This window comes from Thermolongibacillus altinsuensis, from assembly GCF_004341205.1.
Classification (GTDB): Bacteria; Bacillota; Bacilli; order Bacillales; family Anoxybacillaceae; genus Thermolongibacillus; species Thermolongibacillus altinsuensis.
This window is the reverse complement of sequence record NZ_SLUL01000013.1, coordinates 1-57671: the sequence shown is the minus strand read 5'-3', so window position 1 is coordinate 57671 and position 57671 is coordinate 1. Positions and strand designations below refer to the sequence as shown.

Below are 57671 nucleotides of genomic sequence, written 5' to 3'. Positions count from 1 at the left end.
GAATTAAGCCTTGACTCATAATCTTCTATCTTCTGTTTAAAATCTTCAATTTGATTGTAAATAGAAGATGACTTTTCCAAAAATTCTTCTTGTTGCCGCTCCAAAAAAGATTTCTGCTGTCCAACTGATTTTCTAAATGAAGTAACAGTTTCACGAATTGTCTCAATTGAATCCTCATTAATTAAGTTAACTATTTGGCTTGTATAGGCTAAAATATTATCTAATCTTTGGTTTAAATTATTCAAATTATTATGATTTTTAAAAGTTGTTTCAAAACCTATTAGTTGATTATTAATATTGTTGAGTTCAGTATTTATCTGATCCTGCAATGCTTTACGTAATAATAAAGGATCTATCGAATTTATGCGAACTTTCAAATGGGAGAGAACAGCTCTTGTTCTATTTAATGCTTGTATAGCGTATTCATCAAGGCTACTGATAAACTCCTCGTTGTTTTCAATGTTTTCTAAGGATTCTTTTGCTTTATCCAAAGTAGAATACATTGGGTGATTAATGATTTGATTAATTAATGACATTATTAACACCTTCTTTTTGGCATTAGCGTTTGCTGCTTAAAAAATGGTAGATTTCAGTAACCACGCCGCTTCAACATGATTAGGGGAATCATTTCAGTCTCGCCTTCTTATTCATTTCATTTAAAGATTCTCCTCTTCTCTATTTAAGAACTTAATTCTTCTCTTGTAAGACAAACTGACTGAATGAGTTCATAAGCTTTAGTTGTGTTTCCTTTGTATAGTTCAATTAAGGGTTTTATAATATAGCTTTCAACTGCTTGCTGATTAGATAACACATCGAGCGGTAGAAAATAATTAACGATCGACATACGATTTGGATGGATGGTCTGATAGAGTTTGCTATGTTTTTCGTCGAGCACCTCTGATGTTTCACTCCAGCCTGCACAGTAAATTTCATCACACTTATTTAACGGGATACTATTTTCTGTTTCGATGTAACAACAGGAAACAAAAGGAATCGTGTTTGTTAAATTTCCATAAGCTTCGTCAAAGATAATGTTGATTCCTACTCCCTTTGTAGGATCTTGTTCAGTTGAAAAAACACGTTGCTGAAAATACGGCAGCCAAAAACGAGGTTGAGCATAATGAGTGGAACGGTCCCACATCACCCCATTTCCCCCGACAGGATTCCAGCCGTATTTGACAAAAAGGTCATTGACAACAGAAATGAAGTGGCTCGCTTCAGTACATATTTTCAGCATTGCATCATATATATTTTTGATTTCTTTTCCTAACTTCATTTTTTCCTCTCCCCAAAAATAAAAGTCTTTGAAAAGCACGTTTTGGTTTGGGTGACTAAAGCCGTTAAAAGGACGAAGCCCCTTTCGTTCTAATAAAACTTTTAAATCCGCTAACATTAATTTGAAACCCAAAGGGATGTTAGCTTCGTTATTCAATGCTTCATCAGCAACACTCCATGCAGCTTGCCAATTTACCCAGTAAAAGTGCATCGTGTCTTCATCACATAACCCTATTTTACCGAGGATTTTTTCTGTTTCATTCGTTACATTTTTTGGCAGTGCATCATGGGCAGTTACAAACAATAAAAATCGATCTTTTGATTCCATTAACAGTTCTTTATATGGCTGGGCAATATTAAAATTCTTGTTTACCAATTCATAATATTGTTCCGCTAATTGATCGCCATCAAGCAGCTGCAGCTCCTGTAAATCATTCTCACGGTTGACGTTGCTTTTCCCGCTTCGATATTTAGCCTCTACAACGATAGAAATGGGAGATTGATTGCGTCGAGTTAATAAGATAAGTAAATCAGGTTCCCGTTTAAAGTAGGAGGTTTTCGGCCAAAATATATAATCGGCCTTTATGACATCGTCAAATGAATAGTTGATCGTTTCACCTGTACAAAAATTCACAGCACGTTTGAGAAAAGGAATGAAAGCTAGCTCTACAGGCAAGTATTTGAAGGTAGAAAACACATCGGATGTCAGCAAATCCTCCATCCCTTCATATTCTGGAAGCTTTCCGTGAATTTCAGCGATTGTCATGCATTATCGCCACCTTAGTAGATATTTTTTAGGATTGTTGATGCCAACTATAGAAGATAATTTTGATACATGCTTGTCATTTTTCATTTCTTCAAGCGGCCACTATTTTCCTTCTTTAAGGCATTGCTCTTCATCAGTTAATTCGGGATCGTACCCTAAAGTCGGCTATTTCATCTATTACAGAGAGTAAATCATGGTTAGATAGTCTATTCTCTGATTAGACCAAAAATCTTAGAGATGGGATAATTATATAGACCGCTCAACAAATGAAAGATACAAATTTTTATTTTTTTATTCATAATCATTCTCCTTGTTGTGATATGAATTAACGGGCTGACTTGTTTTTCAGTGTAGAAGATCGACTTTCTTTTCCCTTTTAACAGACCAGAAATAAATGAAGCTGCCAATTAGGATTAACAAAACATATGCAGATGGCAAGAAGTATATTGGCAATCCGATCTTTGTGATACGTACTACCAAATAATCGATAACAACTGCAAATAACAAAATGGCCAGCGGCACTTGAAATCCGACCATTGATATATAATTAGGAGCTCGGTTGGATAAAACTGCGACAATAATGGTCAACGCAAATGCAAGTAAATAAACTGATACGATGGTCAAAAGTATATATTGTAGAAACGTCAGTTCAAACCAAAATACCTCATGAGTAAAGACCGAGTTAATGTTAGCATTCAAAAACATTCCCACTTTATTGCCTCTATAAAGTATAAAAAACAGACCGAGTTGTATCGTTGTAATGAAGCCTGCCGCAATTAAAGCTGTCTGAAGTTTCAGGTTAAAAATTTTACGGCCCGTTTTGTTTGAGTATTGCAGAAATACGACATGATTTCGGCGATCCTGCAGGAAAATCGGCGAAATCATAAACATAATACTTATTACGATGAGAATGGCAACATAACGGATGAGGTTATTGTAATTTTCGAATGCCTCCGCTGACATAATATTGCCGGATGTAATGGTATCCTTTATCCTTTCTTTCTGTTCTGCAGTCAGTGGATGGTCTTCTACTATAGAAAATAGAGAATTTCTGTTTTCGTAATACTTAATCAAGGTTTCACGTGCGAGCAACTCCCAAAATAAATCAACTTCATCTACAAATATAATCTGATCCACAAGTTCTCTTATTTCCTGTTTTTCTGTATCCGCTGTACGAAACTTCTCGTAGGTGTCAAGTCCTGCTTCTACGTACTCCTGCCGTGCTTGCAAGTACGCATCTGCCGCAGCCTTTTCTTTTTCATATACTTTTTTAAAGTGTTCAAATTCTTCCTGATTCATCTTATATCCGTACTGTTCAATCATTTCCATATTTATACGGTAAAGATCGAGAGCCGGTCTCCCGTTTAGAAAGTGTTCGAAGTAAAAATTAATGAATAGCTGATAGAAGATGAAGCTAATGATAAAAAGTAAACATACCATCTTTAATTGAAAAATTTTCTTTAATTCATATAATATAATTCTCACCAAAATCCCCCTAGTCAATTTGCTCTTTATTAAATTTTAAGAAGGTTACTGCGGTTACAATGGCTAGCAGACATGTCCATATGACAGCCGTCGTCCATTCATAGTTTTTTGGAGTGAATACATTCCAGCCAATGAACCAAAGATGTGGATTTAAAATAAGTGAAAAAGGTGTATATCTTGTCCAAAATATTGCCGTAGATGTCTTAGGAACGATGCCTGTTATTAAGACACAAAGCCCAAATAAGAGGGCAAATGCTGCATAGACTAGATAGTTGTTTTTGATCCATACGGCGATCGAATAAGTAATGACAGTGAAAAAAAGCTGACAAATGATGAAAACGACTAACACACAGCTTAGATATATTCCAAATGGAAGTTTCCACCATGAAATATACGGAAAGGGAAACTCACTATTGAAGAAGCTGCTGATCGGTATCCCCCAGAGGCCGCTGTAATCGAAGACAAGGAAATAGACTAACAGCGTGGCTCCGAGAATGACGGCGCAAATACACAAACTGGCGAACAAATTAGCGACAAGCTTATCCAGCATGAGCTTTCTGCCTCTTTTGGAAGCATAAGCTGTTAAATGGGTTTGGTTTTGAAATTCATAGGTCGTGACATGTCCGGTAATGAGTACGACTAGTATCATTACTTCAAAGATCATTTGCCGCATTAAATCTTTGAATAAGAACGAATGCATACGATACACATATCCTATGAAAAATAAGTTCTTATGTTCCCCCGCTTCGATTAATTCGTCTAGACGGTTGTTCAAATTTTTATAGTACTCTCGTGCTATCTCAGCTGTTTTTCCGCTCAACCCATACTTATTAATGTCTAACTTCGCATTTTTTGATAAATCCAAATGACTATACGTTTGATCAATTTCCTGTATTAGTTCATAATATCCTTCGACAATGGCTGTTTCAGTGATGACATGCAGTTCTTCTTCACTCAACACCTCGCTTCTATACTCATATTCCGAGAAAAAATCACCTGCACGCTCGTATGTTTTGCCGAATTTTTTTCTCGTAAGTTCGTTCATTTTCTGCAGCTTTGACTGGTAATAGGCTTGTAACTTGGCAGCCATCTCGGCATCAATCTTGTAGCCAAACCTCTCCACTAACTGGTTGGTCACCTTCAGCTCTTCACGAATTCCAGCATGGTTATATATCAACCAAAAGTTTAAAAATAAAAATAACACGATCAATATACTGACAACCGGTGACTGAAACGCTTTTTTCAGTTCAAACTTCCAAATATTCATGGTGCACTCGACTCCTGTATGTCGTCACGGTATACGTACAGAAATACATCCTCAAGATTTGGCTTCACAGCAGTCCAAGTTGGTTCCGGAGCCTTCTTTGAAATAAACCTGATTTTCAACAATCCATCCTCTTGTTTTTCGGATAATGAAAAGACTTCCTTCTTAAACATGGCCGCCTGTTCATAAGGAATGCTTGTCTCATACACCATGCCCGCAATGATTTTACAAATCTCGTCTATACTGCCCTTATATAGTACCTGCTTGTCCTTAATCATAATAATTTCATTCGCAATAGATTCCACGTCTGAAACAATATGAGTGGATAGGATGACAATGCGGTCTCTCGCAAGCTCTGACAATAAATTCCGGAATCGCACACGTTCTTTCGGGTCAAGTCCTGCTGTCGGTTCATCAAGAATAAGTATCTTTGGGTCATTCAGCATCGCTTGTGCAATCCCCACCCGTTGAATCATTCCCCCGGAGAATTTTTTCATCTTTTTCGTGGCGACATCTTCAAGCGCAACTAGTTTTAAGAGATCATCAATTCTCTTTTCGAGAACTTTCTTGTCCATACCCTTCAATGCACCGATATACTCCAAAAATTGCTTCGGGCTATAGTTTTTGTAGTATCCAAATTCTTGCGGTAAGTACCCTAATAGCTCACGATACTTCTCGCCTAATCTTGTGATATTCGTTCCGTTGTACAAAATCTCTCCCTTGCTTGGAAAAATGAGCGTCGTTAACATCTTAATGAGCGTCGTCTTTCCCGCTCCATTCGGTGCAAGGAGCCCGTATACTCCGTTTGAAAACTCCAAATTAATATCCTTTAGTGCCTCAAATTTGCCATAACTTTTACTCACATGATTGACGACTAACAAGTTAAGCCACCCCTTCTGTTTTTCTAAACTGCATCATTTTTTGTAAATGTTTTATATAGAGCACTGCTAGACTTGCAGTAATTACAACGTATACAGAGATGGAGATGTTGTTAAGAACTAGCAAGTAAAAGTTCTCGCTCCAAATAAATGCTAATGAATTTCCTGCTGTCCAGCCGACCAACAGCGATATCTTGATGATCTTCGATTGGTTGTTCATTAACACAAACAGTGTCAATGTTGAGAATAGAAACAAACCTGTCGTTGAGATGAGGAACGCCTTAACAAATGAAATATGATCATAGGTATTGACCAGCGCTATAATAAACACGGTATTGACCGCGAAACAAAGAATACTGAAAGTAAGCATTCTAACAGCGGTCAGCTGGAAGAAATCATACTTGCAGGTCATCTCCAGCTCATATGTCCTGTTGTCCCATATGTGGTACAATGAAAACAAGCAAATGACCAAATACAGCAGGGGCGAGGTCACAAAAATAAAGGTGTATACACTTCCCGGCTCCGCCTCAAAATAATCACGCGCTTGTAGCCCTGTGATGAAAAGGAATGTTGCTATTAAGATAGAGATAAAGGCAAGCTCTATGGAATTTGGGAATAAAAATTGGAATCCCAATTGTTGATACATGGTATACACTTGTTTGAAAAATGTCTCTTTCTTCGGCAATCCCTCTTTTACAATGAAGTTGATTTGTCTAGCAATATCTTCATTACTAGGAAAATCAACTTTAAATTTTTCTTTATTCATGGGCATCACCTGCCAATTCTTTTTTTACTTTTCTTAATGTACTGTAGAACTTCGTTTTAACGGTCGATTCGGCTACTCCGATTACGGCCGCAATCTCGGCAAAAGTATATTCGCCAAACAGCTTCAGACGAAAAATCTGCTGAGCTGACGTCTCAAATGTATTTAGAAGTGCCAAAATTCTTTCAATGTCCTCCTTGTACTCTAATTTCATCGTAAAATCTTGCTCTTGTCCTAACTCGTTATCCATTTCAGTAACTACTTGACTATACTTGTAATACTTTGAACGATAATAATTGACGATTTGGTTAGTAGCGATTCTATATAGCCATGTTCGAAATGAAGCCTTGCGCTCATCATACGAATGAATGGACTGCAGCATACTGATAAATACTTCCTGCGTTAAGTCCATCGCCAGCTCTTTGTTTAACGTTTGCCTGTAGATATATGTATACACGTCTTTGTAGTAGAAGCTTACAAGTTGATTTGCAGCATCATGGTCTGACTTTTTCACTTTTGCTATCCATTTCATTACTTGGTCCATCGTTTCTACTCTCACTTCTTCCCTGTACTAACCCTTCACCTATACATTCGTAGTTTATTAGAAAATAGTTTTAGATTTTATAAAAAAATGTACCGATCTCTTAGACACTCCTACCTATCGTAATTAATGGTTTACATTACATAGAGACTTCCCCTGCTTTATCTAAGGGGTAAGAATAAGCCAGTTGCGGGGGTCTCCTCTTAATTTTTCTATTTTAGGTTATTATTAAAATTTTTGGTAATAAAGATCAAACGCCCTTTTCCTTATACTAACTAGAATTTCTTTAATCACCAATACTTGTGTTTTGCTCTTTTGTAAAATTCATGGTGCGAAAATATTTATCATTGGCTAAATATCCCTACTGTCAAGACAGTGTCTTTTTAATAAAAATTTAGATAAATCCCGTTATAAAAATAAAAAATGACGCGCCAAAACTGATGTCAGTTCGCACGTCTTTTTGTATGTCATATTTCATTTTTTTCGTATTCCTACCTTTATACATTGTTATAGCTTTCTTTCATAGTAACCACAAAAGTTTTCGCATACCCATGCTTCGAACACATCTACATAAAACGAACCATCCTCTAGTTCTTCAACGATATCCAAGTAATCATCAAGAAGTAAGCTTCCGCAAAGAGGGCATGTTTTTAAGTTAGGCATAAGAACACTCCTTATACTAAACACTAATACTGATATATATTTATTTTGCTCCCATTACACCATACTGTAAAATGTTTTAATCATATACAATTTAATATATTAATAAATTTTCGCAAAAAATAAAATATTGATATTTTTAAGATTGTTTAGTACGATGTAAAAAAGTTGAGCGATTTGCATGCCCCTTTTTAGTAACATTCATCATACAATCTATCATTCCTAAAAGTGTTCCAATATAAAAAGTATAAAGGGGAGAGAATGAAATGAATACAACAATAGAAGAGTTGATTACTGCTTTACGGAACGTTCTTCCAGAAAATCAAGTAACGATCAATCAAACAATTTTAGAGCAACATAGTAGAGATGAATCGTATCATCCCCCTAGTTTGCCTGATGTTGTGGTTTTTCCGACGACGACGAAAGAAGTCAGCAATATAATGAAAATAGCTAATAAATACAAAGTTCCGGTTGTGCCTTTTGGCAGAGGATCAAGCTTAGAAGGACATGTTATTCCTTATAATGGCGGGATTACGATCGATTTTTCTCTTATGAATAAAGTGCTAGAGATCAGAGAAAATGATTTTCTTGTAAGAGTTCAACCCGGAGTAACGCGCTCACAGTTAAATAAAGAGTTGAAAAAATACGGTTTATTTTTCTCGGTGGATCCAGGAGCAGACGCAACGCTTGGTGGTATGGCAGCAACAAATGCTAGTGGGACAACATCTGTTAAGTATGGGGGCATGCGCGATCAAGTCCGAGATTTAGAGGTTGTTCTTGCGGATGGAACGGTGATTCATACTGGGAATTTAGCAGCAAAGTCGTCATCTGGTTATCATTTAAACGGTCTATTTGTCGGTTCTGAAGGAACGCTTGGTTGTATTACCGAATTGACATTGCGAGTTTATGGAATTCCTGAATATATTTTGGCTGCAAGAGCATCCTTTCCATCCGTTAATGATGCTGTAAAAGCGGTCGTTAGTATTTTGCAAGCAGGAATTCCTATTGCAAGAGTTGAACTTGTCGATGAACATTCTATGAAACAAGTAAACATGTATAGTAAAACAGATTATAAGGAAAAACCAACCTTATTTTTAGAGTTTCATGGTAATGAAGCAGGCTTAAAGCAAGATGTCGAATTTATGAAAGAAATTGTAGCCAATCACAATTGTGAAAGCATTGAATTTGAAACCGATAATGCCAAACGGAATCAATTATGGGAAGCCCGCCATAATTTAGCTTACGCCTATGTCCGTGGATATCCAGGGAGAAAGCTAATGGTGACCGATGTTTGTTTACCAATTTCAGAGTTAGCAGGAGCGATTGAGCATGCAAGAGATGCGCTGAATTCGTTAGGACTTACTGGTGGCATTGTTGGCCATGTCGGTGATGGCAATTTTCACGTTCTTTTAATGATTGATATGAATGATCCGAATGATATAAAACGAGCAGAGGAATTTAATGAAACCATTGTGATGTATTCACTAGAACGAGGGGGGACTTGTACTGGAGAGCATGGAGTTGGTGTTGGTAAACAGAAATATCAAGAAAAAGAGCATGGAAAAGCGCTACTTGTGATGGAAAAGATTAAACAAGCGCTTGACCCTAATATGATTTTGAATCCAAATAAAATTTTAAAAATGAAGTAGGAAGTGAAAATATGAAAGTTTTAGAAGCCATTAGCACAATAGCCGGAAAATATTTTGCAGTATGGGTCATCTGTACCGCTGTTATTGCTTATATGGCTCCGACTCCATTTTTAAATTTAAGTGGATACATCACCATTTTGCTAGGTTTTGTGATGTTTGGTATGGGGCTAACGTTAAAAGCGGTTGATTTTAAAATCGTCTTAATGAATCCTTTGCCAGTAATCATTGGGGTTTGTGCCCAATTTATCATCATGCCACTTACCGCTTTTTCGATTGCTTATATCATGAAATTGCCAGCGGAATTAGCTGCGGGGCTAGTCCTACTTGGCTCTGTTCCTGGTGGTACTGCTTCAAACGTCATGGTATATCTTGCTAAAGGGAATGTACCGTTGTCGATCGCAATGACGTCCGTTTCGACACTTTTAGCGCCGATTGCGACACCATTTATTTTACTATTGCTTGCAGGTCAATGGATGCCGGTGGATCCCAAGGCAATGTTTATTTCGATCATTCAAGTGATCATTATTCCGATTATCCTAGGAATAGGTATAAGAAGATTTCTTCCGAAAGTTGTTGAAAAAAGTATTACTGTCATTCCTCTTATATCGGTTCTTGCTATTATGATTATTATATCTGCTGTTGTTATTTGCTCATAACTGCCTTTCAACTCAATTACTTTTACGATTAACTCTTCGGTTCTGCTGCCCACTTTAACTTCTCCCTTCCATCTTTGAAATGTAAGCAACAGGCATTAATAAATCCAAATCCTCAAAATGATCTCCTCGATACCACTCAATAATTGGACCTGCGGGGATGAACTTATGTTCCATTGCATAATTCATTAATTGTTCATACCCTGTATGTATTTCTGTTATAGGAGAAGTGTACGGTAATGCTATACATAGACATGCGGGCATTATTTCGATACAGTCTATTTCAGATAACCCCGCTATTTCTACATCGTCAGATACACCAAATCCAATTCGTGCTTTGATCGATTCCCTACCAGATAAATACCTTAAGTAGCCATTATTAACGGGGATGTTCAAGCGCTCCAATTCCCTTTTTCTTTTTCTAAAATGATCCCCAAATTTACCGGGATTCGACTCGGCAACAAACCATACAATTTTCTCAGCATTTCTTTCTAGCAGGTAAACTTGGTCACTTTTTTGGTAACTTTCTAAAAAACGTAAACTTACACTTAAAAGATGATGTTTTTCCTTTAAAGTCTTAATCCAATTGCTTATCATTTGTTGGCGGACTGTTTCGTTTTCCTTTAAATACATTTGAATGTCCTTTATTGGCACATCGGCTAAACGCAAACTTGAAATTAATTTTACGGTTGCTATCTGCTCTTCCGAATAAAGACGGTAACCATTTTTGCTTCTTATTGGATGCAGTAAGTTCTCTGACTCATAATATCTTAAAGCGCTTTTCGAAATACCAGTCCTTTTGGAAAAAGTTTGTATCGTCATGAACTCGCTCATCTTATTCACATCCTTTATAACCAAAGTTACACCTAACTTTAATGTCAATAACAAATTTAAAAGCGAGTGGATTTTTTAGGCTCTTTTTGTTGTAGTAACGGGCAGTTATATATAAATATTGACACAAAAGAATTATAATTTATAACAAAATATTCAGAAAGTTGGTGAGGATTTGTTCAGAGTAACAGAAGACTTTCCTGCCTTTATAAGACGATATCCAATTACAACCCTAATTCTGGGAATCTGCACAGTTTTGATGATTATTACTACATTCATGGGAGGATATAATATCAATACAGTTGCTCAATTAGGGGGATATGATAAACAACTGGTTCATAGAGGACAGATATGGCGATTATTGACTTATGCATTTGGTCATATGAGTTATGCTCATTTCTTTTTAAACATGCCATTTATTCTAATATTCTCCCGTCCTCTTGAACGTATTTTAGGTGGAATAAAATTCCTTTTGAGTTATGTATATATGAGTGTTTTTGCATCTATAATCATTCATTTCTTTTCTAATTATCCTATTCCATTAGCAGGTTCTTCTGGACCCGGCTATGGATTATTGGGAATGTATATATTTTTAGTTCTTAGACATCGCAATAAAATTCCTACATATGATAGGAGATTTATTATTACGTTTACTCTAATGGGTTTTATCATGACTTTTTTGATTCCCGGAATAAGTATTTCAGGTCATATAGGTGGATTTGTTGGAGGAATTCTTTTGTCTCCTTTTGTATTTAAGAAACAAAAGGATTTGGAATTTAGCATTGGCGGTTAGTTCAACAACAAAATAAAAAGAGAACACATGACAAATATGTGTTCTCGTTTGTTTTTAGGCTATTCAATTAAAATACTAACATTGTTGCATAAACTTCGCCGTGCAGCGTGTTTCAAAAGTAAAGGGACAATCTCCCCATTCCCTCTATTTTCCTGTAAATTCTGGTTTTCTTTTTTCCAAAAACGCTTTCGTTCCTTCGATTTTGTCATTTGTAGAAAAGAGAAGCGCTTGCGAGAGCTTTTCAATGAGCAATCCTGTTCGGATATCCGTTTCTAAGCCGAAGTTGATGGCCATTTTAGCTAATTTTACGGCCAACGGTCCTTTTGACAAAATTTGTTTAGCTATTTCCTCGGCTTTTTCCGGCAATTTTTCTAAAGCAGCAACTTCAGAAACAAGTCCAATTCGATAGGCTTCTTCTCCATCAATCATTTTTCCAGTTAAAATCATTTCCAAGGCTTTTCCTTTGCCAACAATTCTAGCAAGTCGCTGCGTACCTCCTGCACCAGGTATAATTGATAAGTTTAATTCAGGAAGCCCAAATTTAGCCGTTTCTGCTGCTACACGGATATCACAAGCTAACGCTAATTCACAGCCTCCGCCAAGTGCATAGCCGTTGACCATGGCGATGGTCGGTTTTTCAAAATATTCAATTTGGTCGTAGACTTGCTGCATGCTGGATGGATGAAAAACATCAAATGGCTGTTTTTCTTTCAATTGATTAATATCAGCTCCTGCGGCAAACGACTTATCTCCTTTCCCTGTAAAAATGACACAACCTACATTTTGATCATTTTTACAATCTTCCAATGCGGCAACGATCTCTTGTAACGTTTGAATATCTAAAGCATTTCGTCTTTCCGGACGATTGATGATAATATAAGCGATTTGCTCCTTTTTTTCCAAGAGAATATTTTCAAAGCTCAAAATGTTCACTCCTCTTCTCAATTCAGCCGAATAGCTTCCTTCTGCAAAGTTTGACCTATTCAATTTAAATCTTTTTATATTTCCTCGTGTTCATCTTCATCTTGTTCTCTATGAAAATCTAGAAAATCAAAAAAGGGGGAATGCTGATAAGATTCCATATTCATCTCTTTTATTAGCCAAGAGGTCTCCCGCTTCAAACGTGTGCAAGGCGTAGTAACGTTCAGGGAGATGAATTAAGTGGTGGGTAGTTCATACAGTTAAATTTTCAATCATGATCGCCATCCCTTGTCCTCCGCCTACACAAAGAGTTGCAATGCCATAGCGGTTATTTCTGCGCATCATTTCATATAGTAAGGTTGTTACAATTCGCGCTCCTGTCGCGCCAAGAGGATGACCTAAAGCGATCGCGCCTCCATTGACATTTACCTTTTCATGATCAAGGTTCAATTCCCTTATCACAGCGAGTGCTTGTGAAGCAAATGCTTCATTCAGCTCGATTAAATCAATATCTTCTAGCTTTTTGCCCGTTCGTTGCAACAACTTTTGGACGGCTGGAATCGGACCGATTCCCATGATTTCAGGAGAAACTCCTGATTGCGCCCAATCGACAATTCGCGCTAACGGTTTAAGATTAAGACTTTTTGCTTTTTTTTCTGTCATCATCACTAAGGCCGCTGCCCCGTCATTTCTGCCGCATGCATTCCCGGCTGTCACCGTTCCGTTTGGACGAAAGGCAGGTTTTAATTGCTGTAACTTCTCAAATGTTGTATTCGGGCGGGGATGCTCATCCGCATCGAAAATAAATAAATCTTTCTTGCTTTTAATCTCTATCGGAACAATCTCATCACGAAACTTTCCTTCTGTTATCGCTTGATGGGCACGTTTTTGGCTTTCTAATGCAAACAAATCTTGGTCTTTTCGTGATATGTGATATCTTTCGGCAACATTTTCTGCTGTTATACCCATTCCTAATTGATCACCATAAATTTCGGTTGGCTGTTGGCCGGCTTCTGTATTGGAATCAACTACATATGGCTGTCCGTCTCCAAAGCGAACACCTCTTAAATAGAAAGGGGCTCGCGACATATTTTCCGTTCCGCCAGCGACGACAATTTCGGCATGCCCAGTTAAGATTTGCTGCGCAGCCGATGTAATCGCTTGCATTCCAGAGGCACATAAACGATTAACGGTAAAGGCCGGAACGGTTTCCGGGATGCCGGATCTTAAAGCAGCGACTCTGGCAACATTTGAAGATTCTGTCGTTTGTCTGACTTCACCTAAAATAACCTCGTCAACAAGAGACGGTTCTATGTTCGCTCTTTTCATCGCTTCTTTAATAACATGAGACGCTAAAAATCCCGAATGAATGTCTTTAAGGGCGCCGCCATAGCGGCCGATCGCCGTCCGCACCGCACTGACAATGACAATATTTTCACTTTGAATCAAGGACGTTTTCCTCCCTTTTCATTAGCTATATTCCTTTTGTAATTGCCGAGCAATAATATTTTTTTGAATTTCCGATGTTCCTTCATAAATTCTCGTAATCCTCGCATCACGGTAAAATCTCTCAATCGGATAATCAGAAATATAGCCTAAGCCGCCATGAATTTGTACGGCTTTGTCAGCCACTCTGTTATAAACTTCTGAACCATAAAGCTTTAACATCGCCGCCTCTTTAATGACCTTCATTCCTTGGTCAACCATCCACGCTACACGATAAGTGAAAGAACGTAATGCTTCGATTTCCATTGCCATTTCCGCAAGCATATGGGCAACTGCTTGATGTTCAATAATCGGCACATCAAATTGAATTCGTTTTTTTGCATATTGAACGGATAAATCAAGCAGCTTTTGACAAGATCCTAAATTTCTTGCAGCTAAACCGGCCCGTCCATTTGCTAAAATTTTCAAGGCATTCACATATCCTTGCCCTTCTTCGCCTAAAACGTTTTGGACAGGCACCTCGCAATCTTCTAAAATAATTTCAGCGGATTGTGAACCTTTTAATCCCATTTTCTTTTCAACAGCCCCGACATGAAAACCCGGAAAATCTTTTTCAACAATAAATGAAGTGATTCCTTTCGGGCCTTTCGCTGGATCAGTCACGGCCATCACAGTAAAAACATCCGCAACTGTTGCGTTTGTAATATAATGCTTTGTTCCGTTTAAAATATATTTATCTCCTTTTTTGACAGCTGTCGTTTTCAAGTTAGCCGCATTTGAACCAGCACTTGGTTCAGTCAATGCGAAGGCGCCTATTTTTTCACCCCGAGCCATGGCTGGTAAGTATTTTTTCTTTTGTTCTTCATTTCCCATTTCAACAATGCCGACTGTGCCGATCCCTGTGTGTGCTCCGATTAATGTTGTAAATCCATTATGGGTTGCGCCTATTTCTTCATATAAAGCGCATTTCCCGACCATTCCAATGCCTAGACCGCCATACTCTTCAGGAATACTTAAGCCAAACAAGCCTAGTTCTTTTGACATTTCAACGATTCGCTCGGGAATTTTATCTTCTTCTTCAATCTGCTGTGCTACTGCCTCTACTTCTGTTTGCACAAAATCTCTTACATTTCGTTTTAAAAATTCAATCTCTTCATCGAACCGAAAATCCATTTTGTTCACCTCTTTACTTATATTCATAAAATCCTTTTCCTGTTTTTTTGCCTAACCAACCGGCTTTCACATACTTTCTTAATAATGGACAAGGGCGATACTTTTCTCCTAATGTTTGATAGAGATACTCCATGTTTCGCAATCTCGTATCTAAGCCGACTAAATCAGCTAATTCCAGCGGCCCCATCGGATGATTTAAACCGAGTTTAATCGCTTTATCGATATCTTCAACGCTTCCGACACCCTCCATCACCATGTTCATCGCTTCATTTCCGATCAGGCAGTTCATGCGGCTTACGGCAAAGCCAGGAAATTCATTAATTTTTACACATTCCTTTCCGATTGCTTTCCCGAAGGCAAAACATTTTTCCACCGTTTCTTCTGATGTTTCTAATCCGCATATCACTTCAATTAATTTCATTTTTGGAACAGGGTTAAAAAAGTGTAAAGCAATACATTTGTCGGGTCTGTTTGTTTGGGCGGCAATTTCTGTCGGACTCATTGTCGATGTATTTGTCGCCAAGATCGTTTCCGGTTTGGTGTATTGATCTAATTCTTTGAATATTCTTATTTTTAGATCCATGATTTCCAATACAGCCTCGATAATTAAATCAGCTGATTGAGCCGCTTGCTTTATGTTTGTTGTATACACAATACTGTTTTTTGCCCTTTCAGCATCAAATTCCGATATCTTTCCTTTTTCAATTGCTTTTTGAAACTGTTCTTCTATATAATTTTCACAGCTTTTTAGCGCTTTTTCTTCTATGTCGTGGACTGTCACATGAAACCCATGAGCGGCACATGTATAGGCAATTCCTCTCCCCATTGTGCCAGCTCCAATGACACTAATCGCTTTCAAGCAGATCATCCTTTCTCTGAAACCATTCTTTTCTTTTTTAATAATATGATCACAAATCGATTAAATTTCCATCTTTTTCCCTTAATCGATCTTGCAAATTGGTCTTTTACTTTTAAATACTAATCGGTTCGTAATTCTATTTTATTCTCAATTTTTCAGAAAAATTAAAGGATGATTTTGGTAGATAAGATAGCTTTTTACAATTTCGAATCGGTTTGGTACACCATTCTCACCATGATTATTTTTCAGTTAATGAATGGCTATATGTATTCCCTAGCTCATACGCTCGATTGAAAAGACTTTCATAATGTTTTTTGATTTCCTCTTCGTTTTCAAGATCTTCAGCTAACGTATTATACAGAAATGCCACTTCAGACTGAGGAATGCCGGTATAGCCAGCTAAACCAACATTCAAATAATGGGAAATCATCGTATCGAAATTTCTTTTTTTAAGACTTTCTTCCGTCTCCCCGACAAGCGGAATCCACAACACCTTTTTGTGTGGAAGGCGCGCTTCTCCATAAGCAAAGCCATAGTTCCATACCCGGTCTATATATCCTTTTACCATCGCCGGTAATGAATACCACCATAACGGGAAGATGAAGGCTAATCCATCGTTTCTTCTCAATCTTTCCATTTCTGCATGAACGATTCATTATAACCGCATCATTGCATGACTATTGACTGTTAAACTACATTATTCTTTTTAAAGAGCCCAATGTTATCATTAAGAGGAGTAGAGAAATTGGAGGGGGATCTTGTGAATCAAACTTTTGACAATCAACCTGTTGCGTTTGTTACAGGAGCTTCAAGCGGCTTTGGTTTGTTGACGAGTGTGGCACTTGCCGGCGAAGGCTATCGCGTGCTGGCTTCAATGAGAAACTTGGATAACAGAGGACGGCTGGAAGCGGCGGCTAAAGAAGCGGGGGTAACAGATCGGATTGAGATTGTTCAATTGGATGTGACCGATTTTTCCGCCGTGGAAACTGTGATTCAGGATGTAATTCACCGTTACGGACGAATTGATCTGTTGGTGAACAATGCGGGTTATGCAGCGGGCGGATTCACGGAGGAACTTGCTGTTGAAGAATGGCGACGGCAATTTGAAACCAATTTTTTCGGTTTGGTGGCAGTAACGAAAGCGGTTTTGCCGTCGATGAGGGAACGCAGAAGCGGCAAGATTGTGAATATAAGCAGTATCAGTGGACGGATCGGATTCCCTTCTATGGGACCTTATGTGGCATCCAAGTTTGCGGTGGAAGGATTCAGCGAGTCTTTGCGTTTGGAGATGCTGCCGTATGGCGTTCATGTAGTTTTGATTGAACCGGGATCCTATAAAACAGATATCTGGTCAAAAGGGTTGGGAGCGGTAACGATCCATCCGAATTCTCCTTATGCGAAAGAGATGAAGGCGATTTTGAAATATGTCAATCAGGTTGCTGAGACGGCACCTGCTCCGGATGAAGTGATCCGACAGATTGTGCAAGTGGCAAAGTCTCCCTCTCCGAAATTGCGGTATCCGGTTGGCAAAGGCGTGAAATTAGGAATTTTTCTGAAAAATGTACTGCCGTGGAAGTGGTGGGAGCGGATGATGACAAAACGGTTTTGAGAGGGATCGTGACGGTGGGACTTAAAAAAGAGTCGGCTTACGCTGACTCTTTTGTTTAGCATTTAATTGAAAAGTCCTTAAAAGTTTTGAACGCTTACGGTGACAAGAGTATTTTTTCCACTCTTCTTTTGCCGTTTCAACTGCAATATCCCTCTTTTGTTTGCTTCATGATTAAAAATAATTCTCAATCTATACCTACGATTTGACTACGACGTTCGAGCAATACAACATCACGCCATACACCATTTAACTTTCCTATACGTTGTCGTATACCAACTTCACGAAATCCAACACTTTGATGTAAACGTAAACTTGGTATGTTTTCAGGGAAAATTCCCGCAGTTAATGTCCAAAACCTGTTGCAATTCCTTGTTCGTAAATTTCTTTCACTTGCAACCAATCCTCTTTGCGAAAACTGCGAATGTTCATATTAGAAGCCACTCCTTATTTTCATAATTTTCATACAATGAAAAAGCACTAGGAATCGCCCTAATGCCTTTTCATTGTAAAGTTAGCAAGATGTAGATGGGCATTATTTACTTTCAATAGTGTCTCTTCTTCATCATTTTGGCTTTCTTTTATTTCAACAATTTGAATATCGCGGCACGATAATAAAAGAAACTTAACTAAAATCCTCTTCCCCATAAACTATTTAAAAATAACATATAAAACGTGAATATGATCGAGACGATTATAAAAATCACCGGTAGGAATTTGAATTTTTCAACTTTCCTGAAGGTTGCAATAAAAATCATAATAGCAAAGAATGTAACGATATAAAATACAGAAAATAAACTGTACTCGGTAAAAGGGCCTAAGAACAAACTGAGAACTAAAAATTGAACAAGAAAGGCTAAAATGGAAATAGAGACCCACTTTAAATTACCCTTAATCTTAACAATGCTTATGATTGATAAAATCGTTGAAACTAAAATTAGTAACATAAGAAGCCATTCATATAGGAAAAACAAAGATTCGTCATAGACTGCAAATAAATAACCAACAACGGAAAGAGGTATGATCGCAAGTAGTAAAAGGGCGTTTATTTTTATATATTTAATTTCTCCCAACTTTCTCCCCCCTCTTATGATATAACCATATTTTAACATAAACCCGCCATAAATGTCTGTAATTTACCAATCAACACGTTAACCAACCATGAAGCGAGCTTCACCACAGATGATGGAAGTTTCTTGAATAAGAACAGGAGTTGCTGATGCAACTCCTGTTGTCACTCTTACACCCTTTAGCTTAATAAGTGCTTTTGATGCGGCTAACTTTTATCTTGTTCCAAATTCGTTCCCAATCCTTTTTTTGCGATGCGTTCTTCATCCATAATTTTCTCTCAGTCTTCTACAAACCTGTTCGCCAAATTCTTCAGTTGTAGCATTTCCACCAAGGTCTGGTGTAACAATTCTTCCTTCCTCGAGAACATCCTGAAGCGCCTCCATGATTGCTTTTGCAAGTTTGTTTTCTCCAAAATGTTCAAGCATCATGCTCGCGCACCATATCGCTGCCGTTGGATTGGCAATTCCTTTTCCAGCAATATCAGGCGCTGAACCATGAACAGGTTCAAACATGGAAGGGAATTTCTTTTCTGGATTTATGTTTGCTGAAGGTGCAATTCCCAATCCTCCAATAATTGCTGCTCCTAAATCCGTCAGGATATCCCCAAATAAATTAGAAGCAACAACGACATCAAATACATCTGGCTTTGTTACGAAAAACGCACAAAGAGCATCAATATGGATGATATCTGTTTTAACATCTGGAAACTCTTTATTGATTTTTTGGACATACTCATCCCAAAACGGCATGGTATGATTAATGCCATTTGATTTTGTAGCAGCTGTTAAGCGTTTTCTTTTCCCTTGTTGATTTGCAAGATTGAAAGCATATCGTAATACTCTTTCAACCCCATGTCTTGTAAACACACTATTTTGAATGGCCATGTCCATATTAGTACCTTCGTACATACGCCCGCCGATACTAGAATATTCTCCTTCATTGTTCTCGCGAATGACGATAAAATCTAGGTCTTCCACACCTCTGTTTGCTAGCGGTGATTTGATTCCACGCAGCAATTTGACAGGACGAATATTAATATATTGCTGGAATTGCCGACGGATCGGAAGCAGCAGCCCCCATAATGAAACATGATCTGGAACACCTGGATAGCCGACCGCTCCTAAATAAATAGAATCAAAGTTTTTAAGTATTTCAAGACCGTTATCCGGCATCATCTTTCCATGCTTTAAGTAATACTCGCAGCTCCAATCAAATTGTTCGTATTGAATCGAGATTCCTCCGTCAATTTCACAGGCTGTATCTAATACTTTTTTTCCTTCTCTTATGACGTCAACTCCAATTCCGTCACCTGGAATTAATGCGATTGAATAGTTTCTCATGAATCGAACATCTCCATTACATTGTTTTTTGGTAGACTTCTGGATTCCCTATAAAATCTGGTTTTTCACCTGCTAGGGCTTTTAAAATATTTCTTGCAACCGTTGTGGCCATAATGAGGTTGCTTTCCACCGTGGTTCCACCAACATGCGGAGTTACGATGATGTTTGGCAGTGAGAGTAAAGGCAAGTCTTTTGGAGGCGGCTCAGGGTCAAAAACATCTAAAGCAGCTCCAGCAATGATCCCGTTTTGAAGAGCTTCATAAAGATCGTCCTGATTCACGATCCCTCCCCTTGCCGTGTTAATTAAGTAGGCTGTGGGTTTCATAAGCTGAAAGTAGTACTTATTAATCAATCCCTTCGTATTTTCTGTTAATGGAATATGCAGGGAAATATAATCGGATGTTTTAATAAGAAACTCAAGATCAGTGGTTACCGTGAGGCCTAGCTCTTCGGCCAAGGAATGTTTTGTTTTGTCGTATTGTCTCACCCAAACGATAACATCCATTTCTAATCCTAGTTTTAACTTTTTTGCCACTTCTTTCGCTATGCTTCCAAAACCGACAATTCCAGCTCTTTTTCCTTTCAGTTCAAACGATTCAAGATGAGTCCTAGAATCATAGTTTCCTTGGCTCATCGCTGAATGAAAAGGGATCAGCCCCTTGCTTAAAGCCATAATCAGCATGACAGCATGCTCCGCCGTTGATACGTTGTTAACGGCAGGTGCATGTAATACCGGTATGCCCTTTTGAGTTGCGTATTTAACATCGATATTATCTAAACCAACACCGGCTCCAGAGATCACCTTTAACTTAGGAGCGGCGTCTATAATCTCCTTTGTGATTTTTGCAGGCGCACGCAGAACGATGCCTTCAACTTCACGAACCATTTTGCAAATGGAAGATGGATCATATTCATCCGTACGAATGACTTCAGCTCCCTCTTGAAGCACTTTTTCTCCTTCTTCATGATACATAGAAAGAATCTGTAGGATTTTTGGCTTTGTCATCTAATGACTCCTTTTCTTTTAAACTTAACGATTGCAGATCGTCCTTCTCGGTTGTCATTTTGTAAATGTAATCGGTGCGACATTCTCCATTTAGCAATTTTATAAATTTCCACCTCTTACACGTGCATGTATTTAAGATTTTCTGCGATTTGGAACCTTGCTTCTGTGGTTGCCATGATTTCTTCTAATGATGTATCCTCTGCTATTTCTTCTAACACCATCACACCATCTTTGATCGAAAATACAGCTTTTTCCGTTACAATCATTTCTGCTGAACGAATGCCGCTACTTGGATATGTTAGCTCTTTTACTAGCTTTGGAGAATGGTCCTTTGTTAGATGAGTAATGGCGATAATAATTTTTTTTGCCCCTGGAACAAGGTCCATTGCTCCTCCGACTCCAAGAATGTCTTTTCCAGGCACGGCCCAGTTAGCAATTTCTCCTTTTTCGCTTACTTGCAAAGCCCCCAATACAGCTACATCGATATGGCCGCCTCGAATCATAGCGAACGAATCGGAACTCGAAAAAATAGAAGCGCCTAAATCAAGCGTGACGGGATGTTTACTTGCACTGATGCAATCCATATCAATTTCTTCATCAGCGGGGGTTGGTCCCATGCCAAGTATTCCGTTTTCAGACTGTAGAAATACTCCCTGGTTTGGATCTAAAAAATCTGGAATTAGCGTTGGAATTCCAACACCAAGATTAACAACCATTCCTGCAGTAAGTTCTTTCGCAATCCGTTTCGCAATTCGAATTCTGTAATCATGATTTTTTTTCAACATATATCCCACCTGACTTTTCGTATCGGCTTTCAACAATAACATCAATGTAGTTATGAGGAGTTACGATCCTTTCTGGATCCAGTTCTCCAACAGGAACGATTTCATCTACCTCAGCAATTACCAACTCAGCAGCAGTGGCCATCATCGGATTAAAGTTTCTCGCAGATTTCGAATATATGAGATTTCCTAGAGTATCTGCTTTCCATGCTTTAATAAGTGCGACTTTGGCGGTAATTCCTTCTATTAAAATGTATCTTTCTCCGTTAAAGATCCTTTCCTCTTTTCCTTTGGCTAATTCAGTACCGACACCTGTTTTAATGTAAAATCCTGCAATACCGGCTCCACCTGCTCGAATTGCTTCAGCAAGTGTGCCTTGCGGAATAAGCTCTATTTCTAATTCGCCGTTTTTCCAAGCTTTCACTGCGTCGCGGTTGGAAGTGAAATAGGAACCGACTGCTTTCTTTATGTGGCCCGTGCGTAATAATTTTCCTAATCCCTTTCCCGCTTCGCCGAGATTGTTACTAATAACAGTAAGATTCATCGCTTTCGTTTGCATTGCAATCGCATCAATTAATGTAAGAGGTGTACCGCATAAACCGAATCCGCCAACTAAAAGAGTATCGCCGTCTTGAATTAAGTCGATGGCTTCTTCTGGAGTTTTTAATTTACTTGAGGTGATGGAGTGCATCGTCATTTTCCGCTCCTCCTTTTCGTTTCATTTATTAAACTTTTCATCTTTTTCGATACTTTCATTATGAAAACCATCACCTTTCAAATCTATGTGCATTTCAAACGAAAAAGACAGAAATTTCAGAACAATAATTGTTTATTTTGCATGAAGGAGCAAAGAAGGTGTCCTTATAAGAACACCTTGATTAATTTCAATTATTACTTACTTGTAATTTCCTTAATTACAAGTGTTTTCACCAGTAAGATGTTTATGCACTCTTCTGCTTACGGTTAGCCCGCTCTCAATGGCGCCATCAATGAATCCTGCCCAACCTTTCGCATACGTTGTGCCTGCAAGATATACGCGGTTCTCAGGAGTATTCCACTCTTCAAAATAAGTGGTAAGCTGATTCGGTTTAAGCATCGGCCAAGTTTCCCTTGAAAATTCATCGTTTACCCAATCGTGCCCGGTACTTTCAATAACTTCAATTTCAGGAATCCAATGTTGTAACGCCTTTTCTACTGCTTCTCGGTCGTTTGGATCAAGCATGGCTGCACTTGGGCCAAATCCAACAAGAATGCTGTCTCCATCTACGAATCTATCTAAATGAACAGAATTTAACGGATAATTCCCTGGTGCCAATGCATCAAATGGCTCTAATTTTCCTTTCACTCGTGCCCAAACCTTCACACCCTTTGAAGTTTGCCCTTCCATTGACGACGCTAGTTTTTCCAAAGATAAAGCAGGATTAAATTTTATATTTTGAAGAGTTGTAAGTGGCACTGTCACAATGACCGTTTTCGCTTTATATTGGAAATTGTTATGATCGGTTACGATCACACCTTCATGGTTGTGTTCCACACTTCTCACAATTGTTGAAAGCTTTATTTCGGCTTTCGCATCTGCAGCAATCGCTTCAATCAGTGCTTTCGTTCCTTCCTTCAGTCTGTATGTGGAAATCATAGCGCTATGATTGTTCCAATTTCCCTGCGAGAAAACCCACCAACGAAAGATTTGTGTGACAGCACCTTCTGCAGGTGCTCCACAGAAGTCAGAAGCCACCCATCCGTGTAAAATATCATACTCTTCCTGTGTTAAACCAAAATCTTTCATAAATTCTTCAGCGGTTACTCCATCGATTTCTTTTATTAATGGTGAATGAAGAGGATCATAAGGTAACGGCAAGTATTTATGACTTTCACTCATTAACCGATCTACCGTACTTTTAAGTTTATTTTTGTAATCACTAATCGTTGATTGATGAGACTTTCCGTTTGAAATCCAATAAACTTTTTCTGCTTTTGGGCCTGATACAATTTCTAATCCGTAACGAGTGATTTCCGTCCATACGTGGGGTTGAAACCAATGAACATACGTCCCTCCCATTTCGAGCTTAGAATTAAGACGAGTATCAACCCAAGTGCGGCCGCCTAGTCTGTCACGTGCTTCCAGTAGAAGTACTTTATGACCAAGAAAACGAAGTTCACGAGCGGCAGTCAACCCTGAAAATCCTCCTCCGATTACGATTACATCATAGCTTTCATTACTTTTATAATTCACCATCAACCTTCCCCCTCACTGATGCACAGTTATCTATTCGGATAGCTGTGCATCGTTATTTAAGGACTAATTCTCTTCTTTTACAGTTGGATTGGTTTGAGTATTTGTGAGATTCGATAAAGCTGCTTTTTTTCTTGTGTAGAACAAGTAATAATACAAATAACAAGCGGCTATAAAACCAGTTCCCCAAAAGAGTGATGCCCTTTGTGTCGGATCGAACGCCATGAATATGAATATAAATAAGCACATAGCGATACAAAGAAATGGCACAAGCGGAAAGAACCGTACTCTATATTGCAAATCCTCTAATTTTCCGCCATCTCGAATATATTGCTTTCGGAATCTATATTGTGCCAAACCGATGGCCATCCAAGTTAAGGTACCGCCCATTCCGCTTACTGCAAGTAAAACAACGAAAAGTGTATCCTCTGCTACTATACTCGTTAGTAAGGAAAGTAATGCAAATCCTAGCGTAATCAAAAGCGCATAAGATGGAACGCCGCGTTTGTTTAATTTTCTAAAGATTGAAGGAGCCATCCCGTTTTCAGAAAGAGAATACATGATACGGGTACAAGCATAAAGTCCTGTATTTCCTACAGATAAAATGGCCGTTAAAATAACAAAATTCATAATATCAGCTGCGTATGGAATACCAACCATATCGAAAACCGTTACAAAAGGACTTTCTAGAACTCCGGCTTCTTTCCAAGGAACAATGGCAGATAATACAAAAATGGCTAAAACATAAAACAATAGAATACGGGCAACGATATTACGAATCGCCTTTGGGATATTTTTTTGTGGATCTTCTGTTTCTCCTGCAGCGACGCCCATAATTTCAGAGCCTTGAAACGCGTAAATGACAGTCATCATGGAGATAAAAACACCAGTTAACCCTGTTGGAAATAATCCATCTCCAAAAAAGTTAGCGAAATACGGTGCAGGTTGCCCATCCATATTTAATACTCCAAAAACAGCCCCTAGACCGACAATGATGAAAAGAATGACGGTAATGACTTTAATTCCTGCAAACCAGTACTCCGTCTCTGCAAAACTTCTTGTGGCGAGCGAATTAATTGAAAAAAGAAGGATGATGAATAAAGCACACCATATCCAAACTGGAACATCTGGAAACCATCTCTTCATGAGTACACCGGCTGCTACAAATTCAAGACCAACATACATTGCCCAGCTTAACCAGTATACCCAGCCGATTACAAAGCCAGTAGCCGGTCCTATATATTTAGTGGCATGTGCCTGAAACGATCCTGAGACAGGCATGACAACGGATAATTCTCCTAGACAAACCATTGCTAAGTACATTAACAATCCACCAACAAGATAAGCCAGTATCGCCCCTGCTGGCCCCGCTTCTCCAATTGCATACCCGGAGCCTAAAAATAGTCCCGTTCCAATAACACCGCCTAAGGAAAGCATAAATAAGTGTCTGCTCTTCATAGAGCGATTTAACTTTACATGGTTTTCTTGATTCATTCCCATTGAACATTCACCTATCTTCCAATTTAATTTTTGTCATCCATCTTTAGAAAGCGTTTACATAAAGGTGATCAAAGAAACTGGGACCATTTTTTTATGATGTGGTGGGAGTATTAGCTGATTTTATAGGCAAAAACGTTTCTAAGTCTTTTTGAATGAGTAATTGGAAATGATGAACGAGATTCTCTGTAAGAGAAAATCTTCCTTGTTTATATGCCCCTGTATCCATCCCTTTTTGGACAGCTTCACAAATTTCAAGATCTTCTTGACGGACCAATTCATCAATGGCCATTAACTCTTGTTCTTCTTTACTCATCTGATCAGTCATAAAAAACGTGGTATATATATATTTTGTCGTTTTGTGATCAATTGGAATGGATTGATGAATGGAAACATTAGCCGGACCTGGATCAAATGAAAACCAAGTATTTGGATACAACCAATAATAACGTCCGCCTTGACCTAAACCAAATTCATTCGTTTTTCCTTTTAAAGGAGCCCCTTGATAGGAATAATAATCATACACTTCCATCTCATATTGGTTCATGTCTAGCTTGGAAACGAGTGTTTTATGAACAATGGAACAATGATCACACTCCAAATAGTTGTCAATTCCGATTTTCCAATTAGACTTACAGATAGTTTCCTTTACTCTTACTCTTTTCAAATTTTCTAAATTGTACTTTCGAACATGGTGGAATAAATTAGGGAATTGCGTCGACATGGGGGGAGCATTTGGATCGAGGTTCACAAAAATAAAAGATTCCAATATTTCTATTCTTATTGTTTTTAAACAAAAGTCACCGTAATCAAAATTTTCTACACCTTTCATGTTCGGAGCTCTGTTAAGCGAACCATCTAACTTGAAAGTCCATGCATGATAAGGACAAGTAATAATCGATTTATTTCCTTCCCCTTCTAGCAATTTAGCCGCACGGTGCGTACAAACATTAAAAAATGCACGGATCTCGCCATCGTTGCCGCATATTACAATAATCGGTTTATTTGCGACTTCAGTTGTTATATAGTCTCCCGGCTTTTTAAATTGACTAATATGCCCGACGTATTGCCAAGACTTGCTGAAAATTTCTCGTTTTTCTACTTCCAATACTTCAGGATCTCTATAAAGCCAGGCAGGTAGAGTATGTGCTTCGCTCAGTTTATTACTTACTCGAAATTCTTGGTTTGGCATGAAATATACCTCCCTTTTAAAGAAATCATGGAAAAGAGTTCGCTTTTTGAAGGGTAGATTGATTGTAAATTAAAAAGATTCTTAATAATATGTATATTTTCACCAAAAATTCTTATAATGAAAGTGATGATTTTTGTTTTTTTTGCACCATAGAAAAAATTTTTGTGCTTACATGCCTTTTTTATCTATGGAAAAAAGAAAGGAAGGCATATCGATGAAGATTCTTAAACATATCGCTCAAGAAATTGTTGAAAAAACAAGTGAGGTTTTAAAATATCCGATCAGCATAACTGATAATGAAGGATACATCATTGGGGCGACTGATAAAAGCAGAATCGGAATATTTCATAGGCCCTCACTTGACGTCATTAAGAACAACCGTATGGTATATTGTAAAAATGAAATTGAAAAGGAGATTCTCCCCGGCATATCCGTACCTTTGAATTTTAATAATCATGTCATCGGTGTTCTAGGGATTGTTGGAGAACCTAGGGAAGTAGAAAAATATGTACATCTAGTAAAAAATCAAGTTGAAATGATGTGTCAGGATGCATTTAGAAAAGAAATGGTTGAGTTAAAAGAGAAAATGATTGAAGTGTTTGTCCATCAAATTATCCATTTTAGGGAAAATGATGAATGTGATCATATTTATCAATATGCAAAGTTGCTTGACTATGATTTGCAAAGCAACAAAGTATGCTTGTTAGTTGATATTCAATCACTCTCTAAAAAAATTTCATCCGAAAAATCGAATGAGGAATTTTTTGGCAGTTTTCCCCTCCAATATTTTCAAAGAGAAGTGCTTAACTTTCTTCACCTGCTTTTCCATGAATCAAAAAATGATATTATTTCATTTTTAAATATAGAACGCTTTATTGTAATCAAATCTCTCCCCACTGAACGATCATTCTCACGATTACAAGAAAATCTCGAACAAAAAATTCAAAGATTAAATGCTTTTTTAGAAACAAAATATAAGGTTTCCGCATCCATTTCGGTAGGTGATATCAATTCTGGAATAAAAGGAATTGCTGAGTCTTACAGTAATGCGAAAAAAGCGATGAATATAGGAAAAAAATCTGAACAAAAAATCCCCATCTATTTTTACAATGAACCTGAAACATTATTAAGATTGCTTCCAAAAGAATTATCATCCGAATATCGAAATAAATTAATTAAATTAATTTCTCCTTTAACACAACAAGATCATTATGAAGTATTGGCAGAAACATTTATGATGTATTGCAAATATAATATGAACTTGAGCGTTGCTGCTAGAAATATGTTCATTCACAGGAATACAATCATTTATCGTCTTGAAAAAATTAATGAATTAACCTCTCTTGATACAAGTAATTTTGAACATTGTATGCTCTTACATGCAGCGATTCAAAGCTATAAAGAATTGAAAATATGAAATCCCCCCTTCTTTCGCAGAAAAAGAAGAGGGGATGATGATTTTATTTATTATCAATCTGAGCTCTTTGTAACTTTCCGCTGTAATCTACATAAATGGATTTCCACTCCGTATAGACATCAAGAGCGGCTACCCCAGAATCTCGGTGTCCATTCCCTGTGCCTTTTGTACCGCCAAAAGGCAAGTGAATCTCTGCCCCGGTTGTGCCAGCGTTCACATATACAATTCCTGTATCAAAATCTCTCATTGCTTGAAAAACTCGATTCACATCACGAGAAAAAATAGAACTTGAAAGACCGAATTCAACGCTATTGTTCACTTCAATTGCTTCTTCTAGACTTTTAACCGGAATGATGGAAGTGACCGGACCAAAAATCTCTTCTTTTGCAATCGTCATTGATGGTTTAACATCTGTAAAGAGGGTTGGTGCATAATAATGACCTTTCTCTAATTCACCGTCAGTCAAAATTTTCCCTCCGCAAAGGAGTTTAGCTCCTTCTTTTATCCCGATTTTCACATACTTATCAATTTTTTGTAGAGAGGAGCGATTAATAACTGGACCCACATTTACTTCCTCATCAAGGCCATTGCCTATTTTTAATTCTGCAATGCGTTTGACTAATTTTTGCTCTAGTTCTTCTTTTACTGCTTCATGTACAATTACTCTGCTACATGCCGTACATCTTTGACCGGATGTACCAAATGCACTCCAGATGATTCCATCTACAGCAAGATCAAGATCTGCATCTTCTAGAACAGTCACTGCATTTTTTCCGCCCATTTCAAGGGATGTACGTTTTAGTAATCGACCAGCACGTTCATTGATTTGTCGTCCAACTTCATTTGAACCCGTAAATGATATGATGTCAATATCCGGATGATCTACAATTGCGTTTCCTACCACTCCACCGCTGCCAAATACAAGGTTCATCAGTCCTTTTGGCAACCCTGCTTCTTGATAAATTTTCACAAATTCTCCAGCGATGAATGGTGTTTCTGAAGCTGGTTTCCACACAACTGCATTTCCTGCCACTAATGCAGGTAGTGATTTCCAAGATGCAATGGCAATAGGGAAATTCCAAGGAGTGATAAGACCAGCAATTCCTACTGGAACTCGAACACTCATTGCAAATTTATTTCTAAGCTCTGACGGAACGGTGTCTCCAAAAAGTCGGCGCCCTTCTCCAGCCATATAATAAGCCATATCAATTGCTTCCTGAACTTCTCCTCTTGCTTCGCTAATCACTTTTCCCATTTCACTCGTCAAGATTTGAGCAAGTTCTTCTTTTCTCTCTTTTAATAATCTTGCAACTTCATAGAGAACTTCAGCTCTTTCGGGAGCTGGTACCAGCCTCCAAGATTTTTGAGCTTTTTTAGCAGCAAGAACCGCACGATCTACATCTTCTTTTGTAGACTGAGGCGCTTTTCCTAAAATTTCTCCCGTTGCCGGATTAACATTGGTGGAAAATTTACCTGAAACGGAAGGAACCCACTCGCCATCGATAAAATTTAAATAGCTCTTCACATCGCCACGGTCATTTCCTTTAAATCTTTCGTTTACTACAGTGTGATTATTCATTGATTATCTCCTCTCATTTTGGAGTAATTTTCACTTTTTTCTTTATTCGGTCAATCGCTTCGTAAAGAATATCATTTGGAAGGGATAGAGAAATTCTAAAATATCCTTCTCCGGATGGACCGAATGCATGACCAGGTGTAATAATGACTCCGGCTTGTTCTAGTACGCTCTCTGCAAATTCACTTGATGTGTATCCCTTAGGGGTTTTTGCCCAAATAAAAAACGATCCTTTAGGTGGTTCGACATGAATATCAATCGTTTTAAGACCTTCAATCATTGCCTTCATTCGTTCCCAGTAAATATCGTTGTGTTTTCTAATGCACGTTTGATCTCCATTTAGAGCATGGGCTGCTGCTAATTGAATGGGGGTAAACTGACCTGTATCGGTGTTGCTTTTATAGATCGATAATGCCTTAATCATTTCTTTGTTTCCAACAACATATCCAATCCTATATCCAGTCATGCTGTATGTTTTCGATAAAGACCCGAATTCTACAGCTACATCTTTTGCACCTTTGACTTGAAGAATACTCGGAGCTTTGTAATCTTGAAATGTGATCATGTTATAGGCTGAATCATGTGCAATTACGATATTGAATTTGCGGGCGAATGAAACGGCTTCTTCAAAAAACTCAAGGTTCGCTGTAGCAGCTGTCGGATTACTAGGATAATTCAAGAACATTAGCTTAGCTGAATCTAAAACCTCATCCGGAATATCCTTAAATTTTGGAAGGAAATTAAACTCTTTTCGCAAGGGCATATTATACACTTTTCCCTCTGCGAGATAAGTCGCCATTCGATACGGCGGATATCCGGGATCTGGAACTAGCACATAATCACCTGGGTTTATAATGGTAGGAACGATATGAGCAATCCCCTCTTTAGATCCTATTAAAGCCAGTACCTCTGTTTCAGGGTCTACATCTACATTGAATTGGCGCTTGTAAAAATTGGCTACAGCTTTTCTAAACTCAGAATTTCCAATAAAGCTAGGATATTTTGAGTTTTCAGGACGACGTATTTCTTCAATTAATTTGTCAACAATATGCTCTGGCGTAGGTAAATCAGGGTCGCCTATTCCCAAATCGATCACGTCAATTCCTGCTTTAATTAAACGTGCTTTTTTCTTGCTAAGTTCTGCAAACATATAAGGAGGAATTTGACTCATCTTGTTTGATTGGAGACTCACAGCATTTCACCCTCTTAATTTGTCATCCATCGAGAACGCTTTCATGTCTTAACTTTATATTTTTAGGTAAATGAAAACTATGTTGTTTTTAAACAAAAAATGTCTGGTCTTTAGAATGATAATTCGTTTATTTTAAACAAAAAAGAAAAGCTACCTTATAACAATGGTAAGGTAGCTTTTGGTATTTATAAATCTTGCTTCTTTCGAGAACAAATGACAATGGATAGGATGCACGTAGTAAAAAAAGTAAATACCTCCAAAGGGATATTTCATTATTTTTTGCTTTGTTGGTCTTTTATGTATTTGTTTCTTTCCATTCCATCTGATAATTCTTCTGAAAACTTATGCTCTGTTTGGAATTTAGAATTTTTAATATCAGCTGCAGATAAGTTGTTGTTTGGTGCGCTTTCTTCATTCCATTTACTCATAAGACATCCTCCTTTCTATACATAAGTATGTGCGTAAGGGTAAATTTTTTATTCTCTAAACATGCAGGAGTCGATTTTAATCGGCTTGGCCTCCCGGTTCCATAGATATTTTTCGCGTCAAATGGCTTTCGGGATTGGAATTTTGATTAATTTGTCATCATGTTTGACCGGCGTCCCTCTTCCATCCGTGTTGTTTGTGACAAAAAATAAATGATCTTCCAATATGAATACATCCCGCACGCGGCCTACATTGGAAACAATTTGTTTATATGTTTTATTTTTTAAATCGAACGCTAAAATCCCTTCCCCCCGCAGTTGTGCAACATACAAAATCCCTTGATGATAGGCAATTCCAGATGGCGCCCAAGTATGATCGCCTGAATGGAACAATGGTGTGATCATCCCCTCTTTCGTCTCATATCCTTGAATAAAAGGCCATCCATAATTTCCTTTCGGTTTAATCAGATTGATTTCGTCATGCGCAATTGAGCCATGCTCCGAGCCGAGCTATAAAGCTGACCTGTTTCATCCCATGCCAAGCCTTGTGGGTTGCGGTGTCCATAGCTGTAGACAAGGGAGTTGGGATAAGGATTATCGTTCGGTATTGTGCCGTCGAGATTCATTCGTAAAATTTTTCCGCCAAGAGATGTTTTGTCTTGAGCAATCATCGCATCTGTAGCATCTCCCGTTGTGATGTACAGTTTTTTGTCCGGTCCGATTTTTATTCTTCCGCCATGGTGAAAGCTTCCGCTTGGAATGTGGTCAAGCAAAACCTTTTCCTCAAACCATTCATTATTTTTTTCCCGTATTTCTACAACGCGATTAAATTGTCCGTTTTCATCCTCATATGTATAGTAAAGAAAAGCATCATTCTTTTTCTCGGGATGAAGCACAAAACCTAATACACCAGCTTCCGATGCCGTTGAAAGCTTCTTTTCTAAATGCAGCTTCTGTCTAATTTTTTCATCGCCTGTAATTTTCACAATGGAGCCAGTCCGCTCTGAAATATAAAAAGATGTCCCGTCCCAGTCGATCGCCCATGGCACACGTAAATCTTGAGCAATGATTTCCATATTATCGTTTTTATTTGTTTGTTGTACATTTTGAGGACTGTTTTCTTCTTGTTTTAAACAGCCTGTTAGAAGAAAAATGATGCCGATCATGATGAGAAGATATTTTTTCATCAAATTTTCCCTCCTTCTTTTAGCTTTTTGTTCTCTTACTCCTCGAGCCAATCCTGTGTGTTCTGCTGCTATAAAGCAATAAAGGAAACTTGGCACTCCTAAGTTTCCTTTATTTATTTTGATTCTGTCTTCGCCAATTTTGTCCAATCCATATTTTTATGTATAGAAGCCCATGGCCGATTATTTTCCCAATGAACTTTCATCGCCAATTGAAACGTCTTTGATAAACATTCATCTGTTAATACTTCCTCTTTTTGTCCTGCAGCTACAATTTGGCCCTCTTTTAACAATAATACGTGTGTCATCTCTTCTATAATTTCTTCAATATAATGAGTGACATACAGTACGTGACATTGTTGATGTGCAATAATTTCTTTCGTTAATGATAAAATGTCTTCCCTTGCTAAAATGTCTAATCCTACGGTCGGTTCGTCTAATATAAGCAATTTTGGCTTTGCCATTAATGCTCTTCCAATAAGTACCTTTCTTTTTTCTCCTTCTGATAATGTGTCATACGTTTTCCCTTTTAAATGATCGATTCGGAAAGATGTCATTAGCTGTTCAGCCTGTTCTCGATCCTCATCGGTCACATTTTCGTATAATCCGATCGTAGCGAATTTTCCGCTTATCACAATATCCTCTACTGTTTCCGATCTTAACGTTTGATTAAAACGGTCAAGAGAACTACTGACAAATCCGATTTGCTTTCGAAGCTCAGGCAAGTTCGTTTTCCCGAATTTATGTCCTAAAACAGAAACTTCCCCTTTTGTCGGATATTGATAGCCTGTTACGATATTTAATATGGATGTTTTTCCTGAACCGTTTAAACCTAATATGACCCAGTGTTCCTTTTCTTTTACTTCCCAATTTATGTCCTTTAAAATAACTCGATTTTCTCTTATCAAGGACACATTTTTCATGCTTATGACATTTTTCATTTCACACTACACCTCGATGTTAAATAAAGAATTATTACTACGTTATTACTCAATTCTCCTAAACTTTTTAGTAATTATAACATAATTTTGATTTTTTTGATATTTAACATGTTCACCGAGAAGTCTCCCACCTCTAAACAACATGTAGGTGGGAGAGGTTCATCTCTTAAACCAAACTGCCCATTGTTTCAACAAAAAAAACATTACTTCCTGCTTGTAGAAGTAATGCACCATTTAGCACATTATCGATCTGCTGAATTGAAACTCAATGTATTTATAAAAGAAAACTTAAGTGTGTGATCATTAAGTGGTCATGTGGCCAAACTGTTATCACCTCAATTAAAATCTAAGCTTTACTCTTGTCTCTCCTAGCTGCGCAAACTCCCTTTTAACCAGGCGCGAGGGCGGTAGTGACCGACTGGGAGCTGGATTAAGCTTGTTTTCCCTTTCGAATCGATCTCGTAAAGTTTATCACATGGGTTCACATCAAATCCGAGGAGCGGGTGCCCGCCCATTCCCATGGCAGACGCCGCCAAAAGCAGTCGTTGCACAAGCATACCCGCCTCCATTTGTTGAATGCGATATCCTCTGTACCCTAATTCCATTTTGAGGTGATCCTTGTCTCCCACCACATGTAGACAGAGTGGTACTTGGAACAGATGAACATTGTCCATTGACATTCCGGATTGCAGGAAGTGTCGATAATCTCCGAAACGTATCCGCCCTAACGCATGTGCAGCACTGTCATAGTAGTAAGCACCATCTGGAACACCTTCAACGTTATAAAAACAGCCATACAGTGAGACACGGGACTTCGGTTCCTCATGCTCTCCATCTAAATCATTTCGATACGAAAAAGAAAGCGTCGCCTCTTGTAACAAAGCGGCCAATTGTTCTTGACTTACCTTTCCCAAAACAAAATCCATATCTGGTGAATGTCGCTTCTGGCAGACTGACGCCAGATCATACGATAATCGCTTCGCGTAAGGCAGAACTACCGCTTGCATCCCACAGGTAACGTTCTTCTCTCCCTGAATCTGCCGAAACGATCGCGGTGATTCCAACATCGATGATTCATTCATTTTTCTCAGCATCGGATAATCAATAATCCTCCGTGACCGGACATAGTAATGGTGCTGAACTGCCGGCAATTCTCGGCACAATTCAGTGGCAGAGACGCTTTTTTCTAAGTTATGATCGTTATCAAACCAAGTGATTGAAGAATCCACAGATAATGGAATAACCGCATATACACTTTCTTCCTGTTCGGATAGTCCAAGCAGATGGTTGATGGCCTTATCAAGAAATTGGAAATACACTGACGATGCGAAGCCGAACCGTTTTGCTACTTCCAACAGCTGCCCGATTAGCACACCAGCATCCAATCCTTGCAGACGGTAGGCAAAATTATTGTATTTAAAAAAATTCTTCCAAAACATTGTCGATACAAAAACAACACCGAAACAAGCTGAAACGTCACATCGATTGCCCAGGACCTTAGTTAGATAGGAATCGAAATTGCCTTCTCGCAACAACACCAAGCGATGGTGTGCCAAATCGTAATGGTACACTCCATTTGGAACATCCTTCATCTTCAAATACACGTATAATTCATTTGGATACAACGCCCCTCCGGAGGGAACAAACCGCCGGTACAACTGCATGAGATTTACCGCTTGTTCCGTGGAATCCATAGAAAAAGCTAACTGGCAAAATTGAGTAAGGCCGAATACGTACCAGAGAAAATGACCTATTTCTTCTAGCCCGAGTTTTCCAGACGCTTTCCTTCCCTCGAGCGTTAACGGCACTTCTGAAGAAAGCGGAATCACGGGTAAATTACGGTACAGCTTATATGCAAGCGGTGCATCTTCCCAATCCACTTCCCAATCTGGCGGTACAATCTTATCGACGTCAAAATGAAGATTGTGTAAAAATGTCTCTAGTTTCATCCCTCCTGCCTCCTATGGGAACGGATGGGGATGTGGATTAAGTTGTTCAAGCGTGAGCGGTTGTTTCGTATACCCGAGTTCCATTGGTACCCGGAGCACCCTCTCGAGACCGGTCACGCGGGTAAGGTGATGCCCAAATGTCATCGGCAACATTCCCGGAATCAGCACTTTCACGCAATATAATCCGTTTCGTTTCGTTACGGGGGTTGTCTGGTCCACTACAATTACCTCGAGGTTCAATCGTCGAAACTTCTGAAGAATGTCCTGCAGGTCATCAGTCAAGTCTGCACTCTTCTTTGGACGCTTAAATTCCTCTGCAAACGTTCGCATCGGACGATTTTCATCCAACAAAAATCGCAGGCGCTCCTCTGCTTCCGGCAAACCGTACAGCATGCCGTGATCCTCCATCTGTTGTACTGAGAACGGATCGTGTAACATTTTCTCATATTCCTTTCGGTTTGCCTCCAATTTCTCGTCAAGCGTGAGCATCATGCCTGCTAACTCGTGAATCGCGCCTTTCACCGCACGTATGGGGTCCGGATGAGCTCCGGAAGCACAGATGAGATTCATTCCCTCTTGCTTCCTGTTTTTCGCCACGGCCCAGACGCTTGGAATCCCGTGCTCCATCGTCGAGTTGAAAAAATACAGATCATATCCCGCCACCACACGTACACGGTCGACCATCAACTGCAATTCTTTATCGTTAGCGGAACTAAGATCAAGACGCGGAAGAGGCAGCTGCGCATACCAAGTCATCAAGAATGAATCACGTTCGACCACTTCCAAAATGGCATGGAAAATTGCTTCCTCTAAACTTCCGCCTAATGCACATCCGTTGGAAGTTTCATAGACAAAGCCGTCCCCACAGCCCAAGCTGTAATATGCGAGCAGCTCTGGAACCAAAATCGGACGCTCTTGTAAAAACGAATAGCCCCATACCCAATTCATCGGACGCTCAGGATGAAACGGTTTGAACGGAAAATCAGGCCGCGCATACTGTTCCTTCGCATGCAATCCTACCGTTGCAGGGTTGAGCGCTTTATCTTCCAGGTTTCGGTAACTGTCATGAATCGTCGTCCGTTTGCCACGAGGTTCGATACCACAATATCTCTCCAAGCCTTCCAAAATAGCGGTTAACTCGCTAAGCTCATATGAATGAGTCCGGCCTGCTACTCCCTCGTCCCCCATAAACAATGGCATATTTACAATGACATCGGCGAACGGCAGCGTGAAATGATGCATTTTCCCATTCATGATTCCTGTTCGGTTATCTAGATAGTCTTTGGCCAAAACTTTTTTCAAATCCTCTATCGATCGACAACGGTAACTGTCAGGGCTGATCTTCGGACTTGGTTGCAGCGATATTCGGGCTTCTGTCGGCGAATCGTCAGGTAATTGACCGCATACAGGACATAACGGGTCGGGCAGAAAGAAGTGACATGAGTTCTTTAATGTCTTCAGGTTGATTAGGAACAACCTTTCTTCTAATTGGGCATGACTGCCTTCTAACACCCTCTGCGTCTCCATGCAGATCAGGTGAGCCATCTGCAAAAGTCCTGTTCGTGATGCCCATGCATCACGCTGTATTTCTCCTTGTATCGCCATCCTCTGTTGCAGCTCCCACATCTCATTACGGTCGTACCCCGCTATAAGGCGGCGAATGTCAGCACACTGAGAGCATCCCGATGTATTCGGGTGAACTAGCGGACCGATCACGCCCTCACCAAATGAAACGAAGCCCCGAAGCCATGGAATGCCTGACGATCGCAACACCTCTTCGGCCTTGTGATGAACGGAGGGATGCCAAGCATCGTGTAAAACCAGAGCAAAATCCGTTTCTTCCGGAACTTCTTCCTCGAAATCGATTTGCCGAACTACCTGATATTGAACGGACAATTTTTCATACACATAATCTGCCAATATTCCTTCTCCAACAATCAAGACGCAAGCATCCATCATGATTCCTCCTCTCGTAACAGCACACCAAACACTCCTGCCAGTTCCTCTTTCAAAAACGGTTCTATCGCTAAATCAAAGACGAAGAGCCGCATACTGTTTTGCTTCAAGACCTGCATGGCGGACTGCAAGAGCTCCAATTGTGTCATCTTTTCACAAGCGGGAATCTCAAGGCTTAATGACTCTTTTTCATTTAGAAGAATGGATGAATCGTCCAGCGCTTGCATTCTGTGTGAAGTTGTTTGATTTTGTGCGTTCATAAGCGACTGCTCTAACGCTTTCCGCAACGCCATTGTGATATTCAAACCAGCGCTTCCATACCAGCGACCGCTCGTGCCGACCCATACGACAGGAAAGCCTAACACTTTCTCTCCCAAGCCGATCGTCGGTGGTCCGTGCATCGTAGTCAGCGCCTGCAAATAAAATCTGCAATGTTCGTCTTCTATCGAATCCAACCGTACCCGAAAAATCGGTTCCCTTTGATTAACCTGTCGTTTGCTCAGCTTCTCGTCCAAGCATCTCTGCAATCCCCGGCAAATGCCTTCCGCGATCGTTTCCCCTGCCCCGACCCCGATAAATTCCTGTGGTGTGATCATACCAACCTCTTCTTCGTTGTTTAAGGATGCCGTAACGAGTAAATCTATCATTGGCGATACATACGCTTCAATCCCTGTCAATCCCGCTTCCCTCCGCGCTTCCTCATGTGTTAGACCTGCACAGATAACTTCAGGCAGAAGCTCAGCCGGTTCTTCCGATAGTGGGTTCACTGTTTGAACACAGCACTGGGCCAACGGGAGCTGCGTCAAGCCACCTTCCTCCCACATATGGAAAATTCCTGATTCTGTGGATGTCAACTGACTGAAATAATGAAACAATCTGCTCGGATCACCGCAACGCGAATTCTGTTTAAGACTCAAATCAAGATCTTGAACCAATTCAGCTGCCACACATTCAGTCGTCACCAGTGGATGTTTGATGAACGAATGCCAGTGACCTTCCAATGTTTCCAGATCGAGGAGGAAAAATTGATTCCTCTGTTCCGATTTCATCACTCCTGTCACTTTTTTGAATAATTCAAACACAATCACATTCGCCAACATCGCTCCCGCTGTTGAAGAAAAAGTTTGCAACGGCCGATCTTCGCGAAGCGCGGATCGGTGTATGCGACGCCATGCGGACTCCCAACATCCCTCAGAGTCCGGATGTACTAATGGACCCGCTAAACCTACTTGCTGCAGAGATATGGCGGGGAGAAACCCCTTCTTCTCTTCCCTGCAAACTGCGTGAAGAATCCGCAGCTCCTCTACATTGCCATCCTGCGAGACATATAAAACCCACTCAAACGGCTGCACCACTTCTCGCCAAGAAATCCCCTCCGCTCCCCTCTGTAGGGCGATCTCCTCTATTGCTACTTCGGAGTCCATTTTGCGGGCGTTTTCCTCCAGTTCCTTCAACCGCAGCCGATTAGTAGGCATCGAGTCTGTAACAAGAACATGGAACTTAGGCAATCCAGATTCGAGCAACGCAGAAACCAATGAGACGAAAAAAGGGCCAGAGCCGATTGCCAATACTTCAGATTGACGATATACTTGAAAACGGAACGCACCAGAATCGACAAAACTTTCTATAAATTCAATTTGTGAAGCATACTTTTTGAGAATCCTGCTCTCCAATTGATGCGGATAGTCTTGGCTCACATCCCGAACAAAACCGTTCTTGTACAGTATTTCTCCGATTTCATACACCCTGTTCCGATATGGAGCCGGTAATCCATCTATCAATTCTCCCAATGTGTGCTCACCGTTGAACATTGGCATCAGCTTTTCAATCCACTGATAGATGGTGCTGCCTTTCATACGAAATGAGATTGAGTTATTCCTAAAATACACACCCCCGTTTGGATCAGGGAGAAAAAACGTGTCTCTTTTCACCTTGAGACGCGAGGAAGCGTTCAGATTTGCCATTCTACCCCTCCTTATCCATGAGTTGTTCCTAAAGGCGTAGTATCATTTTATGTACTTCTATTTGTCCCTTATGATCATTTCATAAAGAGGAGCCCCTGCAGTAGATTATGCAGGGGCAGTCCATTCTTCTTAGGTCATCACCTTTTTGTGCTAGGGGGCTAGAAAGTGCCTCCAAAACCACCGCCCCAGCAATTGAAGCAGCTAAAGCAGTTAAAGCATCTAAAGCAGTTAAAACAACGTCCACCACAACGCCCAAAACATTGTCCGCCACAGCGTCCAAAACACTGTCCGCCACAACGTCCAAAACATTGTTGTCCACCGCAACGTCCTCCGCAGCGTCCACCGCATTGACGAGCATCACTAATAATGTAGGTCTGGGTTTGAGGATCCCAAACCATCACCTCTTCCGCCACGAAATCATCCATACCTAACATTTGAAGTTCATTTTGGAAATTATACATTTCACACCATCCTCTTGTTATAAATTGGTTGTTTCCACGATGTAACCAGAAACAGGAAAGGGGAGTAGGACGAAGGTAATCAGAAAGATAGCTGTGAAGCAGATAAATCCATCTACTCTCCTCAACAAAGTATGAGCTCTGTTAGGTTGTTGTTACTGATTGAAGGGCCTATTTTTATTGAGACTTCGTACAACCGTCTAAAAAAGAAATAGGAGGATCATGTGATTAACAAGGCTCTGTATAGTTCTTCTGTATAGTTCTAAGGATTGACCGCTATCTATGCGTGGACTGCATGGACTTTCCTACCATATTCCCTTCAATCGAATCTAGGAACCTATTTAGACGAACACCAGGAGTTATAATCGGATGAAATACAAAATAAGGAGAATAAATAATTTTTTTCTTATTACAATCATCATGTTGTTAACGATATCCCCATTTAGCGAGGTCCATAGCGAAAAAAGGCAGAAAATTTACATTAAGGTTGATTTATGGACTAAGGAGCTTTACGTAATTGAAGGTGGAAAAGTAATCCGAAGATATAAAATATCACCCTCAAAGAGTGAACCATTTACCAATAACGGGCGGAGTAACGAAAAGGGAGTATATATTATTAGGTATATTAGAATAATTTAATTCTCCCACTTCAAAAACATACGAAAAGTTTTTTTTTAAGTGGGAGTCATGTGATTTATTCACTTTTACGTTCTGGTTGATCGTTATTTTTTTTATTCCAATAGCTTCCTTCGCCAAAAAACTCCGCACACACGCCACTTAAAGACTGTAGTTTTTCAATAAATCCCCTTAAATCACAAGTGTGGAAAGTATCATGTAGTTCACGATTTTCTTCAGTAACAGAATAAACATGAACTTCCATACATCCATCCCATCTAACATTCACATCGAATTGACTGTTTTCACTTTCCAGCTCAAGGGCAACTGTTGCTCCATCCCCGTTCTTATGTTGTGTCTTAATGATCCACATAAAGCCACTTCCTTTCTTGTCGATTATACCCGTTAGACCTCTTCATTAAATATATCTCCTTTTACTTACTGTTAATTATTTAGGCATTTGTTCTTGCTCTGTTTGCTCCATATCAATAACCTCGTACACGCTTTGTACATTGTCCGGATCATTCGCAATCGTTTCATCTTTTGCAATCTGTTGTTGGAACTCTGTACTTACCTGCACCGTCTTGAACAGGAGTTTGATTGCCGTTTTTAAAGCCATAGCGTCAAAATCTGTTTTCCAAGGACCGACTAATTCACCTTCTTTGTTTTTGGAAGTTGTAAACCTCTGGGCGTGACGCAATGCTTGTTTTTTCGTGATGACTTTGAACTGTTCCGAACCGTCCTTAAACTTGATGTACGCATAATATTTTTTGGCGTATTCGGGGTCGCCGTACTTTTCGGATTCGATATTCGGTTTGTGAATCAATTTTTGATTCGTGCCATATTGAAATTCAAAATAGTCGTCTTCATAAACAATTTCTGCCGTAATAAAGGCTACTTTTCCTGTGCGGTGTGCTAAATCAATATAGCCCTTATAGCCGATTTGGAATTCCGCATCAAATCGCCCCGCTTTACTGTTCCAGCGCGGCACTAGATATGCGTAACCGTGCAATCCCGGTTCTAATCCGAGAATGGCACTTTGCATGATTGCCCCACCGAGTGATTCGATGGAACATTGGCTTAGTTGAGGATTTCTCCGAACCTCGCTTAATGCGATGCGCAAGAAACGTTCCGTATCGAATTGTTTTGGCAAAACGGTTTTGACGCTTGGAGCGATTTTAGCTAGATAGTTTTTGAATTGTTCACCAAATGTTTTCGGTTTTTCTTGGACCGCATTCACTTTTTTTGCCAGTTGTTTTTTAATATCTTCTGGCTTAGCCATTTATTTCACCCTCCAATTTTTTATTTTTAGAACTCGATGCCCTTTTTTTGTGGCTTTCCAAGTCACTATTTCAGCACCTTCATATGTTCCGATTTCCTTTTCACGTAAAAAGTATTTAATGTTGTTTTCTAATTCTTGTTTTCTCAACGCTAGTTCCTTGATTTGCTCTTTTATTTGTTCTAATTCTTCGATCCAGCCCATACATTCTGTGGAAAGTTCAACTGCCTCATTCGTGGACTGCATATAAAGTTCATTCAAAGACTGTGTACTTGAATCAGAACCATCAATTGGCGGTGGGATTTTCGGCAGCACATGGTTATTCCAAAAATCTGACTCGAGTTGGTAAAGGTAATGGATGACTTCATCATCCCGCAGAACTTCTTTATAAATGAACTTATTTCCGCCGATTAAAGCCGCTATGTAGGCAAAAGAATAGTCTGTAACCGCTAAATAATGCTGCACTTGAAGATAATAACCATCAGGTATATTCTCTCCCACCCATTCATCTTTTAAGTATTCGGAAGCGGTTTTGCACTCCAAAATACCAATTCCTCTTTCGGGACAAATGACTTCTCGATCTAAAGTTGCGATCATGAAATCATAAGTATCGTGTTGAAGCAGTTCGTGGCGTTTTCGAACTTCTAACCTCGTCCGTTTAGAAAATTCGACTGCGATTGCTTCTTCTAACGTCTTGCCCCAATAAGCTGATTCACTTTCCTCGTCATCAAACGATAATGCGCCGATTTTTTCTAAATAAACAGAGAATGCACTTTTGTACTTATCGAGACCGACAATAGCTCCTACATCTGAACCGCCAATCCCTTTTCTTCTGTACTCGAGCCATTGCTCGCGGCTTAGGTCTTTCGTGTTTACTAATACTTTCACTCGGCAACACCCTCCCATCGCCTTTATAGCGGATTTCTACGTCTGTTGGGTCACGGCAGGACAGTTGTTTGAAAGTTGTGTTAAGGTTGATCATCATGAAATTGGCACAAGACATCGATGAATTTCTTATGTAATGACAAGTTGAAAAAATGGTTTCGAATCTTGTTTAACTAACCTGCCCCTTTCGTGAAACAAAAATTCAACAAGATTCTTTAAACATAGTTCTTCACTATCAAAAGTGTCATACATAGATTTGATAAAATAGAAAAAACTAACAGTAGGAGGTGTGTGCAATGAAAAAAAGATTTATTGCAGACTTAAATGACAAGCAGCGGGAAAAGGTTAGAGCATTAGAAGAAGAGTTAGGGGTTGAACTTGTTCCTTTCACGAGAGGCGATAAAGAAAAACAGGGTGAGTACTATGATTTGTATGAGGATGATCGACTCTAGCCGCTGAAAAAAGCAACGTTTTTAATTATGAACTTGGTCCTGTCAAGTAGACATAAGAATTACAGGAACTATACATAATTAAAGGAGCTGGCTCAAAAACCTGATTAGGCTTTTGAATCAGCTCCTCTCTTTTTTAGATTAGGGTTAGGATGTCCAAGGTTTATCATTGATTTTTGCACCAGAACTAGGGAATTTATGTTTTTTAGCCCAGAAACCAGAAATCGGATATAAAAAATATTTCTATATGAAAGGAAAAGAACGTGAAGACCAAGAATGGTTATACGAGAATCATTTAAAAAGTGGGAGGAGTTTTTCTTGGAACAAACAATTATTCGTCATATGGAAACAGTGCGCGGAATAACTGAGCAAACGATAAAAAAAATTCCAGAAGAGATTTCGGATATCATTCCGAAAGGTTTTAACAACAATATTCGCTGGAACTTCGGTCACATTGCATTCGTACAGGAAAAGCTCGTCTTTGGACTTTTAGGTGAAGAGATGAGCATTCCGAAAGATTACGAGCAGTTTTTCAGTGCCGGAACGAAACCTGCAGAATGGGAAGGAACGCCTCCATCATTAGCAGAGATTTCCATGATTTTGACGGAACAAAAAAAGAGAATAAAAGACTTTATTATTCAAGGACGTTTACATGAAAAACTGCCAACTCCATTTACCAACCGAGGAGGCATTACGTTTTACACAGTTGGTGAGACCTTATTGTTTAGCTTTTACCATGAAGCATTACATATCGAAACGATTAAGCGATTATATCGATCTATTAAATAACCCGACGATCTGCATGCAAAATGCTTTAGATCAAGAAGCAGATGATACCCTTTATCACCGTTCTAACCTAAAAAACTAGCCAATTTGAAGCAATGAGCCCCTGAAGGTTTTAGCGCATTTAACAGTTTTAGAAAAGCATCGCCCAAAGAAGAAAATTGAGTGCAACCCCTTGGCGCCCAAGGGGTTCAGCTTATCACCATTTATCGTTTATGCAGGATTTTATACTTCGTTAATCCATCAACGTTTTCAGCCTGGACCACCAACTGCAATCGCGATGGCTACTCCAGAGACGTTCCCTGTTCCGATACGTATCGCCGCTTCAATGAAAAATTTTAGTTAGAAGGCTTTGAAATAAAAATTCAGCAGAAAAATTAACATAAAGATAATAGAAACAATAAACGCTTCTTTACGATAACTTTTATCTTCTTTCCCTTGTTTCCCTTGCCGTATTTTCTCTCTATATTTTCTTTGGACCTCTTCCTTTTTATCATCTATTTTCATTTCATCTAGCCTCCCTTAAATTTCTTAAACGATGAATATCTGTTTTCTATCTTTTACTTTATTGTAGTTATTTTTTTATCTCTTGCTACTAAATTAAAACACAAACTTATTCAGAAGAAATCCCTCTTTTACTCGTTCTCGCAGAACTACCACGCTTTCAAGGCTTTCTATCATCAATGATGGTTTTTCTATCATGTTGCATCGAGATAACATAACCTTTGATCATAAAAAGAAAAGAGCCTTCAATGACTTGAAAGGCTCTTTGTTAAAACTTTTTATATAACAGCAACTTCTTCAGCAGAGGAAACAATACATCTGGCAGCTCTGCGACATTTGGAACAAGAACGCTGTATTTCCCATATATGTTTTGAATTGTTTTTTGTTGTTCTTCCGTAATCATGCCATTTGCTAAAAAGACGTTGATTACTTCAATTCCTTGCTTTCGAGCTTCGATGACCGCTTCATGGGTATCGACAATTCCGTTTTGTTCGTATCCCATGGCCGCTGGCTCTCCGTCCGAAAAGACAAGCAAAAACTTTTGTTTCTCTCTTCGTTCGCGTAAACGTTCCGTCATCAATCGAATCGCAAATCCATCACGATTATCTTCTTGCGGTTGAAGCTGCATAATTTCTGGTCCGCTTGATTTTTTAAGCGAAGAAGAAAAATCGATCACGGTTTGAAAATAGTTTGGCTGTTTGGTTTTAGTTGCTTCATTCGTATCTTCCCAAAACCCAACAATGGTGTGAGGAACAGAAAGCGATTTTAAAGACTCATGAAATAATGTAATCCCTCGTTTCGTTTCCTCCATTTTGTCATACATGGACGCTGAACAATCGACCAGCAAAGCAAATACCGCATCTAATTGCGGGGAAGGCTGATGTTTTTTATAAAATAAACGCGGTTGCTCTTCCGTGAAAAAGCGAAGCAATTTTTTATTTAGCCGTCCGAAATGTAAGTCTGTGCGCGGTAAGATTTTTTTATGCTCCAACACTTTTTCAATCATTTGCTTTAGTTTCTTTTGATAAGGTCGAATTAGTTCTCGATTTTGTTCATAAGCCTTTATTTCAGCAGGAGATGGGGAGGATGCAGGTAAAAAAATCGGATAAGCATATCGATTTTCTTTTCCGTATTCATATTCCGAATGGCCGTGTAAATGTTCTCGTCTTTGTTCAAGAGCTTCTAGATGCGAATAATCGTTTCGTGTTGTTTTTTGCGCCGATCCTTGCACAATCCCAAGCGCTTGATCTCCCGCTTCTCCTTGACGCACACCTTCCCCTAACAGTTCTGTCTGAGAGCCTTGCTCTAAATCAAATTGTAAAAAGCTCTTCGTCATATCGCTTGTTTCACGATGCCATGTATGAAGAATTTCATCATGAATTTCCTCATCTTCCGCTTTCTTGTGAAGCACATCGTTATTTTTTAATGGATCCTTTCTTTTTAAATCATCGATCGTCAATCCATTATGAACATAAACGCTTTCTGGAAGATGAAAATACATATTTAGCATATCTGTTTCAAGAATTTCTTCTAGGACACTTGCGATGGTTAATACAATGTCCACAACCTCTTTTGTTGAACGCGCATCGTATATCTTAGTTGATTCCCGCTGGATAAACGGCATTGCTAAATGAATATCATCAGGGAATATCGGCACCTCTTCTAGCGGCGTTTCAGCCGTTAATAACAAATACAAACTATTGAACAAAGCATCTGTATAGATCCCTTTTACTAAATTCACATTTAACTGGCTCTGAAAATAACGGCGATACACTTTCTTTCGTATAGAGAAGGCCTTTTTTGTACCAGGCCGCTCTTTTTTGCAAATTTCTTCTAACCGCAAATCCTCCATCAGAATAAACAATTGTTTCGAAAAACTTGAAATGGTTGTTTTTTTAGCCTCTTCGATCAAGCGAGCGACCTCATCAAAGTTTGTGTGATTCATGTTTCCAATCGCCCGCAAAAAAATATCGCTTTTAAAACCATTGATTTTATCTTCATCTGGCCGGTCATCCCAAAAATGACTAACCATAATCTTTTTTTGAGGAAGATCGATATAAGACTGGTAACCGAATTCGATTTCGAACTGATCGTCTTTCGTTAACGTTTTGGCTAAATCAGACAGTTCCATAAACAAAAAAGAATCGATTTTTTTATCATTAAACATAATAAAACGATTCATAAAACAACCCTCATTCATCGAAGAGTGTTTCAGCAATATTGCGAACAGCCGCTTTTTCGCGATCGTCCTCTAACTTCTCAATAATTCCTCGTTCAATCGCTCGAAGCGGCGGAAGGTAAACGGCTAAATCACATGTATCGATGAGCGCGCGAATAGAAGCGGCTTCTTCAGAAACATAACCATTTTTCACTTGTGTAATCAAATCTGAAGACAGTGCAACGAATCGATCAATCAATGTTTCGTCTGTTAGCTTCGTTTCGTTTCGCAACACTTGTTTTAATGTTTCCCCTTGGATATAAGGAACTTCGATCACGACAAAACGGTTTTTTAACGCTTCGTTAAGCGGGACCGTCCCAACATACCCTTCGTTAATCGCCGCAATGACTCCAAACGTATCTTTTGCTTTCACGACTTCGCCTGTGAATGGATTCGTGATCATTTTCCGATAATCCAATACACCGTTTAAAATCGGCAACGTTTCAGGTTTTGCCATATTAATTTCATCAATATAAAGCAAATGACCTTTTGTCATCGCTTGAATAACAGGGCCAGGAACAAATTCGATCGTCGTTTGTCCCGCTTTTTGATCAATGGTTTTAAAACCGAGCATCGCCTCCGCATCTAAATCAACGGAGCAATTAATGCTATGCATCGGCTGTCCAAAAATCGCTGATAACGTTTCTGCGAGCTTTGTTTTCCCTGATCCTGTTGGACCTTTTAGCAGCACGTTTTTTCCTAACGCTAATGCAACAATCGCATCGTAAAGAATAGCCGAGTCAGATGGAGTATATCCTTCTTTTCCGATTAAATACCGATCCGCATCATTTGCGAACATTTCTTTTCTTTTAGCGACAATCTCTTCAATCTCTTTCGGCAATTGCAGTGATGTAAATTCCAATGTCATATTGCCAACCCTTTCTCTCAATCTTTTATACACACGTTACGTATTCTACTAAAAACATTGGATTTTGTGCAAACAAACGAATTGTTGAACATAAAAATATTATGTAAACAAAGCAAAAAGGAAAAAGAGAGGAAGTCGCACAATTTTAACGACTTTTTACAAGTAATTCTACTGCCTCTTGGATTAATTTTTCACTTTCATGCGAACCGTTTTCGATATCTTGTCGGATGCAGTATTCTAAATTTGTGCTCACAACAACCGCGATCGCTCGATCTACTGCACTGCGGATCGCTGATAATTGTGCGACAACCTCTTTACAATCCTTTTGTTCCTCCATCATTTTTAATACGCCACGAACTTGTCCTTCGATCCGCTTTAAACGATTTTTTACTTGGTTATCATATTTCATTTATTCCGATCTCCTTTTCCTCTTTTATATACCCGTATTAGTATACTAAATAAAATTTAAAGCTTTGTCAAGCGATCCATCTCTCAACTGAAATTATCTTCAATAGCTTTGCGAATGAGCGCTGCACATCGATCTAATTCCGCTTTTAGCTGCCGTTTGTACAATTGTGCTTTTTTATATCCTTCCTCTGTAAAACGATAATAAACTACTTCTTGATATTTCATGCCTTCTTTTTTCTTTTTCACCTGGGTCAAAATTCCGTCTTCAATTAGATCATGCAAGGCTTTGTATACTTCTGAATGATTCGGACGATAACCAAATGGTTTAAACTCTTCGCGAAGCACATCTAATAATTTTAATCCATATAACCGTTCTTGTTCTGTCAGCGTAATTAAATATAATTTTAAAAATGCTCTTTGTTTTAGCAAAAACCCGCTTGACTTTCTCTTTTCGCCCATGCTCTCTCCTCCTTATAAATTGTTTACTAATTCCTCGTTTCTTTAGAAAATTCCTTCTTACATCTTCCATTATAGTTGAACATTTTTAATTTTATTCATTTTTTATTTAGAACATAGTTTTATTTGTAAATTCAGAAATTTAGAAAAGGAAAGCGTGTTATACAGTACACTTTCCTTTTCAGCGATCCAAAATTATTTAAACACGATCGTTTTGTTACCGTGAATAATGACTCGGTCTTGTAAATGCCACTTTAGCGCACGAACAAGAACGGTTTTTTCAATAATGCGTCCGATGCGCTTCAAATCTTCTACATGATGTTTATGATCCACGCGTTCCACATCTTGTTCGATAATCGGTCCTTCATCTAAATCATCTGTTACGTAATGAGAAGTGGCTCCAATTAATTTCACCCCGCGGCGATACGCTTGTTCGTAAGGACGCGCGCCAATAAATGCCGGTAAAAACGAATGATGAATGTTAATAATCTTCGAAGGAAACTGAGCAACGAAAGACGGAGATAAAATTTGCATATAGCGTGCAAGAACGATGACATCAATATCGTATTGCTTTAATAAAGCGATTTGTTGTTGTTCCGCTTCCTGTTTTGTTTCTTTTGTGACTGGTATGTAATAATACGGAATGCCAAATGATTCAACCGTTTCGCGCATATGTTCGTGGTTGCTGATCACTAAGGCGAAATCGGCCAACAGCTCTCCCGCTTGCCATTCCCATAACAACTCTAACAGGCAATGCTCCTCCTTCGAAACAAATACAGCCATCTTTTTAAGATGCGTATGCAAACTAAGGCGCCAATCCATCGAAAAGCGTTCAGCAATAGGAGAAAACTCATTCTCGATCTCTTCTTTTCTCACGCGAATATGTGGACAATCAAACTCAATGCGCAAAAAGAATGTTCCGCCTTCTGGATCTGTTGAATATTGATTGGACTCCACAATATTGGCGCCGCGCTCATATAAAAAATTCGTTACAGCCGCGACAATCCCAGGCTGATCCGGGCAAGAAATAAGCAAGCGGGCACGATCTTGATGTTTTTCTAAAAATGATTGAATGCGTCTTTTACGGAATTCACTCATAACGACCACCTTTTTCTAAAAAATTCGGAATAATCAATGCCTTTTATTATAACAAACAAAAAAAAGATCGGGAACTATTCCCGACCTTATTTGTTTAAAATTTTCCCTTTTTGAAAACTAAAGAAACCTCTATTCGATGAAACAAACTCTGTTTTAGGAGACGTTAAATACGTATATAACGCTCCCATAAATAGAGCTCCGCCTACAATATTTCCTAATGTCACCGGAATAATATTATGAATCACACCTGCTAAATTCACTGTTGCTGGATGTGGAACCGCTAATGCGATTGAAAAAAGAACAAAATTCGCAATGGAGTGTTCATATCCAGAAGCAAAGAAGACAAAAACAATTAAAATCATGGAGATGACTTTAGCGATATCTTCCTTCATTTGCATTGGAATAAAGATCGCTAAACATACAAGCCAGTTACAAAGAATTCCTTTAATAAATAGTTGCATGGTGGTCGCATGCATTTTTTTTGCTGCAATCGCAAACAATAAATGTTCTTTCGGAATATGTTCAAATATACCTGATTGAGCAATCAGAAAAGCAAAAAAGACGGCTCCTAACAAGTTTCCGCTATAACAAGCCAGCCAGTTGCTTAATGTGTCTTTGATCGTCGTTTCCTTTTGCAATGTACTAATCGTAAAGTACATCGTATTGCCCGTAAACAACTCTGCTCCACCATACATAATGAACACTAACGCGATTCCGAAGAAAATTCCGCTGACTAAATAAGTCGCAGGAGAATTCGCTTCACGGAAAAATTCCCCGATTCGCAAGCAAAGTACGAGCGCAAAACCAATATATACTCCTGCTAATGCTGCACGAATGATGTATTGAATAAGCGATTGTTCTAAAATGGCACGTTTTTTCAAAGCTAGTTCTTTACATTTTTGTACTGCTTCCATCTCTCCGTCACTTCTCTTTCTATATATTTTTGTGACACCTTTCACATTTTACGTTATATAACATACTCCTGCCTTCTTTATTTTTCAACACATTTACGTAAATGTTAAAACAAATGTCACTACTTCTTTTTTGTAAGCGATTGCTTTAAAAATAACTGTTGCAATTTCTAAAAATGCTGTTCTAACTTTCTCTAAGAGCTACACTTTATTCATTCATGGTAAAATAACGTTTAGATATTCTTCACGAATCTCTTCAAGTTTTTTTATCTGTGTTTGATCGTTGTTGTATAATAAAGGTGAGCTAAAGCGTTCTCTTTCAATCAATCATCAAAAAATTCTGACCTTTGCCAAAGGATAAGGAAATATATTAATATAGAAAAGGTTACAATGATAAAACATTCACAAAGGAGGAAACAATGGAAAACAAATTATTACCAAGCTACATAAAAAAAGAAAACGGAGAATTATGGTTAACAGAAGATGAGCGTGAAAATTTAAAAATCAGCTATCGCATTAAGGAAATTATTTATTCAGAAAAATCTCCTTTTCAACACGTTATGATTTTAGATTCTTACGACTTCGGAAGAATGCTTGTATTAGACGGAGTCGTACAAACAACTTCAATCGATGGACACATCTATAATGAAATGATTTCACATGTCCCTCTTTCTCTTCATCCATCGCCTAAAAAAGTATTGATTATCGGTGGAGGAGATTGCGGGGCTGCGCGTGAAGTAACAAAATACGCAGAAGTAGAAGAAATTCACCTTGTCGAAATTGACGAACTCGTTGTTCGCGCATGTAAAGAACATTTGCCAGAAGTATCAGGAAATCTTTCTGATCCACGTGTTCAATATATATACAAAGATGGTGTCCAATTCATTAAAGATCACGTCAACACTTATGATGTCATTATTATCGACTCTTCAGATCCAATCGGTCCTGCTCAAGTATTGTTTGAATATGATTTTTATAAAAGCGTTCATCGAGCATTAAAAGATGACGGATTAATGGTATGCCAAAGCCAATCACCAATTTTCCATATGAATGTATTAAAACAGACATATGCGAACATTCGCCAACTCTTCCCTCACGTTCATGTATACACAGCAACAGTTCCAACCTATCCTGGTGGCTTATGGAGCTTCACCATTGGCGCGAAAATACCGGTATCATTCGAGCGTCTTGAAACGTTTGATAAAGAAGCGAAATATGTCAACAAAGAAGTATTAAAACATTGTTTCTCTTTACCACAATTTATGAAAGATCAACTTATCTAGTCGGAGAATCTTCTTCTCCGACTCTTTTCTTGACGAGGAACATGCATTAAGATATGATTTAAAACGTAATGATTACGCTTTTCTTAAAATAAGGAGGAAACATGATGCGCGTAAAGGTTATTTTACAATGCACAGAAACAGGAGATCGAAATTACATTACAACGAAAAACAAACGAAATAACCCGGAGAGACTCGAGTTACGAAAATACTCTCCTCGTTTAAAACGCTACACGTTACATCGTGAAACAAAATAAATCCGTGGCAAAAAACCACGGATTTTCTGTTTATAAATGCTCTCTTCTAGCAAAGTCAACAAATCGGAATTTATCTAATCGATGTCTTGATTCCGTATATTGAAAAAGGCTTGCATCATCCAAATATACGTAATTTCTCACGACAACAACATGGGTATATCCTTTCAAATCTAAATATTTTTTATCTTCTTCTGTGCATTCATCAACAGAAATTTCTTTTTTGGCAAAACTGATTTTGATTCCAAGTTCTTCTTCCAGATATTCATAAATAGAATCCTCGCATATTTCCCTTGTGAGAGAAGGAACAAACTGTTTGTTAAAAAAATCTTTATCTAAAATAATTCGTTCCCCCTCGATTTCACGCGCGCGAATCACTTTCCATACTTCATCTTTAGACGTCACATGAAGATGTTTTTTGAGCTTTTCATCTGGTTTAACGAGATCACATTCATAAACAATGGTTCTAGATGGCTTTCCAATTTTTTGGGCAAGTTCTTTGAAACTGATCAGTCCTGAAACAGGAAAGTCAAACTTGCCGACATCCAGAACAATCGAACCTTTTCCTTTAATTTTTTGGATATATCCATGTTCGGAAAGCAAGTTTAACGCCTTTCGAATCGTTTCACGTGATGTTCCATATTGTTCGACCAGCTGATTTTCGGATGGAAGTTTCATCCCTGATTGAAATATTCCGTTTTTAATCTTCGATAAAAGATCGTTGTAGATCGATAAATATTTGTTTTCTCCCATTATTTATCACCAACAAATATTGTACCACTATTTTCTTAGGTAATAAACGATGGATTCGTAAGGTCTCAACATGATCTTGCTGAAATCCTCTGGAGAGTCTTCATAATTTGAAAGCAAAATGGTGCTTGTATAACCGCTGATATCGATTTCACTTGGCCATTCAAATATCGTTTCTTTTCCGTAGAAATTGTTAATCACTAATAGCTTTTCATTTTGGCCATTTCGAAGATACGCGAAAATTTCTGGATGATCTTCTAAAATAAGTTGATAATTGCCTGTTGTGATAATATCATATTGTTTTCGCAATTGAATCAATCGTTGATAATGGTAAAAAATTGACGTTGGATCTTTTAAAGCGTTTTGAACGTTAATTTCTTTGTAATTGTTCGCGACGGAAATCCAAGGAGTGCCCGTTGTAAAGCCCGCATGTTCACTATCGTCCCATTGCATTGGGGTACGGGAATTATCGCGCGATTTTCGCTTTAAAATCTCTATAATTTCCCGCTCGCTTTTTCCTTGTTGTTTTAATATGTTGTACATATTTAATGATTCGACATCTCTGTAATCTTCAATTCGTTCAAATTTTGGGTCCGTCATTCCGATTTCTTCGCCTTGGTAAATATACGGTGTTCCCTGCATCATATGAATCGTTGTGGCTAACATTTTAGCGGATTCTTTATGATACTTTCCATCATCGCCGTAGCGGGAAACGATTCGCGGTTGATCGTGATTGCACCAGAAAAGGGCGTTCCATCCGCCGCCTTCATTCATTTTTACTTGCCATTCGGATAAAATTTTCTTTAGCTTCAGAAAGTCAAAGTCGGCAATAGCCCACTTTTCTCCGTTTGGATAATCGACTTTTAAATGATGGAAGTTAAACGTCATATTTAATTCTTTACGCTCTGGATTTGTATATTTAATACAATGCTCAATCGTTGTAGACGACATTTCCCCGACTGTCATCATATCGTATTTAGAGAATACTTCGCGATTCATCTCTTGCAAAAACTCGTGAATGCGCGGACCATCTGTATAATACTTTCGTCCGTCTCCAGGCGGAACAGAACCGTCGTCATCAGGAAAACGTTGATCTTTGGAAATTAGATTAATGACATCGAGCCGGAATCCATCGACTCCTTTTTTTAACCAAAAATGCATCATTTCGTATACTTTTTTCCTTACTTCTTCGTTTTCCCAGTTCAAATCCGCTTGCGTCACATCAAATAAATGCAAATAATACTGTCCTGTTTTTTCATCATACTGCCAAGCGGAACCGCCAAATTTTGATTGCCAGTTGTTTGGTTGATCTCTCCAAATATAAAAGTTACGATACGGATTATCTTTTGAGCTTCGAGCTTGCTTGAACCATTCGTGATCCGTAGACGTATGGTTCACAACAATATCCATGACTATTTTAATTCCCCGTTTATGCGCTTCTTCTAAAAGCTCTTCAAAGTCTTCCATCGTTCCGTATTCTTCATGAATTGCGTAATAGTCGCTTATATCATAGCCATTATCGCGCTGCGGAGATTTATAAATCGGAGTTAGCCAGATCACGTCGATTCCTAACGTTTTTAAATAATCTAGTTTTTCAATAATTCCTCGTAAATCGCCGATTCCATCTCCTGTCGTATCTTTAAAGCTTTTCGGATAAATTTGATAAACGACTGCTGTTTTCCACCAAGGATGTTTCATCTTTTCCACCTTCTTCACCACCAAAATTTCATGTTGTAAAAATGGGAAGGCGGCAAAATCAATTTACCGCCTTAATTCTTTTTCATTTTTGCAAATACATATGTTAACGTAAATGGCACGATTAACACAATCGCCATTCCGATAAAGAACGGTACCCATTTTTCTGGGAAAATTGAAAGGAATCCAGGTAATCCTCCAACACCGATCGAAGATGCTTTTACCTTATTGATTGTGATGAAAATACCCGCAATCGCTGAACCGATTAATGCAGAAATAAACGGATAACGGAAACGTAAATTTACACCGAACATCGCTGGTTCTGTAATTCCTAAATACGCCGAAACGGCAGATGTAAACGACAATCCTTTTAATTTTTCATCTTTTGTCGCAAACATCATCGCTAATGCAGAAGAACCTTGTGCGATATTGGATAACGCGAGCATTGGCCATAAAAATGTTCCGCCGGTACTTCCAATTAATTGCAAGTCAACAGCTAAAAACGTATGATGCATTCCCGTTACGACTAGCACGGCATACAATCCGCCATAAACAAGGCCACCTAAAGCGGCAAAGTGATCAAAAAGAGCAACTAATCCATCCGTTAAAGCGTTTGCAATTCCAAACGTAATCGGACCGATCGCAATAAAGGAAACAAATCCTGTCAACAATAAAGCGATTGGTGCGACAAGCAACAATTGAAACGCTTCTGGAATTCGGTTTCTTAAGAAAACTTCTAATTTTGCTAGCACATAAGAAGAAATAAGAATCGGTAAAACTTGTCCTTGATAACCGATTTTTTGAACGTCAAATCCAAATAAATTCCAATATGGAACGGTTCCTTCTTGCACCGCAGAAGCATAAGACCATGCATTTAATAAAGCCGGATGAACAAGCATGAGACCAAGAACAATTCCAAGAAGTTCGCTTCCGCCGAATTTCTTTACAGCGGACCAACCAATTAATCCTGGTAAGAAGACGAATGCTGTATTGGCGATCAAGTTAATCATGTCGGCAAGATCTCGCCAATTTTTATGAACCTCAACAAACGATTTTCCTTCATAAAAGATCCCAGGACCCGTCAAAATGTTGTTAATTCCCATCAACAAACCGGCTGTCACAATCGCAGGTAAAATCGGAATAAAAATATCCGCTAATGTTTTGATTGCTCGCTGCAACGGATTTAAATTTTTCTCCGCAGCATCTTTAATTTCTTGTTTGGTTGCTCGCCCAATTCCAGTCATTTCAATCATTTCGTTGTAAACTTTATCAACCAATCCTTGACCAATGACCACTTGGAACTGACCATTAGCAGAAAACGATCCCTTAACAATATCAATCTTTTCAAGCGCTTCTTTATCCACTTTCCCTTCGTCTTTTAAGGCAAAACGGAGACGTGTAACGCAATGTGTCGCTGCCACAATATTTTCTTTTCCGCCAACCGCTTGAACAATTTGCTCAACAGATTGCCTATTCACACTCATGATCAATGCCTCCCCGTAATCGTTTTCATTTTTTGAAAAATAAAAAGAAGCTTCCTTCTTGCTCTCTTTTTTGTAACCTGTATATACAAGTCGATATCATTTTAACTTGTATATACAAGTTAGTCAATGAATTTTTTATGAACTAAAAAAGCTTGTTTCAGAAGAGGCTTCTCTTCTAAAACAAGCCTTTCTTTCATTTTTATTTTTTACCATTAACAGCAGCAAATTTCTTGATTTCGCTAATTAATTTTTCTTTTTGATCCTCAGAAATGGTTAAGTTGACTCCATATTGATACTCTTTTGCAAAAGGTTTCTTCCAAACAAATATACCTCGTACACGAATTTCTTCTTCAACAAGCACGAAAGAAATTTCAATTTCAATCGGCCGTCTTTCCGGATCAACTGGAATGTTTAAATGCGTTTCGATTCTTACCCCTCTTGGGCTAATATCATGAATTTCCGCTAATCCTTTGTCCGTTTTTACTTCTCTGTCACCAATTCGAGTAATGCGAAACGTGCACGGGATAGGTTGACCAAATTGATAGCGAAACGGCTCTTGTCGCTTAAATCTCATCGAAGATCCTCCAACCAATGAAACTCCTCTACCTTTTCAAGATCGAATTGATTATTTTTTAAAGGTTTTAAGCTTTTAAAACCTTATTAAATCAACATTCCACTGAATAATCGTAGAACTTAAATCCTTATTAATTATATCATTTTTTATCTTTTTTTCACTTATTCCTCCGCCAAAGACACACCAAATCCTCTAAATTGATACGAAAAAAATAAAAAATATGGTAGGATAATAGTGCGGAGGTGGAAAACAATGGATACAAAAATTCACCCATTGGTACTATTGAACCTATTTATCAATTCAATTGTGATGGGTATGTTTGCTTATGACAAATACATCGAAAATGAGATAGGCTATAGCATTACTTTTCTAGCCTTATGTGTATTTTTTGTTTTATTAACAATTTATGGATTAATGAAAAATAGTAAAATTGACCGTACAAAGCAATAAAAGGAATTATGTTTCATTTGATATGGAACACGTTTATAAGGATTTATTTCAAAACACAGGAAATTCTTCCGATAATCTCGAACATGTTAAAAGATTTTGCTAAATCAGCATTATGGTGTAAAACTCAAGGAGGAAAACAGTAATGCGATTAACTGATGAGGAAGTGCAATCTCTTTTACAAGAGATCGAAGACTGGAAATTGGTCGAGGAGCGATGGATTACGAAAAAATACCGCTTCCAAGACTATTTGCAAGGAATCGATAATGGTAGTCTGTTCACCTGACTTGAGAGTAATTCGGATTCCTGCATCAGGAGTAGCACCTGCAAAATTTTCATTTACTCGTATATCTTTAACAGAATTAAACCATTCAATTATTTGAGAAACTTCATCTTTCGTTGCCTTTCGACCTTGATGACTTTCTGGAATTCCACTTCCCCATAAAACAACCGATTCAACGTTGTTCAAGGGAATTGGCTTATGTATGTTTTGTTTGGAATACCAATTCCATCCGAAAATTATTGCCGCGATGAATAATATAGCAATTATGGATTTTTTCATAGTATCCATTCCCCTAACTGGAAAAGTTGTTATGTTAAATTCTATCATAAAAACTTCATACCTCATCAAAAAAGGACGGAAAGCATCATATCTAAAAACAATAATTTTTGCGAAAACAGCGTTTAAAAAACAAAAAACCCGAACTCTCCTTTTCGAGTTCGGGCTTCACTTGAGATTCCGACTGGGCTCGAAGTGCGCAACCTCTACCCTGTCAAAATAGAAAGGGGAAAAACAAGTGAGTTAAATACATAAAATAAGTTAAATCGAATTAAAATGTGTCTTGAAAATACGCGATATTTCAAGGTTTTTCTGTTTAAGAGAGTTAATAAAAATTAAATAAATTAATTGTGTTAAAGTGCCTCTTGTGCAGATTTTGTGCAAGTTTTGTGCAAATTTTTCTTCGGT

Annotated in this window: 53 protein-coding genes and 5 pseudogenes (1 of these 58 running past the window's edge); 11 read left to right on the top strand and 47 right to left on the bottom strand. The window is 38.7% G+C overall.

Annotation, left to right across the window (positions count from 1 at the left end; translation table 11 throughout):
* The 8 genes from EDD69_RS11655 to EDD69_RS15415 form a co-directional block, all read right to left on the bottom strand.
* Positions 1 to 536, bottom strand: the beginning of a protein-coding gene (locus EDD69_RS11655) for a hypothetical protein (RefSeq protein ID WP_132949130.1). It extends 805 nt beyond the left edge of the window; 536 of the gene's 1341 nt are visible here — the first part of the coding sequence; it begins with the start codon at positions 534 to 536; the stop codon falls past the left edge of the window.
* 143 nt (positions 537 to 679) lie between these two features.
* The gene (locus EDD69_RS11650; RefSeq protein WP_132949129.1) at positions 680 to 2041 is read right to left on the bottom strand and encodes a hypothetical protein; all 1362 of its coding nucleotides are present in this window, start codon (positions 2039 to 2041) and stop codon (positions 680 to 682) included.
* Positions 2042 to 2386: 345 nt separating this feature from the next.
* Entirely contained in the window at positions 2387 to 3526 is a 1140-nt protein-coding gene (locus tag EDD69_RS11645) for a hypothetical protein (protein WP_132949128.1), read from the bottom strand.
* Positions 3527 to 3536: 10 nt separating this feature from the next.
* Positions 3537 to 4793, bottom strand: coding sequence for a hypothetical protein (locus tag EDD69_RS11640; RefSeq protein WP_132949127.1), 1257 nt, complete (start codon positions 4791 to 4793; stop codon positions 3537 to 3539).
* Complete coding sequence (locus tag EDD69_RS11635) at positions 4790 to 5671, bottom strand: ABC transporter ATP-binding protein (RefSeq protein ID WP_132949126.1); 882 nt, start codon at positions 5669 to 5671, stop codon at positions 4790 to 4792. The genes EDD69_RS11640 and EDD69_RS11635 overlap by 4 nt, the downstream gene beginning before the upstream one ends.
* Before the next feature lies 1 nt (position 5672).
* Positions 5673 to 6434 (bottom strand): hypothetical protein, encoded by a 762-nt coding sequence (locus tag EDD69_RS11630; protein ID WP_132949125.1) that lies wholly within the window; start codon positions 6432 to 6434, stop codon positions 5673 to 5675.
* A complete protein-coding gene (locus EDD69_RS11625; RefSeq protein ID WP_243643110.1) occupies positions 6427 to 6963 on the bottom strand; it encodes an RNA polymerase sigma factor in 537 nt (178 codons plus the stop codon). The genes EDD69_RS11630 and EDD69_RS11625 overlap by 8 nt, the downstream gene beginning before the upstream one ends.
* 516 nt (positions 6964 to 7479) lie before the next feature.
* Positions 7480 to 7635, bottom strand: a complete 156-nt coding sequence (locus EDD69_RS15415; RefSeq protein WP_165871787.1) for a hypothetical protein — start codon at positions 7633 to 7635, stop codon at positions 7480 to 7482.
* Positions 7636 to 7898: 263 nt separating this feature from the next.
* Between EDD69_RS15415 and EDD69_RS11620 the strand changes: the two genes are divergently transcribed.
* Both EDD69_RS11620 and EDD69_RS11615 read left to right on the top strand, forming a co-directional pair.
* Complete coding sequence (locus tag EDD69_RS11620; RefSeq protein ID WP_132949123.1) at positions 7899 to 9281, top strand: FAD-binding oxidoreductase; 1383 nt, start codon at positions 7899 to 7901, stop codon at positions 9279 to 9281.
* 11 nt (positions 9282 to 9292) lie between these two features.
* Positions 9293 to 9925, top strand: a pseudogene (locus EDD69_RS11615) (bile acid:sodium symporter family protein); the annotation flags it as partial.
* Between the two features lie 66 nt (positions 9926 to 9991).
* Here EDD69_RS11615 and EDD69_RS11610 read toward each other — a convergent pair.
* The gene (locus tag EDD69_RS11610) at positions 9992 to 10768 is read right to left on the bottom strand and encodes a MerR family transcriptional regulator (RefSeq protein WP_132949122.1); all 777 of its coding nucleotides are present in this window, start codon (positions 10766 to 10768) and stop codon (positions 9992 to 9994) included.
* A gap of 256 nt (positions 10769 to 11024) precedes the next feature.
* On the opposite strand from EDD69_RS11610, the gene EDD69_RS11605 reads away from it, so the two are divergent.
* Positions 11025 to 11558, top strand: a complete 534-nt coding sequence (locus EDD69_RS11605) for a rhomboid family intramembrane serine protease (protein WP_243643109.1) — start codon at positions 11025 to 11027, stop codon at positions 11556 to 11558.
* Between the two features lie 144 nt (positions 11559 to 11702).
* Here EDD69_RS11605 and EDD69_RS11600 read toward each other — a convergent pair whose 3' ends face one another.
* The 5 genes from EDD69_RS11600 to EDD69_RS11580 all read right to left on the bottom strand — a co-directional run bounded on the left by EDD69_RS11600 (position 11703) and on the right by EDD69_RS11580 (position 16594).
* Positions 11703 to 12482, bottom strand: a complete 780-nt coding sequence (locus tag EDD69_RS11600; protein WP_132949120.1) for an enoyl-CoA hydratase/isomerase family protein — start codon at positions 12480 to 12482, stop codon at positions 11703 to 11705.
* Between the two features lie 249 nt (positions 12483 to 12731).
* Positions 12732 to 13928: a thiolase family protein gene (locus EDD69_RS11595; RefSeq protein ID WP_424565362.1), complete on the bottom strand. Its 1197-nt coding sequence runs from the start codon at positions 13926 to 13928 to the stop codon at positions 12732 to 12734.
* A 21-nt stretch (positions 13929 to 13949) separates the two neighbouring features.
* Positions 13950 to 15098 carry an acyl-CoA dehydrogenase family protein gene (locus EDD69_RS11590; protein WP_132949119.1) on the bottom strand — a complete coding sequence of 383 codons (1149 nt, stop codon included), beginning with the start codon at positions 15096 to 15098 and terminating at the stop codon, positions 13950 to 13952.
* A 13-nt stretch (positions 15099 to 15111) separates the two neighbouring features.
* Positions 15112 to 15957: a 3-hydroxyacyl-CoA dehydrogenase family protein gene (locus EDD69_RS11585; protein WP_132949118.1), complete on the bottom strand. Its 846-nt coding sequence runs from the start codon at positions 15955 to 15957 to the stop codon at positions 15112 to 15114.
* 238 nt (positions 15958 to 16195) lie between these two features.
* Entirely contained in the window at positions 16196 to 16594 is a 399-nt protein-coding gene (locus tag EDD69_RS11580; protein ID WP_424565361.1) for an NAD(P)H oxidoreductase, read from the bottom strand.
* Between the two features lie 123 nt (positions 16595 to 16717).
* Between EDD69_RS11580 and EDD69_RS11575 the strand changes: the two genes are divergently transcribed.
* Complete coding sequence (locus tag EDD69_RS11575; RefSeq protein ID WP_132949117.1) at positions 16718 to 17566, top strand: oxidoreductase; 849 nt, start codon at positions 16718 to 16720, stop codon at positions 17564 to 17566.
* A 184-nt stretch (positions 17567 to 17750) separates the two neighbouring features.
* Here EDD69_RS11575 and EDD69_RS15820 read toward each other — a convergent pair.
* The 9 genes and pseudogenes from EDD69_RS15820 to EDD69_RS11530 all read right to left on the bottom strand — a co-directional run.
* A pseudogene (locus EDD69_RS15820) lies at positions 17751 to 17921 on the bottom strand (N-acetyltransferase family protein); the annotation flags it as partial.
* A 271-nt stretch (positions 17922 to 18192) separates the two neighbouring features.
* Entirely contained in the window at positions 18193 to 18636 is a 444-nt protein-coding gene (locus tag EDD69_RS11565) for a hypothetical protein (RefSeq protein WP_132949116.1), read from the bottom strand.
* 258 nt (positions 18637 to 18894) lie between these two features.
* Positions 18895 to 19974 carry a tartrate dehydrogenase gene (locus tag EDD69_RS11560; RefSeq protein WP_132949115.1) on the bottom strand — a complete coding sequence of 360 codons (1080 nt, stop codon included), beginning with the start codon at positions 19972 to 19974 and terminating at the stop codon, positions 18895 to 18897.
* 16 nt (positions 19975 to 19990) lie between these two features.
* Positions 19991 to 20980 carry a hydroxyacid dehydrogenase gene (locus EDD69_RS11555; RefSeq protein WP_132949114.1) on the bottom strand — a complete coding sequence of 330 codons (990 nt, stop codon included), beginning with the start codon at positions 20978 to 20980 and terminating at the stop codon, positions 19991 to 19993.
* 116 nt (positions 20981 to 21096) lie between these two features.
* Positions 21097 to 21762 (bottom strand): 3-oxoacid CoA-transferase subunit B, encoded by a 666-nt coding sequence (locus EDD69_RS11550; RefSeq protein ID WP_424565360.1) that lies wholly within the window; start codon positions 21760 to 21762, stop codon positions 21097 to 21099.
* Positions 21746 to 22459: a CoA transferase subunit A gene (locus tag EDD69_RS11545; RefSeq protein ID WP_132949112.1), complete on the bottom strand. Its 714-nt coding sequence runs from the start codon at positions 22457 to 22459 to the stop codon at positions 21746 to 21748. Before EDD69_RS11545 ends, EDD69_RS11550 begins: the two co-directional genes overlap by 17 nt.
* 213 nt (positions 22460 to 22672) lie before the next feature.
* Positions 22673 to 23998, bottom strand: a complete 1326-nt coding sequence (locus tag EDD69_RS11540) for a flavin monoamine oxidase family protein (protein WP_132949111.1) — start codon at positions 23996 to 23998, stop codon at positions 22673 to 22675.
* A 63-nt stretch (positions 23999 to 24061) separates the two neighbouring features.
* Positions 24062 to 25495 carry an amino acid permease gene (locus tag EDD69_RS11535; protein WP_132949110.1) on the bottom strand — a complete coding sequence of 478 codons (1434 nt, stop codon included), beginning with the start codon at positions 25493 to 25495 and terminating at the stop codon, positions 24062 to 24064.
* A 91-nt stretch (positions 25496 to 25586) separates the two neighbouring features.
* Entirely contained in the window at positions 25587 to 26684 is a 1098-nt protein-coding gene (locus EDD69_RS11530; protein ID WP_132949109.1) for an aromatic ring-hydroxylating oxygenase subunit alpha, read from the bottom strand.
* A 214-nt stretch (positions 26685 to 26898) separates the two neighbouring features.
* Here EDD69_RS11530 and EDD69_RS11525 point away from each other — a divergent pair, with 214 nt between their 5' ends.
* Positions 26899 to 28101, top strand: coding sequence for a CdaR family transcriptional regulator (locus EDD69_RS11525; RefSeq protein ID WP_132949108.1), 1203 nt, complete (start codon positions 26899 to 26901; stop codon positions 28099 to 28101).
* 43 nt (positions 28102 to 28144) lie between these two features.
* On the opposite strand, the gene EDD69_RS11520 is transcribed toward EDD69_RS11525, so the two are convergent.
* The 12 genes and pseudogenes from EDD69_RS11520 to EDD69_RS11470 form a co-directional block, all read right to left on the bottom strand.
* Entirely contained in the window at positions 28145 to 29626 is a 1482-nt protein-coding gene (locus EDD69_RS11520) for an aldehyde dehydrogenase family protein (RefSeq protein ID WP_132949149.1), read from the bottom strand.
* 67 nt (positions 29627 to 29693) lie between these two features.
* Positions 29694 to 30869, bottom strand: coding sequence for an LL-diaminopimelate aminotransferase (locus tag EDD69_RS11515; RefSeq protein WP_132949107.1), 1176 nt, complete (start codon positions 30867 to 30869; stop codon positions 29694 to 29696).
* 272 nt (positions 30870 to 31141) lie between these two features.
* The gene (locus tag EDD69_RS15410; RefSeq protein WP_165871785.1) at positions 31142 to 31297 is read right to left on the bottom strand and encodes a hypothetical protein; all 156 of its coding nucleotides are present in this window, start codon (positions 31295 to 31297) and stop codon (positions 31142 to 31144) included.
* 117 nt (positions 31298 to 31414) lie between these two features.
* Positions 31415 to 32481: pseudogene (locus EDD69_RS11510) on the bottom strand (PQQ-dependent sugar dehydrogenase).
* Between the two features lie 113 nt (positions 32482 to 32594).
* On the bottom strand, positions 32595 to 33419 hold the full coding sequence (locus EDD69_RS11505; protein ID WP_132949106.1) for an ABC transporter ATP-binding protein: 825 nt from the start codon (positions 33417 to 33419) through the stop codon (positions 32595 to 32597).
* A 368-nt stretch (positions 33420 to 33787) separates the two neighbouring features.
* The gene (locus tag EDD69_RS11500) at positions 33788 to 35368 is read right to left on the bottom strand and encodes a SagB family peptide dehydrogenase (protein WP_132949105.1); all 1581 of its coding nucleotides are present in this window, start codon (positions 35366 to 35368) and stop codon (positions 33788 to 33790) included.
* Between the two features lie 12 nt (positions 35369 to 35380).
* Entirely contained in the window at positions 35381 to 37324 is a 1944-nt protein-coding gene (locus EDD69_RS11495; protein ID WP_132949104.1) for a TOMM precursor leader peptide-binding protein, read from the bottom strand.
* A complete protein-coding gene (locus EDD69_RS11490) occupies positions 37324 to 39288 on the bottom strand; it encodes a putative thiazole-containing bacteriocin maturation protein (protein ID WP_132949103.1) in 1965 nt (654 codons plus the stop codon). The genes EDD69_RS11495 and EDD69_RS11490 overlap by 1 nt, the downstream gene beginning before the upstream one ends.
* Positions 39289 to 39446: 158 nt before the next feature.
* Complete coding sequence (locus EDD69_RS11485; protein ID WP_424565363.1) at positions 39447 to 39713, bottom strand: heterocycloanthracin/sonorensin family bacteriocin; 267 nt, start codon at positions 39711 to 39713, stop codon at positions 39447 to 39449.
* Between the two features lie 727 nt (positions 39714 to 40440).
* The gene (locus EDD69_RS11480; RefSeq protein WP_132949101.1) at positions 40441 to 40734 is read right to left on the bottom strand and encodes a hypothetical protein; all 294 of its coding nucleotides are present in this window, start codon (positions 40732 to 40734) and stop codon (positions 40441 to 40443) included.
* Positions 40735 to 40809: 75 nt separating this feature from the next.
* A complete protein-coding gene (locus tag EDD69_RS11475; protein WP_132949100.1) occupies positions 40810 to 41643 on the bottom strand; it encodes a recombinase RecT in 834 nt (277 codons plus the stop codon).
* Entirely contained in the window at positions 41644 to 42528 is an 885-nt protein-coding gene (locus EDD69_RS11470) for a YqaJ viral recombinase family nuclease (protein WP_165871784.1), read from the bottom strand.
* 293 nt (positions 42529 to 42821) lie between these two features.
* Between EDD69_RS11470 and EDD69_RS15405 the strand changes: the two genes are divergently transcribed.
* Both EDD69_RS15405 and EDD69_RS11465 read left to right on the top strand, forming a co-directional pair.
* Entirely contained in the window at positions 42822 to 42977 is a 156-nt protein-coding gene (locus EDD69_RS15405) for a hypothetical protein (RefSeq protein WP_165871783.1), read from the top strand.
* 315 nt (positions 42978 to 43292) lie between these two features.
* Positions 43293 to 43763, top strand: coding sequence for a DinB family protein (locus EDD69_RS11465; RefSeq protein ID WP_132949098.1), 471 nt, complete (start codon positions 43293 to 43295; stop codon positions 43761 to 43763).
* 249 nt (positions 43764 to 44012) lie between these two features.
* Here EDD69_RS11465 and EDD69_RS11460 read toward each other — a convergent pair.
* From EDD69_RS11460 to EDD69_RS11430, 8 genes and pseudogenes are all read right to left on the bottom strand, one after another.
* A pseudogene (locus EDD69_RS11460) lies at positions 44013 to 44093 on the bottom strand (alanine:cation symporter family protein); the annotation flags it as partial.
* Between the two features lie 6 nt (positions 44094 to 44099).
* Positions 44100 to 44264, bottom strand: a complete 165-nt coding sequence (locus tag EDD69_RS15400) for a hypothetical protein (RefSeq protein ID WP_165871782.1) — start codon at positions 44262 to 44264, stop codon at positions 44100 to 44102.
* Between the two features lie 265 nt (positions 44265 to 44529).
* Positions 44530 to 46443, bottom strand: a complete 1914-nt coding sequence (locus tag EDD69_RS11455; protein WP_132949097.1) for a vWA domain-containing protein — start codon at positions 46441 to 46443, stop codon at positions 44530 to 44532.
* 10 nt (positions 46444 to 46453) lie between these two features.
* Positions 46454 to 47347 (bottom strand): AAA family ATPase, encoded by an 894-nt coding sequence (locus tag EDD69_RS11450; RefSeq protein WP_132949096.1) that lies wholly within the window; start codon positions 47345 to 47347, stop codon positions 46454 to 46456.
* A 145-nt stretch (positions 47348 to 47492) separates the two neighbouring features.
* Positions 47493 to 47756, bottom strand: coding sequence for a metal-sensitive transcriptional regulator (locus EDD69_RS11445; RefSeq protein WP_132949095.1), 264 nt, complete (start codon positions 47754 to 47756; stop codon positions 47493 to 47495).
* 83 nt (positions 47757 to 47839) lie between these two features.
* The gene (locus EDD69_RS11440; protein WP_132949094.1) at positions 47840 to 48214 is read right to left on the bottom strand and encodes a replication termination protein; all 375 of its coding nucleotides are present in this window, start codon (positions 48212 to 48214) and stop codon (positions 47840 to 47842) included.
* 192 nt (positions 48215 to 48406) lie between these two features.
* Positions 48407 to 49309, bottom strand: coding sequence for a formyltetrahydrofolate deformylase (purU, locus tag EDD69_RS11435; RefSeq protein ID WP_132949093.1), 903 nt, complete (start codon positions 49307 to 49309; stop codon positions 48407 to 48409).
* A gap of 86 nt (positions 49310 to 49395) precedes the next feature.
* Entirely contained in the window at positions 49396 to 50223 is an 828-nt protein-coding gene (locus EDD69_RS11430) for a formate/nitrite transporter family protein (RefSeq protein ID WP_132949092.1), read from the bottom strand.
* A gap of 416 nt (positions 50224 to 50639) precedes the next feature.
* Here EDD69_RS11430 and speE point away from each other — a divergent pair, with 416 nt between their 5' ends.
* Both speE and rpmG read left to right on the top strand, forming a co-directional pair.
* Entirely contained in the window at positions 50640 to 51503 is an 864-nt protein-coding gene (speE, locus tag EDD69_RS11425) for a polyamine aminopropyltransferase (RefSeq protein ID WP_132949091.1), read from the top strand.
* 104 nt (positions 51504 to 51607) lie between these two features.
* Positions 51608 to 51757 carry a 50S ribosomal protein L33 gene (gene rpmG / locus EDD69_RS11420; protein WP_066150423.1) on the top strand — a complete coding sequence of 50 codons (150 nt, stop codon included), beginning with the start codon at positions 51608 to 51610 and terminating at the stop codon, positions 51755 to 51757.
* A 30-nt stretch (positions 51758 to 51787) separates the two neighbouring features.
* Here rpmG and treR read toward each other — a convergent pair whose 3' ends face one another.
* The 4 genes from treR to EDD69_RS11400 form a co-directional block, all read right to left on the bottom strand.
* Positions 51788 to 52507, bottom strand: a complete 720-nt coding sequence (gene treR / locus EDD69_RS11415; RefSeq protein WP_132949090.1) for a trehalose operon repressor — start codon at positions 52505 to 52507, stop codon at positions 51788 to 51790.
* A gap of 27 nt (positions 52508 to 52534) precedes the next feature.
* Positions 52535 to 54202, bottom strand: a complete 1668-nt coding sequence (treC, locus tag EDD69_RS11410) for an alpha,alpha-phosphotrehalase (protein WP_132949148.1) — start codon at positions 54200 to 54202, stop codon at positions 52535 to 52537.
* A 71-nt stretch (positions 54203 to 54273) separates the two neighbouring features.
* A complete protein-coding gene (gene treP / locus EDD69_RS11405) occupies positions 54274 to 55683 on the bottom strand; it encodes a PTS system trehalose-specific EIIBC component (RefSeq protein ID WP_132949089.1) in 1410 nt (469 codons plus the stop codon).
* 199 nt (positions 55684 to 55882) lie between these two features.
* Positions 55883 to 56257 (bottom strand): PilZ domain-containing protein, encoded by a 375-nt coding sequence (locus EDD69_RS11400; protein ID WP_132949088.1) that lies wholly within the window; start codon positions 56255 to 56257, stop codon positions 55883 to 55885.
* A gap of 252 nt (positions 56258 to 56509) precedes the next feature.
* On the opposite strand from EDD69_RS11400, the gene EDD69_RS11395 reads away from it, so the two are divergent.
* A complete protein-coding gene (locus EDD69_RS11395) occupies positions 56510 to 56707 on the top strand; it encodes a hypothetical protein (RefSeq protein WP_132949087.1) in 198 nt (65 codons plus the stop codon).
* A gap of 142 nt (positions 56708 to 56849) precedes the next feature.
* Positions 56850 to 56969, top strand: a pseudogene (locus EDD69_RS11390) (4a-hydroxytetrahydrobiopterin dehydratase); the annotation flags it as partial.
* Positions 56970 to 57671 lie beyond the last annotated feature (702 nt).

Bases quoted from the DNA above. Each gene is read 5' to 3' on its own strand.
- EDD69_RS11650 (WP_132949129.1), bottom strand. From the start codon at position 2,041: ATGACAATCGCTGAAATTCACGGAAAGCTTCCAGAATATGAAGGGATG.
- EDD69_RS11640 (WP_132949127.1), bottom strand. From the start codon at position 4,793: ATGAATATTTGGAAGTTTGAACTGAAAAAAGCGTTTCAGTCACCGGTT.
- EDD69_RS11630 (WP_132949125.1), bottom strand. From the start codon at position 6,434: ATGAATAAAGAAAAATTTAAAGTTGATTTTCCTAGTAATGAAGATATT.
- EDD69_RS11625 (WP_243643110.1), bottom strand. From the start codon at position 6,963: ATGAAATGGATAGCAAAAGTGAAAAAGTCAGACCATGATGCTGCAAAT.
- EDD69_RS15415 (WP_165871787.1), bottom strand. From the start codon at position 7,635: ATGCCTAACTTAAAAACATGCCCTCTTTGCGGAAGCTTACTTCTTGAT.
- EDD69_RS11620 (WP_132949123.1), top strand. From the start codon at position 7,899: ATGAATACAACAATAGAAGAGTTGATTACTGCTTTACGGAACGTTCTT.
- EDD69_RS11610 (WP_132949122.1), bottom strand. From the start codon at position 10,768: ATGAGCGAGTTCATGACGATACAAACTTTTTCCAAAAGGACTGGTATT.
- EDD69_RS11605 (WP_243643109.1), top strand. From the start codon at position 11,025: ATGATTATTACTACATTCATGGGAGGATATAATATCAATACAGTTGCT.
- EDD69_RS11590 (WP_132949119.1), bottom strand. From the start codon at position 15,098: ATGGATTTTCGGTTCGATGAAGAGATTGAATTTTTAAAACGAAATGTA.
- EDD69_RS11580 (WP_424565361.1), bottom strand. From the start codon at position 16,594: ATGGAAAGATTGAGAAGAAACGATGGATTAGCCTTCATCTTCCCGTTA.
- EDD69_RS11560 (WP_132949115.1), bottom strand. From the start codon at position 19,974: ATGAGAAACTATTCAATCGCATTAATTCCAGGTGACGGAATTGGAGTT.
- EDD69_RS11555 (WP_132949114.1), bottom strand. From the start codon at position 20,980: ATGACAAAGCCAAAAATCCTACAGATTCTTTCTATGTATCATGAAGAA.
- EDD69_RS11545 (WP_132949112.1), bottom strand. From the start codon at position 22,459: ATGACGATGCACTCCATCACCTCAAGTAAATTAAAAACTCCAGAAGAA.
- EDD69_RS11540 (WP_132949111.1), bottom strand. From the start codon at position 23,998: ATGGTGAATTATAAAAGTAATGAAAGCTATGATGTAATCGTAATCGGA.
- EDD69_RS11535 (WP_132949110.1), bottom strand. From the start codon at position 25,495: ATGGGAATGAATCAAGAAAACCATGTAAAGTTAAATCGCTCTATGAAG.
- EDD69_RS11530 (WP_132949109.1), bottom strand. From the start codon at position 26,684: ATGCCAAACCAAGAATTTCGAGTAAGTAATAAACTGAGCGAAGCACAT.
- EDD69_RS11525 (WP_132949108.1), top strand. From the start codon at position 26,899: ATGAAGATTCTTAAACATATCGCTCAAGAAATTGTTGAAAAAACAAGT.
- EDD69_RS15410 (WP_165871785.1), bottom strand. From the start codon at position 31,297: ATGAGTAAATGGAATGAAGAAAGCGCACCAAACAACAACTTATCTGCA.
- EDD69_RS11505 (WP_132949106.1), bottom strand. From the start codon at position 33,419: ATGAAAAATGTCATAAGCATGAAAAATGTGTCCTTGATAAGAGAAAAT.
- EDD69_RS11500 (WP_132949105.1), bottom strand. From the start codon at position 35,368: ATGAAACTAGAGACATTTTTACACAATCTTCATTTTGACGTCGATAAG.
- EDD69_RS11495 (WP_132949104.1), bottom strand. From the start codon at position 37,324: ATGGATGCTTGCGTCTTGATTGTTGGAGAAGGAATATTGGCAGATTAT.
- EDD69_RS11490 (WP_132949103.1), bottom strand. From the start codon at position 39,288: ATGGCAAATCTGAACGCTTCCTCGCGTCTCAAGGTGAAAAGAGACACG.
- EDD69_RS11485 (WP_424565363.1), bottom strand. From the start codon at position 39,713: ATGGATGATTTCGTGGCGGAAGAGGTGATGGTTTGGGATCCTCAAACC.
- EDD69_RS11480 (WP_132949101.1), bottom strand. From the start codon at position 40,734: ATGTGGATCATTAAGACACAACATAAGAACGGGGATGGAGCAACAGTT.
- EDD69_RS11475 (WP_132949100.1), bottom strand. From the start codon at position 41,643: ATGGCTAAGCCAGAAGATATTAAAAAACAACTGGCAAAAAAAGTGAAT.
- EDD69_RS15405 (WP_165871783.1), top strand. From the start codon at position 42,822: ATGAAAAAAAGATTTATTGCAGACTTAAATGACAAGCAGCGGGAAAAG.
- EDD69_RS15400 (WP_165871782.1), bottom strand. From the start codon at position 44,264: ATGAAAATAGATGATAAAAAGGAAGAGGTCCAAAGAAAATATAGAGAG.
- EDD69_RS11455 (WP_132949097.1), bottom strand. From the start codon at position 46,443: ATGAATCGTTTTATTATGTTTAATGATAAAAAAATCGATTCTTTTTTG.
- EDD69_RS11450 (WP_132949096.1), bottom strand. From the start codon at position 47,347: ATGACATTGGAATTTACATCACTGCAATTGCCGAAAGAGATTGAAGAG.
- EDD69_RS11445 (WP_132949095.1), bottom strand. From the start codon at position 47,756: ATGAAATATGATAACCAAGTAAAAAATCGTTTAAAGCGGATCGAAGGA.
- EDD69_RS11440 (WP_132949094.1), bottom strand. From the start codon at position 48,214: ATGGGCGAAAAGAGAAAGTCAAGCGGGTTTTTGCTAAAACAAAGAGCA.
- purU (WP_132949093.1), bottom strand. From the start codon at position 49,309: ATGAGTGAATTCCGTAAAAGACGCATTCAATCATTTTTAGAAAAACAT.
- EDD69_RS11430 (WP_132949092.1), bottom strand. From the start codon at position 50,223: ATGGAAGCAGTACAAAAATGTAAAGAACTAGCTTTGAAAAAACGTGCC.
- speE (WP_132949091.1), top strand. From the start codon at position 50,640: ATGGAAAACAAATTATTACCAAGCTACATAAAAAAAGAAAACGGAGAA.
- rpmG (WP_066150423.1), top strand. From the start codon at position 51,608: ATGCGCGTAAAGGTTATTTTACAATGCACAGAAACAGGAGATCGAAAT.
- treR (WP_132949090.1), bottom strand. From the start codon at position 52,507: ATGGGAGAAAACAAATATTTATCGATCTACAACGATCTTTTATCGAAG.
- treC (WP_132949148.1), bottom strand. From the start codon at position 54,202: ATGAAACATCCTTGGTGGAAAACAGCAGTCGTTTATCAAATTTATCCG.
- treP (WP_132949089.1), bottom strand. From the start codon at position 55,683: ATGAGTGTGAATAGGCAATCTGTTGAGCAAATTGTTCAAGCGGTTGGC.
- EDD69_RS11400 (WP_132949088.1), bottom strand. From the start codon at position 56,257: ATGAGATTTAAGCGACAAGAGCCGTTTCGCTATCAATTTGGTCAACCT.
- EDD69_RS11395 (WP_132949087.1), top strand. From the start codon at position 56,510: ATGGATACAAAAATTCACCCATTGGTACTATTGAACCTATTTATCAAT.